Below are 53,802 nucleotides of genomic sequence, written 5' to 3'. Positions count from 1 at the left end.
TCAATGCGGTTGCAGCCCTCCTCCACCGCGGCGATGGAGTTGGCCACGCCGAGGCTGAGGTTGTGGTGGGCGTGGATGCCGGTTTCGGTCTCGGGCTTGAGCACGGCCTTCACCGCGCGGAAACGCGCCCGGATGTCGTCCATGTTCATGGCGCCGCCGGAATCGACCACGTAGATGCAGGTGGCACCGTAGCTCTCCATCAGCTTGGCCTGCTGCGCGAGGCCTTCCGGCGTCTGCATATGGCTCATCATCAGGAAACCGACCGTGTCCATGCCCAGCTCGCGGGCGTACTCGATGTGTTGCTTGGAGACGTCCGCTTCGGTGCAGTGGGTGGCCACGCGCACGACGCGGGCGCCGGCGGTGTAGGCGTTCTTCAGGTCGTGAATGGTGCCAATCCCTGGCAGCAGCAGCGTGGCGATCTTGGCGTGGTTGACCACATCCGCTGCCGCTTCGATCCATTCCAGGTCGGTGTGGGCGCCGAAGCCGTAGTTGAACGACGAACCTTGCAGGCCGTCGCCGTGGGCCACTTCGATGGAATCGACTTTCGCCATGTCCAGGGCCGCGGCGATGGCGCGCACATCCTCCAGGGAATACTGGTGGCGGATCGCGTGCATGCCATCGCGCAGGGTCACGTCGGAGATATAGAGTTTCTGGCTCATGCCGAGGCCCCCATTGCTTGCGCCATGCGCTCGGCAGTGGCCAGCGCGGCGGAGGTCATGATGTCGAGGTTGCCGGCGTAGGCCGGCAGGTAGTGGGCGGCGCCTTCGACTTCGAGGAACACCGAGGTCTTCAGGCCGCTGAAGCGACCGTGGCCGGGAATGTTCAGGTCGCGGACCTCATCGAACTGCACCTTCTGCTTCAGGCGGTAGCCGGGGACGTAGGCCTGCACGGCAGCCGCCATTTCCTCGATGGACGCTTCGACCTTCGCCTGTTCCACGGCTTCGGAAAGGACATAGACGGTATCGCGCATGATCAGCGGCGGCTCGGCCGGGTTCATGATGATGATCGCCTTGCCCTTGGCCGCGCCGCCGATCACTTCGATGGCCTTGCTGGTGGTCTCGGTGAACTCGTCGATATTGGCGCGGGTGCCGGGGCCGGCGGATTTGCTGGCGATGGAAGCGATGATCTCCGCGTAATGCACCTTGGCCACGCGGGACACGGCGGCCACCATCGGAATGGTCGCCTGCCCACCACAGGTCACCATGTTCACGTTCAGTGCCTGCAGGTGCTGCTCCAGGTTGACCACCGGCACGCAATAGGGACCTATTGCGGCCGGGGTCAGGTCGATCACGCGAAGGTTGGGCTTGTGGCCCCGAAGGAATGCATCGTTCTTCACGTGGGCGCCGGCGGAGGTGGCATCGAAGACGAAGTCGATCTCGTCGAAGATCGGCAGGCGGGTCAGGCCTTCCACGCCTTCGTGGGTGGTGGCCACGCCCATTCGTGATGCGCGGGCCAGACCGTCGGAGGCCGGGTCGATGCCGACCATGGCGGCCATTTCCAGGTGCTGCGCGTTGCGCAGGAGCTTGATCATCAGGTCAGTGCCGATGTTGCCGGAGCCGATGATGGCGACTTTGCGTTTCTGGCTCATGGTCTTCTCTTAGCTCGGTAGAAAGACAGCATCTGGGGTGGCGCTGAAGAAATGGGTAGAGACGCTTCCAATTCCCTCAATGGTGGCGGTGAATCTGTCCCCCTCCTTCACGGGAATCATGGGGCCAAGAGCGCCAGTCAGGATCAGGTCCCCAGCGAGGAGGGGCGTGCCGAGTGACGCCATTTTGCGAGCCAGCCAGACTGCGGCATTCAGCGGGTGCCCAAGGCACTCCCGCCCTCTGCCGCTGGACACTTCCTGCCCGTTCAATGTCATCCGCATCTGACAATCGAGCAGGTCCAACCCTTCCAGCCGACGAAGCGGGCCACCTAGCACATAGGCGCCACAGGAGGCATTGTCAGCGACGGTGTCGACATAACGGATGTCCCAGTTGCGAATGCGGCTGCCGACGATTTCCAGCGCAGGAAGCACCCATCGCACTGCCGCGCATAGCTCATCAAACGTGGTATCTGCCCGAGGCAGGTCGCGCCCCAGGACCAGGGCGATCTCGGCCTCGATCTTTGGTTGCATCACACGCTCGATTGCGATGCCCTGTTGTTCGCCGTAGCACATATCGGCGAACAGGGTCCCGAAGTCGGGCTGATCGACCCCAAGTTGGGCTTGCACCTTGGGATTGGTGAGACCAATTTTGCGGCCAACGATCCGGCGCCCCGTGCTTTGCCAATGCTCAACATTGATACGTTGGATGGCATAGGCAGCGTCTCCGTTGTCCGAACCAAGCTCGGTGCGCAGAGGTGCAATGGCCTCCCCATGCAGCTCTGCATGGCGCAGATCGGCAGCGAGCCTCTCAAGCACTTCTGAATCGAGGCTCATGCGGATTTCCTCAGCGGCTGTCGTTCAGTTACAGAGCCGGCGAGTGCAGCGGACCAACCGAGTTGACGACCGAGTTCCTCGATAGCGGCATTCAACTCGTCGCCCGATACGACGGCAAAGGCGAACTTGTCTGGCCGGACGATGGCTACAGCGTTCTGTTTTGCGCCTGATCGCTTAAACCACTTGAGCATTTCTTCGCCGACTTCTTCGACCTCAACCAGACCGCTGGGCGTGTGGCGTTGAACATCTTTCCCCTGGGGCCGGCCGCCGAAGGGGAACAGGCTCAGGTAGTTCACCCCCTGCGCGGCGAGCAGTGCACGAGACTGGCCATTGAGGAAGTCCTGAGGGTTCACGCCCAGACCAATAAGCGCAAAGTCCTCGCCCATGAGGCTGTCGAGCAGCACTCTCTTACCCTTGAAGGTTCGGACATGGGGTTGGGGAACCATCTTTCCTTCGACGGATCGACGACCGCGGCGCGGTATGCCCAGGTAGGTGCCGGCCTTATAGGTTGGCGTCGGTTTGAAGCCACCTTCACGAATCCACTTGCCGATGACCGGGGTGGCCTGCAACGTTTTGGCAGTGATGTTTCGCAGGGCCGCCTTCACTGGATGGGCCATCGAAACGAAATCCTTCATCACGACCGAAATGTCGATCATCGCTTTGGCGTGGTGGTAGCGTTCCCGACTATAGGTATCCAGAAGCTGATCACCCGCCCTGCCTTTAAGGACAGCGTCGAGTTTCCAGGCCAGGTTATAAGCGTCGCGTACACCCGAGCTCATGCCTTGGCCCATGAACTGCGGCGTCATGTGCGCCGCGTCACCCGCGAGCAGCACACGTCCCCGGCGCCATTCCTGAGCGACCAGGGCGTTGAAGGTGTAAACGAGGCGTCGCTTGACGTCGAATTTATCCGGATCGACGTGACGACTGATGAGCTTGCGGACGGTTGCCGGGTCCTCCATGTACTCCTTGGTCTGGCCGGGCATGAGCATGAACTCGAAGCGATGGAATCTTCCCGGCTGCGGACAACTGACGGTGGGGCAGATGGGGTCGCAGACGAAGTTGAAGTAGGGGATGTGTCGCAGAGCTTCCTCACCCTCTTTAAGCTCCAGGTCGACGACCAGCCACGGCTCCGGGAAATTCTTGCCGTCCATCTTGATGCCGAGCGACTCGCGCACGGTGCTTCGACCGCCGTCGGCGCCGACCAGATAGCGAGCTCGAATGATCTGGGGGTCTACGTCAATTTCGTGCTCGCTACGCGCGTCGCTGCTTTCACTGAAGCGGAAGGTCCGCGTGGCCTGGTGAGTGACGGTCACCCATTCATCGTTTTGTTCAAAGGCGGTGAGTTCCCGGCCTCGTCGAATCTGGACATTGGGGTAGCGCTGGAGAAGATCGGTCAGGCGTGTTTCCATCCAGGGCTGATACAAGAAGTTGATCACGGGCCAACCGAACGGACGTTTCAACTGCCAGTACTGGCCAAGCACGCGACCATCGGCGAAGGTCCACTGGGCTGGCGTGTCGATCTGCATGTCTTCTGCAAGTTCGTCTGCAACGCCGGCGGACTGCATGATTCGCATGCATTCATCGTCGGTGTATACGGCCCGAGCATTTCCATAGAAGGTTGGCTCACGCTCCAGCACGATGACCGACAGACCGCGTTTACCCAGCAGGTGCGCCAAGGTGGCACCCGTTGGGCCCAGGCCCGAAATCACGACATCAACGGTTTCGCCATGCAGCTTCTTGTTATTGTCCATCTCCAGCGCGTCTCCCTAGAGCGGTGAATATTCAGTGTTGAAAAGCGAGCGGAAGCCGCGACCGAAATTGCCCAGGTTGGTGGTCAGCTTTTTCCAGCGGGTTTGCTTTTCGGGCTTGTGGCCCCAGAGGCTGATGCCCTTGTAGGAAGTCGTGCGCCACGTTTCTTCATTGACTTCCAAGGCATTCCATCCGAGCTCCATTTCGAAGCCTGAAGGGGTCATTACGTAGAAGGACTGCTCGCGATCATTGGGGTGCTCCCCGATCTCATGCGCCATTTCGAAGCCCAACTTGCGGCAGCGGAGGAAAGCGTCAGTGAGCCCACTGACGGACGTCGTCAACAAATTCATGTGCTGAATTCGAGTACGAATCGGGTCCATGGGCAGGTCTTTGACGACGGCAATCGCAATCGAGTGATGCCGTGGATTCACCCGGAAGAAGTCGATGTCCAGCGTGACGCCCGCGATGCGTTCAACGATGTGATCGCTGTGGCGTGCATCGAAGACTTCCTGCCAGAAGCGCCGCATCTGTTCGGGCTTTCGAGATGTGATCGCCAGGTGCCCCATCCCCATCTCTCCAGTTATGAATCCGGGACTAAGCATCTCGAGAGGGCCATCGTCAGTGAGCGGCTCGATGAACAACTCGACCGCAAGCCGTTTCGGGCCGATGACTTCCCAGAACTCACGGACACCCCGCTCGGCGGCTTGGCTTGCAGACCCTCGCGTTGCCTCGATCCCGAGCTTTTTCAGGCGCTGAAGCACCTCATTCAGCGTGTCCTTGTCACGAAGCTGCCAGCCAACGGCGACGAGGTCTTCGGCTGCGCCGCGCTTCACAATGATCCGCCGCTGGTGCTGGTCCATGCGGTAGGCCAATACCTCTGAGTCAGCCTGCGCTTCGTGCAAGCCGATGCCAGCCTTGAGCAGGGCTCGCCAGCGATCCATCCGCTCGGATTCGATAACCGCATAGCCCATGCTACTGGCGCCGAAGATGTCCTGAGCCATATCGATATCCTCCACTCAGGCCTTAGGCGTGTTCACTGCCAGGAAGGAGGTGCTGATGGCATTGAACTGATCGGCACGTTCCCATTGCACCCAGTGGCCGGTCTTGGCGAAGAGGTACAGATCGCAGTTGGGCATGCGCTTGAGGAGGGTGGCGCCACCGCTGGGGCGATTCACGAGATCTTCCGTACCCCAGAGGACCAGAGTCGGTACCTGGCAGGTTTTCAGTCGATGGTCGCGAGTGAAGTCCATGCGGATTGCCGCACCGAGGCTCGGTGGGCGTCGCAGCGGGGGCTGCTTTACAACTTCCGGATCAATGCTGGAGCGATAGCGCTCTTCGATCATCGCGTCGGATACCTGGCTCCCGTCATAAACCAGGTAGTCACGGATGAAGTGCGTGATCTTTTCCAGAGAGGGGCCATCGCCGTTGTAGTAGTCCAGCAGCAGCTTGAGTCCGGGGGTAGGGAGGCTCCGCGTAGTGTTGACTCCACCGGGCCCCATGAGGATCAGCCCCGATACACGGCTGGGTGCCTCCAGCGCCATTCGCAGGCCACAGGCGCCCCCAAGCGAGTTGCCGATGATGTGAGCGCTCTTGATGCCAAGCACATCCAGCAGGGCGAGCATGGTGCTGGCAAGGTCGCCGAACGGGTCGTCGCGATTCACGCCTTTGGACGACTTGCCATAACCGGGCATATCCACCACCAGGACGCGGAATCGATCAGCGAGGGCGTCGATGTTGCGCGAGTAGTTGGACAGGCCCGAGGCGCCCGGACCACCCCCGTGGAGCATGAGCACCGGATGTCCAGTGCCTTTCTCGGCTACGAATATCTGGCGCTTGCCGACCACGACACTGCGGGTCTGCAGCTCGGAAATGGTTTCTTTCATGTTCACTGCGTTGCTCCTGTTGTTATGGAGGCCTGTCGGCACGTTTCGAAGCATGGACCTACTTTAGGTCAATAATGTCTACTTGTGAACGGTAGTGTTCAATTAATGGCAAGATTTTCCCAAGGACCGTTTCTCGGAAAGGGGATGGCGACGCTAGCGCACGCCGGAATTGCGCAAGGCGGTGGGGGTGTAATCGGCGGCGCTGGCCTTGAAGCCGAATTCGACTCCGGTTTTTTCTTCGTTGGTCATCCCGGAGACCAGATAGCGGCCGTTGATCAAGTCGTACAGCGCTTCAACGCCCAGGTAGGGGATCTGTTTGTCATACAGCGGCGTCATCGAGCTTTCGCCCACTCGCCAGAGCGTGCCCCTGCCGTCGTAGTGCTCCGCAACCATCGCTTGCCAGGTGTCTTCGTCGATATACAGGACGCGCTTGGCATAAATGTGGCGCTCGCCGGGCTTGAGCGTCCCCTCGACAACCCACACGCGATGCTTCTCGTAACGGACCAGATCCTGGTTCATGTGACCGGGCTGCAGGATGTCGCTGTATTTGTGGGCTGGTGATTCGAGCTCGAAGTTGTTGTATGGGACATAGAGCTCGCGCTTACCGAGCAGCTTCCACTCGTAGCGATCTGGAGCGCCGTTGAACATGTCCAGATTGTCCGCAACGCGCTGGCCATCAGACGCAGGGTAGGGCCCGTCGTAGGCGATTTGGGGGGCCCGGCGCACACGACGCTGACCCGCGTTGTAGATCCACGCCATCCGGGGCTCTTTGACCTGGTCCAGTGTCTCGTGAACGAGAACGACGTCGCCGGCAAGCCGTGCGGGCGCGGTTACCAACTGCTTGTAGTAGAAGAGCACGTTGCTCTCCTTGCCGGGATCGAAGTCACTGAGCTGATCGCGATAGGTGAATTGCTGCTTGAAGTGAACCGGAGTGAAGGTGCCATTGGCGGTCGGCACGGCTTGCACATGATTGCGCTGGGCGCTTCCGCCGCGGTAACGGGTGATATGGTTCCAGAGAACTTCGATGCCGCTCTGGGGAATAGGGAAGGGGATTGCCGTCTGGAAATCCTGCAGGCCGTTCCCGCCACCCACGAGGCTCGTCTTGCGAGCATTACCGGCGATAGCCTTGAACACTGCGTCCGGGTATGTCGCCGTGCGATGTGTCGGGTAGATGTTCATGTGATAGTCCGGATAGCGCTTGAACATTGCTTGCTGGCCGGCTGAGAGGTTGGAGGCGTATTGGTTCAGGTTTTGTGCAGTGATGGTGAATACCGGCCTTTCACTGCCAAAGGGATCGCTGAGGCGACCATTCGTCCCACGTTGGCCCGCAGTAGTCGGCAAGCCACCAGTCCATTGGGGGATGCTGCCGTCGGCGTTGGCTGCCTTCTCTGCCCCCATTGGGGTGAGACTCGTGCCGAGCTTTTGTGCCTCGGCTTCGGAGACAGCGGCAATGGCGTGGAGTGGCATGGACAGAGCTGCGCCAAGCAGCGCAATACGCAAGGAGGCATTTTTCATTGTTGTTCTCCGTTAGAAGGAAACGCCGACGCTCAGCGCGACGAAGTCTCTGTCGACGTTGACGTTGTAATCACCGCCGAAGAAGTTGGTGTACGAGAGGCTCGCGTTATAGGTGTTCAGGTAGGTGGCATCGAGGCCAATGCTTACGGCCTTGGAGCCTTCGTTGAAACCAGGCTCGGGACCGTAGCCGTCAACGTCGTGCGACCAGGCCAGGTTCGGCTTGAGCTCCAGCCCCTGGATGACGTTGGAGTACTCCCAGATGGCTCGCGCGCGGTATCCCCAAGCATCTGAAGTGGTGAAGCCATCGTTGGTGCAGTACTCCGGAGTGGCGCTGGTGGACGTACACACGCTGTTGTCCGGGTAGATCGCGCCGCCTCCATAGGCAGTGCTCCGCCCGTACCGCACACCACCTCGGCCTTCAAGTCCGCCGACGTGCACGTATCCGACCTCGCCGATCAGCGTCAGGCGATCAGCCCCCATTACCTGGTCAAAAAAGTGCGTCGCCGTAACCTGGGCCTGGGTAACCTCTTTGCGCCGATAGCCAGAAATGGCGGTAGAGTTCTGCAGATTGATCGCGCCAGAAGACAACAGTGGGGACAGGGCTGTGACCCCGGTTCCTGCCGTGATCAAGTCGTACGGGTTGATCTGCAGCGGCATGTTGGGGCGATAGCTGACCTCTCCGGCGAGCGTGGTCCCCGTCGGTAGACTGGTACTGAAGCTCAGGCCGTAAAGACGGACATCCTCGGGATAGTCGATGTAGTACTTCGAAGTGCCGAGCCGATAGGCCTGCGCCAGACTCTGGCCTGCCGCCGTCCCCAATACCGCGGAGCATGCAGCGGCCGGGACGCCCAGGTTTCCGCAGAGCTCCGGAGCGAAGCCCGGATCAGCCGCATGAGGGCTGGTTACGGCGCTGATGTAGGGCATGCGGCTGTGGTAGTTCATGAAATAGGCGCCGAACTCGCTGTCCCACTGCGGGGCGAACCAGCGCAGCGCCATTCCCCATTGGCCACTATCGCGCGGGTCATTGTCATGTGCGCGCGGAATCTCGATGCCTTCGCTGGTCAGCTTGATTCCGAACGGGGACAAAGCCTGTTGGGCGAGCGGGTTCTGGTATATGACGGGGCCAACCGGCAGGCCGCCGCAGCCATCGGCAACGACGTCGTTGCCGGAGAAGAAGGTTCCGCAGTTGTCGATGACTGTCTTGTCCCACCCGAACTGGTAGAACATCTCGGTGGAGAAACTCTCGCTCAGGCTTTGAGAGAGATAAAACATGTTGACCGGCACCAGCCCTTCCTTGATCTCCGAGCCAGGGCGGCGGAAGGAGGAGACGTCTATGGGGTTGATGGCGTTGACGCCGCCCTGGATGAAGGTGCTCTCGCCCCAGTTGACCACCTGCCTGCCGACCTTCACGACACCGGGCAGTTCGCGGAGCTCGTAATTGTGGTAGACGAAGGCGTCGAGGAATTCGGCGCCGGCCGATTTGGCCGCCTCTTCGCGGCCACTGTCGCTGATGTTCCTGAAGCGCAGGTCCTCGTCCTTGAGGACGAAGTCGTACCAGTACTTCCCGCGGACGAACACACCGCTATCGCCGTACTTCAGCTCCAGGTCGTGGAGGCCCTTGAACACCCGCGAGATGGCGTCGCCAGAGCGGAAGTTGAGCTTGCCGTCGTCCACGCTGTGGCTGTTCAGCAGCTTGGCCTTGGGGTTCTGCGTCGACCAGCTGGAGCCGATCGACAGCGAGGAGTCGAACTGCCCCTCGATCTCCCCGAGGGTGAAGGTCGCCGCCTGGCTGGTGGGAACGGTCAGGGCATAAAGGGTTAGTGCGGTGGTCAGGCGCAGTGGCCTGAGGTGCAGGGGACTTGCCCTTTTCATGTTTAAGCCTCTTTTTGTTGTTGTCGACTTTTCTGCGGATGAGCATCTTCCCGGCGCCCGTTGATACGGGCACCGCGCAAGGGAATAGCGCAGGGCCGGCGGCGGCTGCCGCGTTAGCTAGGAGGTCGGCGAGCGACTGCTGGCAAGCAGTGGCAGGTGATGGCGGTGAAGGAGTGCTTTCATTGTTGTTGTCTCCTTTCTTCGGGGTGAGCGCCCCCTGCGGCACGCCGGAAGGGCGCGCCGTTCAAGGCAATGGGGGCTCTGCGTTAGTCGAGAGCTGGCAGTACCGGCAACGGCGCGCTGGCGAATGCATGCGCTTCTTCCGGGGGCACCCCTAGCGCGCGCAGCACCAGCTCGGCGGTGTCGGCGCCGGCATCTCTCCAGGTTTTATGGCCTTCGAGCACCAGGGCGATGGCGATCAGCACCGAGCCGGCAAGCATGCCGATTACCGATACCATCTGCTCTGGGCGGAAGCTGTAGCGATGTTTGGACAGGCCATCGAGCACGTCACGTGCCGGGGGGCCATCCCACATTTTTTGCAGCGAGAGGCTGGTGGCCGAGTAGCGCACCAAGAACGCGCCCCAGTGCGGCTCCTCATGGGCTCGCCGGATGTAGAAGCGGATGCCGTTAGCCAGACGCTGGGCCGGGTCCAGATCGGGGGCTGCACTGAGTCCAACCCGTTCGTTCATCTCCGCTGCCAATTGACTCGCGACGTTCTCGAACAGCGAATCCACCGACTCGAGCTTCTTGTAGATGGTGCCGCGTGCAACACCGGCGGTCTGCGCGAGTTCGCTGACGTTGATTTCGTCCATGCGTCGCTCGGCGAAGATGCGGATGGCGGCGTCATGGATGCGTTTTTCGATTGCGCTCATAAAAGGTCCTGTTAACCGTGACTCAGAGTGAACAGTCGTGTTCATCCGGAGTCAAGAGTTATTTGACTGTCCCATGACCGATGAGGGGGCGAAGGGTAGGTGATCTGAATTGACACTTTGTGAACATTGATGTTCATATCTTGCTGGTAGTGTTCTTTTCGCCTGTGTGCCCGGGCGCATGCGCTCGCGGTCATTCGAACTCCACCGACGGGGATAACCATGTCCATCCAGCAAGGGCGCCTAGACGTCCATCATCACATCATTCCGCCAGCTTTCGTTGCCGCAATGGACAAAATGGGTTTGACGAAAGTGGCAGGGGCGCCGTTGCCGAGATGGACGCCGCAGAAGTCCATCGAGGTCATGGACGTCAACGGCATCCAGACCGCGATAACTTCATTGTCGGCTCCCGGGGTGCACTTCGGCGGTGGTGTGGAGCAGGCGCGGGAGCTGGCGCGGCAATGCAATGATTTCGCTGCGCAGATGCGCGAGGACTTTCCAGGGCGATTCGGCAATTTCGCCGTGCTTCCCACCCCTTTCACCGATGCCGCTTGCCGCGAAGCCGTGCGTGCGCTCGATGAACTCCAGGCGGACGGCGTAGTGTTGCTCGGCAGCACCGATGGTGTCTTTCTCGGTGACCCGCGTTTCGAGGAACTGATGGCCGAACTCGATCGCCGCCAGGCTGTGGTGTTCGTCCATCCCAACATGCATGCCACCAGCGAACGGATAGGCTTGCAGACGCCGGGATTCCTGCTCGAGTTTCTCTGCGATACCACCAGGGCGGCGGTCAACCTGATCCTTACCGGAACCCTGGAACGCTTCCCGAAGATCCGCTGGATACTGGCGCACTCCGGTGGTTTCCTGCCTTATGCGGCTTGGCGCATCTCCCTGGCGAACGCCCTGCCGGAGTTCAAGGACCAGGCGCCTCAAGGTGTGATGACGTATGTAAAGCGCTTCTATTTCGACACCGCGCTTTCACCGTCGCGCTATTCGATGGTTGCTTTGAAGGAGCTAGTGGATCCTTCGCACATACTTTTCGGTAGCGACTTCCCGTTCGCGCCAGCGCCGATCACCACGCTGCAATGCCAGACCCTGGACGACAATGGCCTGTGGTCGGAGTCGGTGCAGTACGGCATCGCTCGTGGCCACGCGTTGAGTCTTTTTCCGCAGTATCGGCTGGCCGGGGAGCAGGTTACGCCCGCTCCCATCTATGCCGCGGAAACCTTCCCCGCGCGGATACGGCGAGGTATGGCCAAGCCCCTTGGTGCGCTGGCCGAGCGCATTCGCAACCGCTGAGCCGTTTCCCCCTGTCATTCACCGAGTTGCTCCAGCAATTCCCGGACGATAAATCCGGAGGCTCGCTTCCAGACCTAACGCCTCCTGCGCAGCATCGACCAACGCCTAAGGCCGGCGTATCGCCTGCTGCGCCGTTATCGCAAGATGGCGATAATCTCGTCAACCAAGGTTGACATAAGGCGCACTTTTAGCCACGCTGGGATCCTGTCAATCAAGGTTGACTTGATGGCTGGGCTGCGGCGTTGTCACACCCGTCTTGGTCTGGCCTGTTTTTCAGCCCAGTAGGAGTGCATGGCCGATGCGGGTAGCACCCAGCGCCGGTCCGGACAATCCGGATCGACTTTTCATCGAACAATTCATGGCAGGTGGCTGGCACGACCGGCCGGTTCCCGATAGCCCCCTCGCGCAGCAATTGCGCATGCGCCTGGTGCACGCCGAGCGTGGCAGCGTCGAGGCCTCGTTCTCGGTGGACGAAAGCTTCACCCAGGGCGGGGGGGTGATCCAGGGCGGCATAGTCGCCGCGCTGCTGGACTTCGGTCTGGCTTTCGCCGCCCTGTCCGTGCTGGAGGCAGGGCGCACCGCCGCGACCACCGCGCTGACGGTCAATTACCTACGCCCGGCGCCCCAGGGCGACTACCGCGTCCAGGGGCAGTTGGAGAAGCACGGCCGCTCGCTGATATACGCCAGCGCGCGGTTGTTCTGCAGCCAGGGGCGGCTGGTGGCCACCGCCAGCTCGCCGATGGCGATCGTCGCGATGTAGCCGGTTCGTTGCCTGCCGAGCCCATTCGTTTGTCGTTTGGAGAATCCATGAATAATAACAACAGTTTTTCCGTAACCGGCTTGCCTGCGCCCCTGTCCGCCCACGGCCAGCCTGAACCGGTAGAGGCGGCGGCCCATCGCCTGCTGGCACGGCACGTACCGCGTCACCCGGGGTTACCTGCCACTGCCATCCAGGAAGCCTTGGAGACCAACGCGAAGCGCTTTCCCCACGAGATCGCCATCGACTTCTATGGCGCCACCCTCAGCTACCGGGAGCTGTACGAGCGGGTCCAGCGCCTGGCTGGCTACCTGGTGCAGAACCTTGGCGTGCGCCCCGGCGACAGAGTGCTGCTGGACATGCAGAACAGCCCCGCATTCATTGTCGCCTTCTACGCCATCCTCCGCGCCGATGCCGTGGTAGTGCCGGTCAACCCCATGAACCTCGAAGCTGAGCTGCGCTGGCTGATCGAGGACAGCGGCGCCCGCGTGGTGCTGGCCGCCCAGGACCTCGAAGCGGCATTCTCGGGGCTGCTCCTCCAGGGCGTTTTCGAGCATCTGGTGTTGGCCTGCTACGCCGACGACCTGCCAGCGACTGCGTCCGAACTGGTACCGGCGTTCCTCGCGGAGCCGGCCAGGCAGCCGGCCGGTGCCGCCACCAGCACCCTGGGCCAGGCCCTGCGGCATCCGCCCCTGGCCAGCGTCGCACAACGCTGCGGCGAGGACCTGGCGATGCTCGTCTACACCTCCGGCACCACGGGGCGGCCCAAGGGCTGCATGCTCAGCCACAGGGCGGTCAATGCCCAACTGGTCGCGCTGATGCACTGGAACCACTGGTCCAGCGAGTCGGTGGTCCTGGCTACCGCGCCTTACTTCCATGTCACCGGGATGTGCGCCTCGATGCTCGTCCCCCTGGCCCTGGGCGCCTCTATCGTCCTGTTGCCGCGCTGGGACCGCGAGGTCGCCCTCGACTGGATCGAGACCCGTGGCGTCACCCACTGGACCAGTATCCCGACGATGATCGTCGATCTGCTCGGCGTGGAGGGCCTCGACCGGAGGAACTTCTCGAGCCTGCAGATGATGGGTGGGGGCGGTACCGCGATGCCTGCCGCCGTCGCCGAGCGTCTGCACCAACTGACCGGCCTGCACTACCAGGAAGGCTGGGGCATGACAGAGGTGTGCGGCGCCATCCACCTGAACCCGCCCGGGTGCCCCAAGCCGCAATGCCTGGGCATTCCCTTGTTCGATGTCGATACCCGCGTCCTCTGCCTTGAAAGCGACGCCGAGCAACCCCTGGGGCGGCAAGGCGAAATAGTCACGCGCTGCCCCTCGCTGTTCAGTGGCTACTGGAACAACCCCGAGGCCACCGCGGAGTCCCTGGTCGAGATCCAGGGCAGGCAGTTCCTGCGCACCGGCGACATCGGCTATTTCGACGAGCAGGGCTACCTGTTCATGGCCGAGCGCCTGAAGCGAATGATCAATGTCAACGGCTACAAGGTCTGGCCCAGCGAGGTTGAGAGCCTGCTCTACCACCACCCCGACATCCAGGAAGCCTGTGTGATCGCCGGGCGCGCCGCGGATGGCCGGGAAGCGGTGAAGGCCGTGGTCGTACTGAGGTCGGCCACGAGTGAAGCGCTCGATGCCGAAAGCCTGATGAACTGGTCGCGCCAACAGATGGCGGCCTACAAGATTCCCCGCCTGGTCGAATTCGTCGACGCGCTGCCGAAATCGGCGACCGGCAAGATCCAGTGGCGGGAGCTGCAGAACCTGGAGAACCAACGATGACGCCTTTCAATCCGCCACTTGCCGACCTGCGCTTCGTGATGGAAAACCTGCTGGACCTCGATGCACTCGCCAGCCTGCCGTCGTTCGAGGGAATGGACGCCGGCTTGCTGGCCACAGTGTGCGAGGAGGCCGGCAAGTTCGCTGCCGGGGTCCTGGCGCCGTTGAACCAGCCGGCGGACATCGAGGGCGTGCATTGGAGCCCGGCCGGGGTGAGGACCGCCAAGGGCTTCGACCTGGCCTACCAGCGCTGTATCGAGGCGGGCTGGAACAACGTCGCTGTCCCGGCTGCCCTGGGCGGGCAGGGCCTGCCTTGCGTTGCCTCGTCGGCCATCACGGAAATGTTCATGGCAGCGAACAAGGCCTTTTCCATGTGCCCGGGGCTCACCTTGGGGGCAATAGAGGCCCTGGAGGCCTGTGCCAGCGAGGCGCTGAAGGCACGCTACCTGCCTCCCATGGTCAGCGGTCGCTGGAGCGGCACCATGAACCTCACCGAGCCCCAGGCTGGTTCCGACGTCGGCGCCATCCGCTGCCGTGCTACCCCGGATGGAAGCGGCGGCTACCGCTTGCAGGGGCAGAAGATTTTCATCTCCTGGGGCGAGCAGGACCTGACCGAGAACATCGTGCACCTGGTACTGGCCCGGCTGCCGGACTCGCCGCCGGGGGCCAAGGGCATCTCGCTGTTCCTGGTGCCGAAGTTCCTGGTGAACGAAGACGGCAGCCTGGGCGAACGCAACGATGTGCGCTGCGTGTCGGTGGAGCACAAGCTGGGGATCCATGCCAGCCCGACCTGCGTGATGGCCTATGGTGACGAGGGGGGAGCCTTCGGCCACCTGGTGGGGCAGCCGAATCGTGGCCTGGAGGCCATGTTCGTGATGATGAACCAGGCTCGCCTGACCGTCGGCATCGAGGCGCTGGGTTTGTCCGAACGTGCCTATCAGCAGGCCCTTGACTATGCCCGCCAGCGCCAGCAGGGTGGTGATCTGGCAGGCAATCGCAACGTGCCGATCATCCGTCACCCCGATGTGCGCCGCATGCTCCTTCGCATGCGTGTTCAGACCGAGGCCATGCGTGCGCTGGCGCTGGTGATTGCCCAGGCCCAGGACTTCGCCCAGCAGCATCCGCAACCCGAGGTGCGGGCCGCGCACCTGGGCTTCGTCGAACTGATGACACCGGTGTTCAAGGGCTGGGCGACCGAGACCAGCCTGGAAGTCACCTCGCTGGCGGTGCAGGTGCATGGCGGCATGGGCTTCGTCGAGGAAACCGGAGTCAGCCAGCACTATCGCGATGCCCGTATAGGCACCATCTACGAAGGCACCACGGCGATCCAGGCCAACGATCTGATAGGCCGCAAGATTCTGCGCGACAGCGCCGGGCACCTCGATGGCCTGCTGGCGGACATGCGCGCGGTCGCGGCCGACCTGGCGGAGCACCCTTGCAGCCTCGGGCTACGCCTGGGCACGGCGGTGCAGGCGCTGGAGCAGGCAGCTCGGCAACTGCGCGAGCGCTTCGCGACGGAGCCTGAGCAGGTGCTGGCCGTCGCCGTTCCTTTCCTGATGCTGTTCGGCCAGGTGGCCGGTGGCTGGCAGTGGGGGCGCATGGTGCTGGCGGCGCGGGCGGGCCTGGAGCGCGCCGGCGCGGACCGGGACTTCCTGCGGGCGAAGCTGCTCGCCGGCGAGTTCTATGCCGAGCACATCCTGACCGGCGCGCCGGGCCTGGCTCAGACGGTGTTGCTGCAGCGCTGCCCGTCCCTGGATTGGTCGGAGACGCTGTTCTGATTGGCCGTGCCACGGCCCCACTCACAACAAGAATTGGAATCCGCAATGAAACGTAGACAGGTACTGGTATCCATGGCAACTGCCGCCACCGCCGCCGCTCTTTCCGGGCTTTCACCGGCGCAGGCCGCCTCGCCGAAGAGCACTTCAGGCGCGAAGGCCGCGCGTCGCATCGACACGCACCAACACATAGTCCCGCCCTTCTACGGGCAGTGGCTGGAGTCACGCGGCATTACAGCCGGCGGCCTGCCCATTCCCAAATGGAGCGCGGAAGCCGCGCTGGACCTGATGGATAGCAACGGCATCGAAAGCGGCATCCTCTCGGTCTCCACCCCGGGTGTGCACCTGGGCAATGACGCCGAAGCGAGGGTGAAGGCGAAGGAGGTCAACGAGTACTGCGCCGAGGTAGTGGACAAATACCCCGGGCGCTTCGGTTTCTTCGCCACGCTCACCCTGCCTGACGTAGAAGGCGCCATCGAGCAGGCCGAATACGCGCTGACCCACCTCAAGGCCGATGGCGTGATCTTGCTGGCCAACGTTCGCGGCACCTACGTGGGCACGCCGGAGTGGGACCCGTTGCTGCAGGCGCTCGATCGGCACCAGGCCCGGGTGTTCATCCACCCCTCGGAGCTTCCCGCCCCGGAAGTACCGGGCATTCCGCCCTATGCCGCGGACTTCCTGCTGGATACCACCCGAGCCGCACTGAACCTGGCCAAGCGTGGCTGCCTGGAACGCTACCCGAACCTGAAGATCATCCTGTCTCATGCCGGCGGCTTCGTGCCCTATGCGGCGGAGCGCATGGCGCGTATCTGCTCGGCGGACGGCTCTACGGAAGGCGGCATCCGTCGCTTGCGCCAGTTCTATTTCGACACTGCGCTTTCCAGCAGTGCCTACGCGCTGCCGGCATTGCTGGCTTTCGCCAAGCCGGAGAACATCACCTTCGGCAGCGACTGGCCCTATGCCAACAAGGAGCGCTCCAGCCACTTCACCGGCCTGCTCGATGCATACGGCTTCACCGACGCTCAGCGCAGCGCCATCAATCGCGACAACGCATTGCGCTTGTTCCCGCGCCTGGCCTGAGCCAGACAGAAGCCGCCGGGGCCTGAGCCCCGGCGGCTTTCTTTTGTGCCCCACCCGGGGGCGTCTTCACCAGAGCTTGAAACTGTAGTCGATGTTGATCCGAGTCTGGTTCACATCGCGGGCGAAGCTGCTGTGGTAGGAACTATTGCGTACGTTGAAGGCCACTCCGCGTAGCGGGCCTTCCTGTACCACGTAGGAAAGCTGCAGGTAGCGTTCGCTTTCATGAGCATCGCCGGACTGCAGGGCGGGTATGTCTATGTTGTCGCCGCGCAGGTAGCGCAGCCGGGCGCTCAGGCCGGGAAAGCCAATGGCGCTGAAGTCGTACTGGTAGTTCAGCTGCCAGTGGCGCTCGTTGCGGTTGACCATGTCGCTGACCAGGGCGCCTTCGCTGTGAACGCTCAGCACCGTGCCGGAAATGCCCGGCATTCCGGTGTCGCCACTGACGCGGTAGTAGCCCGCGCCCAGGGTATGTGCCCCCACCGACCAGTTGCTCATCAGGCCGATGTACTGGCTGTCCACACGGCCAGCGTTGGCTTTCCCATCCTCGCCGCTGTCGTAGAAGCGGATGTCGTGCTTCAGCTGGCCCAACGGCAGGGGCTGGGCGATGGTCGCCCCCAGGTAGTCCTGGCGGTAGATGTCCTCCAGTCGGCTGTGATAGTAGCTGAGCCTGATGCCCTTGGCCGGGGTGTACTCTGCGCCGAGATAATCGAAGCGGTCCGCCTCGGCGGCCTTCTGGAAGCGGCCGAAGGGCGAGGCCATCTTCATCTTCTCGAAGCGGTCGTCGTCACGGCCCATGATGCGGTCGAGGCTCGACAGGGTGAAGGTCCAGCCCTCCAGGTCACGGGAGCTCAGTTCGGTACCGCGGAACACCGGCGAGAACATGCGTACCGGTGGCGTGATCAGCACCGGCACCATGGGGCTATGGCCGCCGACCTTCAATTCGGTTCGGCCCAGGCGCAGTTTTGCGGTTGCCACGCCCTTGCTGTAGCCGGATTGCGCCCGGCCCTCGTCGGTGCGCTTGAGCAGGCCGGTGCCGCTGCGCCCGGGGGCGGAATCCAGGCGCAGGGCGCTCATCCCCAACAGGTCGAAGCCCAGCCCGAGCGGGGTGTCGCTGTAGCCGGAGCGGAAGTCGAGAATCGCGCCCTGGGCCCATTCGCGTTGCCGAGACACAGGCTGGCCGATGGTAGGTGCATTGCGATAGTCGGAGTCGAAGTAGTAGTTGCGCAATTGCAGACTGGCGCTGCTGTCGCCGAAGATCTCGGCGACAGCAGGCAAAGGGCTGGCGAAGACGAGCGCCAGGGGCAGGGTACAGGAACGCAGTGGATTCATGGGGGGGCCTTTTGTCTTTCTTGTGGGCGAACGGGCCCCACGCGCCGATGTGGTCAGCGCGCGAAGCTTTTCAGGGGGATCGCGGGCCTGGATCAGGCCGTGGCGGCTGGTGTCGCTTGCGGCCGCCGCAGCATGAAGGCGGCGAGCAGGGCGGCGATGAGCACGCAGGGCAACGCTGCCACCAGTACCGCGCCGGACCCCAGCCCCTGCAGCAGCAGGTGGCCGACCAGCAGTGGGCCGAGCATGGCGCCCAGGCGCCCGCAGGCCACTGCGCAGCCCAGTCCGGTGGAGCGGATGGCGCTGGGATAGACCACCGTCGCCAGGGTGTAGAGCACCAACTGGCCACCGATGGTGAAGAAGCCGGCCAGCGCGCCCGCCGGCAGCAGCAGCTCGTAGCTGCCGGCCAGGCGCAGGCAGAGCAGCGCCATGAGGATGCCCAGGTACATCAGGCCTACCACCTTCCCGGCGCGCCAGCGGTCCAGCAGGCTGCCGAGCACCAGCGAACCGGCGGCCGCGCCCAGGCCGAAGCCGGCCTGCACCCGCACGGCCTGTTCATGGCTGAGGCCTTGCCCCATCAGCAGGCTGGGCAGCCAGTTGAGCAGGATGTAGACCACCATCAGCGTAAAGAAGAACACCACCCACATCAGCAGCGTGGTGCCGCTGCGTTGCGGACCGAACAGCGCCGCCATGGAGGGCTGCTGCACGTCTTCCCGGCCTGCGGCGCGGTTGCGCTCGAAGGCCGACGACTCCGGAAGCAGCAGGTAGAGCAGCGGCACCAGCACCAGGGGGGCGATGCCGCCGACATAGAACACGGTGCGCCAACTGGCGGCCACGCCTTCCATGCCCAGCACCGTAGCCAGCACCCCACCTAGCGGCATACCGCAGAACATCAGGCTGACGGCACGCCCGCGGTGCCGATCGCTGGCCGCTTCGGCGGTCAGTGCGATCAGCGTGGGCAGTGCCGCGCCCAGGCCGATACCGGTCATCAGGCGGGCCAGCAGCAGGCTTGGCAGGTTCCAGGCGAAGGCAGTGAGTAGCGAGAACAGACCGAAGACGCCTATGGCGGCGAGCAGCACGATGCGACGACCGTGGCGATCGGCGAGCACGCCGCCGAGCAGCGAGCCGGGTAGCAGGCCGAGAATGCCGGCGCTGAACACTGCGCCCAATTGCTGGGGCGACAGGCTCAGCTCCTGGCGCAGGCCGGAGGCGGCTATGCCGGCCGATTGCAGGTCCAGCCCTTCGAGCAGGGCGACACAGAAGCACAACGAGATGGTCAGCAGCGCACGTGCCGACACGGGGGGATTGCCCATGAAACTATCCTTTTCTTGTGGGTTTTTTCAGGATGTTCATGGCGGAATCGCGCAGATGGATAGGCGTCCGCCACAGGTCGAAAATGTCAACCTGTGATGACGAATATCTGCGTCCCTGGAAGTTATGTCAACCTGTGTTGACGTATTTTTGTGAGCCGGCCATCGCCGCCGGCCCCGCCTTACCAGGCCTTGGCGAGGATGCGCTTGAGTTCGTCCAGGTCGGCCTGGCCGATCCGCTGGGCCAGGTCCTGCTCGATCTTTTCCAGGTTGCGGGTCGCCGCGACGGACATGGCGAAGCCCTTGGCCGTAAAGCCGACCAGCTTGACGCGCTTGTCTTCCTCGCTGTCGATCAACTCGACCAGTTCCATCTGCACCGCTTCGTTGACCAGCTTGTGTACCGCCTGGCGAGAGATCGCCAATTGCCGGGCCAGTACCGAAATACCTACCGGTTGACGTTTCATCAGGCCGAACAGGCGGCTCATGGCCGGGGTGACCTGCTTGTAGCCGCTGGCTTCGGCCATGGCATAGAGGCGTTCCTCGATCCACTCCTGGCGGGCCGCCAGCAATTGCCGAAGGAACGGCCGGCCGGATGGCTGGCTGGTGGCGGCGATAGGTGCTGCATCGGCTGTCTTGCGGGAGGCTTGCACGTTTTCTTCTCGGCTGCTGTTGACAGCCAATCTTAGGTAAGTCTAGGCTTTGCGTCAATGTCAACCATAGTTGACATATTGCGCGACCACAGCAATTCCATTGTTGTCGTAATTCATTGATTGATCGATAAAAAGAGGGTGGCTAATGGCGGCCTATCTCGCCCCGTTAAAGGACATACGCTTCGTCATTCACGAGTTGAACGGCCTGCATCGTTCTCGCATGGCCCGACCGCAGACGGACCTCAGCGAGGAGATGGTCGATGCCTTGCTGGAGGAGGCGGCACGCTTCAGCCAGGACATAGTCGCCCCACTCAACGTTATCGGTGACCGGGAAGGGGCGCGCTGGGTCGAGGGACAGGTCAGGACTCCCGGGGGATTCAAGGAGGCCTACGCACGCTACGTGGAGAATGGCTGGAACGCCTTGCGCTGCGAGCCGGAGTACGGTGGCCATGGCTTCGCGCATCTGCCGGCGATCGCCGTGGAAGAGATGCTGGTCTCCGCCAACCTTTCCTTCGCCCTGATCCAGGCCTTGAACATGGGGGCGGTGGAAGCCCTGCAACTGAGCGCCAGCGACGCTATCAAGCAGCGTTACCTGAGGGAACTGGTGAGCGGGCGCTGGACCGGCACCATGAATCTCACGGAGCCCCAGGCGGGCTCGGACCTGGGGGCGATCCGCACCCGCGCGGTGCCCGATGGCGAACATTACCGCCTGTTCGGGCAGAAGATCTTCATCACCTACGGTGAGCACGACCTGGCAGAGAATATCCTCCATCTGGTGCTGGCCAGGACGCCGGAAGCACCGGCCGGTACCCGTGGGCTGTCGTTGTTCCTGGTGCCTAAGTTCCTGGTGAACGAAGACGGCAGCCTCGGTGAGCGCAACGAGGTGAGCTGCCTGTCCATCGAGCACAAACTGGGCATCCATGGCTGTCCTACCGCGGCACTGTCCTTCGGCGACCAGCGCGGGGCAATCGGCTACCGGGTCGGGGACCTGCATGCGGGTCTCAGGTACATGTTCATCATGATGAACCTGTCCCGATTGAATTCGGCGCTGCAGGGGCCCGCCCTGGGGGAGCGCGCCTACCAGCAGGCGCTGGCCTACGCCGAGGGACGGGTACAGGGCAGCCGGCCCGGTGCGGGGCCGGTAGCGATCATCGAGCACGCCGACGTCAAGCGCATGCTGTTGATGATGACTTCGCAGGTCCAGGCCATGCGTGCATTCGTCTATTGCACGGCCGAGCGACTGGACGTCGCATCACTGCTGGCGCCCGGCGAGGAGCGCGAGCGGCGCCTGCGCCAGGCCGAGCTGCTGACGCCGGTGGCCAAGGGCTGGTGCACCGAAGTCGGCCAGGAAGTCGTTTCGCTCGGTGTCCAGATTCACGGCGGCATGGGCTACGTCGAGGAGACCGGCGCGGCGCAGTACCTGCGCGACATGCGCATCGCCAGCATCTACGAAGGCACCACCGGCATCCAGGCCAACGACCTGGTCGGGCGCAAGATAGTGGCTGATCGCGGCGAGGCGTTGCTGGCACTGCTTGAGGAAATGCGCGACGTCGTCCGCGATCTCTCGGGCAGGGCGGATGCGACCGGACGTCGGGTGGCGCAGTTGTTTGGCAGCAGCATCAAGAGCCTGTCGGATAGCCTGGAACACCTCCTCGGCCTGGAAGTCGCGAGCCAGGCCGCGCTGGCGGTGCCCTTGCTGATGCAGCTGGGCTACACCTGCGGAGCCTGGATGCTCGCCCGCAGTGCCGGCATCGCCCTCGACAGGCTGGGGGACGAGGCCGTCGACACCGGTTTCTACCAGTTCAAGCTGCAGACGGCGCTGTTCTACATGGAACACGTCTTGCCGAAGGCGCAAGGCCATGCGGCAACCGTTCGCAGCGACGGGATGAGCGTGCTGGACATCGACCTTCGCGCGGACTGAGGCCACGCGACACCACCCACCTTCACAAGGAATTTCTACGGATGAACGCACCTTACGAGTTGCGCAGCGACGCCGTGGCCGTCGTTCGGCTGGACAACCCGCCGGTAAACAGCCTGGGCCAGGTATTGCGCCAGGCGCTGTTCCACGCGCTGAGAGCCGCTCAGGCGGACCCCCGGGCCGCGGCGATAGTGCTCGAAGGCCGGGGTGACGGCTTCAGCGCCGGCGGCGATCTGGTCGAGTTCCGCGCGGGTACCACTTTCGCCCAGCCGGACCTGCCCGGCGTGATCTTCGACCTCATCGAGCACTCTCCCAAACCGGTAGTCGCGGCATTGCATGGCTATGCCCTGGGGGGTGGCCTGGAGCTCGCACTAGCCTGCCATGGCCGAGTGGCCGCCTGGAACTGTCGGGTCGGCCTACCCGAAACCACATTGGGGCTGCTGCCGGGGGCCGGCGGTACCCAGCGTCTGCCACGCGCCGTCGGGCTGGAGGCGGCAACCAGCATGATCGTCAATGGCAACCAGGTCGAGGCGGGCACTTTGGCGGACTCGCTGCTGTTCGATGCGATCAGCGACCAGCCCCTCGAAGAGGCCTGCCGGCTAGCGCTGGTGCTCGCCGAACAGGGGCAGCCTTTCCCGCTGCTGCGCCGCTTACGTGTTCAGCATCCGGAGCCCCAGGGGTTCCTGGCGTTTGCCCGACAACAGGCACGTGGCAGACGCCACTACAATTCGGCCCTACCCAAGGCGATCGACGCCATTGGCTTGAGCCTGGCCGCTGATTTCGATGCCGCGACGCGTCAGGAACAGCAGCTGTTCCGCGGGCAACTGGACGACCCCGAGTCCCTGGCCATCCGCCACGCCTTCCTGGCCGAGCGCCTGGCGCCCAAGGTCGCGGGGCTCGAACCGGACGCCGCCCTGCCGGTCAGGGAGGTGGTGGTGATAGGCGCCGGTTTCATGGGCAGCAGCATCGCCACCTGCCTGCTGCGCGCAGGTTGCCGGGTCAGCCTCTATGACAGCCAGCCGGGGGCCGCCCAGGCCGCGGCGGCGCGCCTGGCCGAGCAGGAGGATAGCCCGGCTGGGCAACTGCGTGTGATCGAGGGCTTCGCCGAGATGGCACCGGCTGACCTGGTGATCGAGGCCGTGGTGGAGCGGCTGGACGTGAAGCAGGCGATCTTCGCGGAGCTGGGGCGACATTGCCGCGCCGACGCCGTTCTGGCCAGCAACACCTCGAGCCTGGACCTTGACCGGATCGCCGAGGCCAGCGGCTGCCCCGAGCGGGTCGTGGGACTGCACTTCTTCGGCCCGGCGCAGGTGATGCGCCTGCTCGAAGTCGTACGCGGGGAAAAGACCGCGGCGCCAGTGCTGGCCACGGCCTTGGTCCTGGCCAAACGCCTGCGCAAGGTGGCGGTGGTCGCCGGGGTTTGCCGTGGCTTCATCGGCAATCGGCTGTTCGATCGTTATCTGCTGCAGGCGCTGGCCCTGGCCAGCGAGGGTATCGCCCCGCAGCGCATCGACCAGGCGCTGGAGCGCTGGGGCATGAAGATGGGACCGTTCAAGGTCATGGACCTGGTGGGCATCGACCTGCTGCGCGGCGCCTGGACGGGCGTCCATGAGCAGGCCGGTATCGGCTTGCTGGCCCGCCTCTGCGACGCTGGCCGCACCGGGCAGAGGGCGGGGCTGGGCTGGTATCGCTACGACCAGGGGCCAAAGGCGCAGATCGATCCTGGGCTGGATGGGCTGGTGGGGGCAACTGGCGAGGAGAGGGTGATCGAGGATTCCGGCATCGTGCAGCGTTGCGTTCTTGCCCTGGTCAACGAAGGTGCTCGCGTTCTGGAAGAGGGCATTGCGCAGCGCGCGTCGGACATCGATGTGGTGTTCCTCCTTGGTTATGGCTTCCCCGGCAGCCGCGGTGGGCCGATGTTCTGGGCCAGCACTCAGGGGCTGGCGGCTACTCGGCGACAGTTGTGCGCATTGGCCGAACAGACCGGCGACGCATTCTGGCAACCGGCGGCGCTGATCGACCGCCTCGCGACAGAACTCAAAGATTTCTCTTCCGTAGACAGCCATGAGTAAGGAGTCGGTCATGCAACGCGCCGTCATCGTTTCCACTGCCCGTACGCCTTTCGCCAAATCATGGAAAGGGGCCTTCAACCTGACCCACGGTGCCACCCTGGGTGGACACGTCATTGCCGCCGCCGTGGCGCGTGCCGGAATCGACCCTGCCCTGGTCGAGGACGTGGTGCTTGGCTGTGCGAACCCAGAGGGCGCCAATGGCGCCAACCTGGCGCGCCAGGCGGCTATCCGCGCCGGGCTGCCGGTGAGTACCGCCGGGGTTACGGTAAACCGTTTCTGTTCCAGTGGCCTGCAGGCCATCGCCTGGGCTGCCCAGCGGATCATGACCGGGGAGTGCGAAGTGCTGGTCGCGGGGGGAGCGGAGTCTATCTCCTGCGTGCAGAACGAAATGAACCAGCACATGCTGGAGGAGGCCTGGATCAAGCGGCACAAGCCGGAGTTGTACTGGCCGATGCTGCGTACCGCCGAGACCGTGGCGCAACGCTACGGCATCGGTCGCGAGGCACAGGACGCCTATGGCGTGCAGAGCCAGCAGCGTGCCGCGGCGGCCCAGCAAAAAGGGTTGTTCGCCGAGGAAATCGTCCCTCTGCGGACCCGCGCTGCACTCATCGACCCGAAAAGCGGCGCCATGAGTACCCGCGAGGTGACTGTCGAGGCCGACGAAGGCATACGCGCGGGCACAGCGCTGGAGGATGTTTCGAAGATCCGCTCGGCCGTTCCCGGTGGCAGCATCAACGCCGGCAACGCCAGCCAGTTCTCCGATGGCGCCGCGGCCTGCGTGATTATGAGCGGAGCACGTGCGCAGCAATTGGGCTTGTCGCCACTGGGGGCTTTCATCGGTGTCTCGGTGGCGGGGTGCGAACCGGACGAGATGGGAATCGGCCCGGTGTTCGCGGTGCCGCGCCTGCTGGCGCGTCATGGCTTGACCGTCGCCGATGTGGGGCTCTGGGAGCTCAACGAGGCTTTCGCAGTGCAGGTCCTCTACTGCCGTGAGCGCCTGGGTATCGACAACGACAAGCTGAACGTCAATGGCGGTGCCATCGCGCTGGGTCACCCATATGGGGCCAGCGGAGCGCGGATGATCGGCCATCTGATGATCGAAGGTCGCCGCCGAGGCGCTCGCTACGGCGTCGCTACCATGTGTATCGGTGGTGGGCAGGGCGCGGCAGCCTTGTTCGAAATCTACTGACGCAGGCTGGTTGCCGGCCATGTAGGCGGGGCACCTTGGGGCCCCGCTTGTTGTGGGGGGCAGATTGTCGCCCTGCCGAACAAACGCCGCCATGGCCGCACGGATATCCCCAGCCACAGTAGGGCAGTCCTGCGGTGGTCACTGTGAAACGCAGGTCGTGCCCTGGGCCTTGAAGTCATTACCCCGGGCCGCCAGTTGGATCTGCGAGCCCTTGGCGAATTCTGCCGTCCCGGAGACGGCGACCACGGTCTTGCGGGAATACTTCTGCGAAATGCGTTTGAGCGGTGGCGATGGCGCCGTTTCCTCGAAATCCGTGGGGAAGCCCTGAAGGCAGCCAACCACCGGCCGGAGCGTTGCAAAGGCAGGGTGTTGTCGACGTCGGGCCCTGTTCTCCTGGCCGTGGCGCTACGAAACCTGGCCCACCCCAGCGCGCGAACCGACAAGCGCTGCAGCCAGGGCGATGGCGGGCGGCACGGCGAAGCACCACATCCCCACCCAGGCGTAGGCGAGTGCCGACAGGCTGCATCCGGCGGCAAAGACCAGGATGGCGAATGCCATCTTGCGCATCCTGCCCTGGGCGAGGGCGCGCGCCGGGCCATCCACACCGCGCAGGAGGTCGGCCAGGTCGAGCATGATCTGCGTGGTGGTTCCGGTCATCAGCGTCGAGGGCGGCGCGCTTGACAGGTGCATGCGCTGAAGGGCGTTCTGGATGGCCATGGCGGCGACCAGCAGCATGCCTGCGGTGAAAGCGGGGGGCGCGTCAGCATCTTGAAACGGCCCGGATGCGATCAGGATGGCGGCGGCGGCCGACAGCAGGGGAGTCTTGGCGAGCATCAGCCATCCCGGCGAGCGGATCAGCCTCGCCAGCACCACGCACAGGCAGAAGATCGGCAAGGCCGAGAGCTTGGCCAGGGCGCCACCGGTCCCATGCACCAGTGTCGCGCCCAGGGTGACGAAGTTGCCGGTGACATGGGCCGTGAACAGCCCATGCAAGGCGAGAAAGCCGGCGGTATCGACATAGCCGGCATTGAACCCCAGCAGTCCGGCGAGCGTGGGTGAGACGGCGGGCTGTTCCATGGTGGCTCCTTCGATGCGATGGCGGGCAGGGCGCATTGCGCGGACAACAACCGCGAAGGTGGATCGCGGAAGCCCTCTGGCTGCCGCAGGTGCCGGGGATGCGCTCGAGCCCTCCGGGCAGTGGGGCGTTATCCCATGGCGCCAAGCCGTTCACGTCCGTTCCCGTTCGGGCGCCTCTTCCGACGCATGCCGTCCAGGCAGTTGGCCCAGCACATGGCGGGTGGCCTGCGTCTTGTCGCAGGCCGCGCTGAAGGCCGTGCCGTTCAATAACTGCTTGCCGACCGGGATGATCTGTTCGCCCACCAGGATGCCGAGCAGGCCGACCAGGGCCACCAGCGGCGGGGCGGGCGAGCGTACGTTCAGCAGGCTGTAGATGACGCCGACCAGCAGGCCGGCGCCCAGGGACAGGACATACGGTTTCATGGTTCACCTCGACTCCGGGACGGGGCGCTGGCGCCTGGCCGGAGCGTGCATGAAGGTCGGGGATGGGCCCCGGGGGGACCGACAATGCGGTTCCCCCCGGGGCTCGTGGTGCGGCCTTACTTGGCCGGGTTCGGGCCGATGCGCTCGCCGTGCTGCACGCGCTCGGGCGCCTTGTGGACCATGGTGTAGGCGTAGTCCACGCCCATGCCGTAGGCGCCGGAGTGATCCTTGACCAGCGCCATGACGTCCTCGTAGGTTTCCTTGCGGGCCCAGTCGCGCTGCCATTCCAGCACCACCTGCTGCCAGGTCACCGGCACTATCCCGGCCTGGATCATGCGGTCCATCGCATACTTGTGGGCATCCGCCGAGGTGCCGCCCGAGGCGTCGGCCACCATGTAGATCTCGTAGTCGGTGTCGTGCAGGCACGACAGGGCGAAGGTCGTGTTGCACACCTCGGTCCACAGCCCCGAGACGACGACCTTCCTGCGGCCCTGGGCCGCGTTCGCGGCCAGTGCGTCACGCACGTTCTGGTCGTCCCAGGAGTTCATCGAGGTGCGCTCCAGGATCCTGTTTTCCGGGAACACCGCCAGCAGTTCCGGGTAGGTGTAGCCGGAGAAGCCTTCGGTCTCGACCGTGGTGATGGTGGCCGGGATCTTGAAGGCCTTGGCGCCCCTGGCCAGCGCGACGACATTGTTCTTCAGGGCCTGGCGGTCGATCGACTGCACGCCGAAGGCCATCTGGGGCTGCTGGTCGATGAAGATGACCTGGCTGTTCTGCGGGGTCAGGAGTTCAAGGTACTTGTTGCTCATGGGACTCTTCCTTCATGGATCGAGTGGATGGAGCGCGGCGTAGATGCCGCGCCGGGTGGTTGGCGGCCTGGTCCGTGGCGAGGAGCCACGGCCCGGGCCGCTCGCGGGGAATGCCGCAGGAGCGCGCCGTGGCCCGTTGCCGAGGGGCAGGGTTCATAGGGCGCCCTTGAGGGGGTATTCGATGATCAGGTACAGGCGGTCGATGTCGTCGCCGCCCTGGGCCGCGTCGGCGCGGTGGCTGACCTGCGAGAGGTACAGCGAAAGGTCCTTGGCCGGGCCGGACTGGAAGACGTAGCGCAGCTCGCTGTCGCGCTCCCAGTGGCGGCCGCCGCGGCCGTACATCCCGGCGTAGGCGCCATCGGCGGGGGCATGGCTGCCGTCGATGCCGCTGCCGCGCACGTAGCGGGCCATGAAGCCCAGGCCGGGGACGCCAAACACGCCCAGGTCGAGGTCGTAGCGCAGTTGCCAGGACTTCTCGCCGGGGCCGTTGAAGTCGGCGTACTTGATGGAGTTGGCCAGGTAGATGGAGTCGCCGCCGACGAAGTCGAAGGGGGTATCGCCGTCGACCTGCTGGTAGGCGAGGGTCAGGGCCTGGGCGCCGAAGCGCTGGCGCGCCGACAGGCTCCAGGCGGTGGTGTCCATCGCCCCGGCGCGGGCCTGGCCTTCGTCGCGGGTCTTGTACAGGTTGCCATCGACCAGCAGGCCGGCGTGGCCGTAGTGCAGGTTCAGGTAGTACTGGCGCCAGGTGTCGTCGAGCTGGCCGGCGAACAGCGAGCCGCCGAAGTCGCCTTTGGGGGCGAAGTCGGCGCCGGCGAAGCTCAGGGCGCTGCCGCGGGTGCTGGCGCCATAGCCGTCGAAGTCGCCGTGTGCGGAGGCCGAGTCCTGGTTCCTGAAGGCGGTGAAGCGCCCGGCCTGGATGCGCAGGTTGTCGAACTCCCGCACCTCGAGCAGGGTGCCGCTGGCGTATTCCGGCTGCAGGCGCTTGTCGCCGGTGTCGAAGACGGGCGTCTCCACGCTCATCTCGCCGAACTTCAGGGTGCTGCGGGAGAGGTCCAGCTTCAGCGCGCCGCCGACGTCGGAATAGTCGTCGGCCGCGGAGCCGTCGGCATTGCGTGGCAGCAGGCCGGTGCCGGCGTGACCGCGGCCGCCGTCGAGCTTGAGGCCGAGGAAGGCGTGGGCGTCGAAGCCCAGCCCGAGGGCGCCCGGGGTGAAGCCCGAGCGGAAGTCGGCGATGAAGCCCTGGGCCCATTCCTGGCGCAGGCTCTGGCCGCTGGGCGAGGGCCGGGTGCGATAGTCGTTCTGCAGGAAATAGTTACGTCCGAGCAGCGACCACTGCGCGCCGTCCAGCAGGCCGCCGTGGGGCGCGGCGCAAGTGACCGAGGCGGCGCAGGCCAGGGAGGGCAGGAAGATGTAGGGGGCTCGGACCATCGCGGGTTCTCGCTGGGGGCGCGGGCCGCCAGGCCCGCGCCGGCTTTCAGAAGGCGAAGCAGGAGCAGCCGAAGGCGCCCCAGAAGCCCTGGAAGTCGCTGACCGGCACGTTCGACCGGCGCGCCCGCCCGTGATCGTGGGCGTGCACGGCGCAGGCACCGACGCACTGGTGCACCTGCGCTGCGAGCGGCGCGGCCGGTTTCCAGTGGCCGGGGACCTTGGCCACCGGCGACCAGTCGGGCAGCACCGGCAGTGCCGGCGGCGCCAGCTTGTCGAACTCGCCGGCGGCGTGGACGATCTTGCCGCCGACCACGGTCAGCACCGATTCGAGCCATTTGATCTGCTCTTGCTCGACGCTGAAGTAATCCGCGCTGAGCGCCGCCAGGTCCGCCAACTGGCCGACCTTGATCTGCCCCTTCTTGCCCTGCTCGCTGGAGAACCAGGCGCTGCCGTGGGTGAACAACTGCAGCGCGGTGTCGCGGGACAGGCCCTCGGGGTACAGGCTCAGCCCGCCCACGGTCTTGCCGCTGACCAGCCAGTACAGCGAGGTCCAGGGGTTGTAGCTGGACACCCGGGTGGCATCGGTGCCGGCGCCCACCGGCACGCCCTCGGCGAGCATGCGCTGGATCGGCGGGGTGGCCTCGGCGGCCTTGGCGCCGTAGCGGTCGACGAAATACTCGCCCTGGAAGGCCATGCGGTCCTGGATGGCGATGCCGCCGCCCAGCGCCCGCACGCGCTCGATGTTCTGCGGCGTGATGGTCTCGGCGTGGTCGAAGAACCACGGCAGGCCGTCGAAGGGAATGTCGCGGTTGACCTTCTCGAACACGTCGAGCATGCGCGAGATGGACTCGTTGTAGGTGGCATGCAGGCGGAACGGCCAGCGTTGTTCCACCAGGTGGCGCACCACCGGTTCCAGGTCGGCTTCCATGTTCGGTGGCAGGTCCGGGCGCGGTTCGAGGAAGTCCTCGAAGTCGGCGGCGGAGAACACCAGCATCTCGCCGGCGCCGTTGTGGCGCAGGAAGTCGCTGCCCTGGCCGTACTTGACGCTGCTGGTCCAGTTCCTGAAGTCGGCCAGTTCTTCCCTGGGCTTCTGGGTGAACAGGTTGTAGGCGATGCGCACGCTCAACTGGCCGGCGTCGGCCAATTGCTGAATGACCTGGTAGTCGTCAGGGTAGTTCTGGAAGCCGCCGCCGGCATCGATGGCGCTGGTCAGGCCCAGGCGGTTGAGCTCGCGCATGAACTGGCGGGTGGAGTTCACCTGATATTCCAGTGGCAGCTTCGGCCCCTTGGCCAGGGTGGCATAAAGGATCATCGCGTTGGGCCGGGCGATGAGCATGCCGGTGGGGTTGCCGCTGCTGTCGCGGACGATCTCGCCACCGGGCGGGTTCGGCGTGTCCTTGGTGTAGCCGACCACGCGCAGGGCGGCGCGGTTGAGCAGGGCGCGGTCATACAGGTGGAGGACGAACACCGGGGTGTCCGGGGCGGCCTGGTTCAGCTCGTCGAGGGTCGGCATGCGTTTCTCGGCGAACTGGAACTCGGTCCAGCCGCCGACCACGCGGACCCATTGCGGCGAAGGTGTGCGTTCGGCCTGTTCCTTGAGCAGGCGCAGGGCGTCGGCCAGGGAGGGCACGCCTTCCCAGCGCAGTTCGAGGTTGTAGTTCAGGCCCCCGCGGATCAGGTGCAGGTGCGAGTCGTTGAGGCCGGGGATGACGGTGCGCCCCTTCAGGTCGACGACCTGGGTGGCGCTGCCGCGCAGGGCCATGGCCTGGGCGTCGGTGCCGACGGCGAGGAACTTGCCGTCCTTGATGGCCACGGCGCTGGCGGTGGGGTTTTCGCGATCCACGGTGTGGATGCGGCCATTGTGCAGGATCAGGTCGGCAATCATGGGGCTTCCTCGGGTTTCGGTAGGCGTGGAACCAGCCGCGCAGGCCAGGGGCAGGGCGGACAGCAGAGCTCCCGCGGCGCCTAGCACGGAGCCGGCGGCGAGAAAGTGGCGGCGGCTGGGGTTGGATGGGTCTTGGCTCATCGGGTGCTCCTCGGTCGGCGGGCAGGCAGCCAGGTGGCGAAACAGCGGCCGGCCGCCGGCACGAGCAGGCAGGTCAGCCGCACGGCTGACGAACAGCGCGCCGGGCAGGTGGCCGCCCGCACAGGGCAGCCGGACGCTCAGCGGATGCCAGGGCTGTGGCAGGACGGCGCTTGGCGACAGCCGGCGGGAAGGCCATGCCAGCGTCCTGCCGGCATGGCGTTCAGTGGCCTTCGGAGGCGTCGATGGGCCGGGTGGCGAAGGGCATCTGCGACCGGTGGCCGATCAGGGTGTGATCGGCCGGGCTCGGCAGCGTGTGGCCGGGGGCAGCCCATGGCGAAGAGTCTCCGGTGGGAACGTGGAGTGCAGACTGTGCGCTGGCCAGCTCCCCCCGGTCTTGTAGCGATGCGCGCATTTGGGACGTTTGTGCGCCCGCTCAGTCTCCGTCCAGGGCCCAGGGCGCACGGGCCAGGTGTTCGCCCAGGAAGTCGAGCAGGGCGGTGACCCGCGCCGGACGCAAGGGCCCGGGCGGCGTCACCAGGTTGATGTGGATATTGGCGATGTGCCAGTCCGCGAGGACTTCTTCCAGCGCCCCGCTCTTCAGGGCCTCCCAGACGATGAACTCCGGCTGCAGCGCCAGGCCCTGGCCGGCCAGCAGCACGGGGCTGATGACGTCGGCATTGTTGCTGCTGAGCCGCCCGCGCACCGGCACGCTGCAGTCGCCCTGGGTCGGGTGGTGGAACTTCCAGGCCTCCGGCGTCGGCAGGTTGCTGTAGAGCAGGCAGCGGTGCTGCGCCAGGTCCTGCGGATGGCGCGGGCGGCCGTGCCGGTCGAGGTATTCCGGCGTGGCTACCAGGGGCCGCCGCACGGCGCACAGCCGGCGTGACCTGAGGCTGGAGTCGGGCAGCTCGGCGATGCGCAGGGCGACGTCGAAGCCCCCGGCCACCACGTCGACCACCTGGTCGTCGAGGGACAGGTCGAGTTCTATCTCCGGGTAGCGCTCAAGAAACGCCGGGACGAGCGGCGCGAGGTACTTCAGGCCGAACGACATCGGCGCGGTCATGCGGATGCGGCCACACGCCAGGCTGGCCTGGGCGGAGGCCTCGGCTTCCGCGGCACGCCCTTCTTCGAGGATGCGCAAGGCCCGTTCCCAGGCTTGGGTACCGGCGGCGGTGAGGGCGAGCCGGCGCGAGGTGCGGTGGAGCAGGGGCGTGCCCAGGCGGCGTTCCAGGCGCGCGATGGCCTTGGACACGGTGGGCTGGGAGATGCCCAGCGCCTCGGCCGCGCCGGCGAAGGAACCGCTGTTGGCCACCTGGGCAAAGATAGCCCAGGCTTCCAGGTCGGGAAGGCGCTTCATGCATGAATCGGAATGGATGGAATTCCATTGATTCTATTTGTGCGCATGCGGGCACTCAATATCATCTTCCCCGAACGGTCCGGGAGTAGCCGGGTGGCGGGGCGTCTATTCTGCAGACTGTCGTCTCGCTGCAATGCAGGGGCTCCATACCGGGCTCACCAGGCATCGTCCCGAAGGGGCGTCCGGGAATGCTTCGGAGCAATGGGACAGATGAATTCGAGCCGGGAGGGCAGGCCATGCGCTTGAACAGGAAGGCAGGGCAGGAGGCGGCCCGCGACGGGAAGGCGTGGGCGCCGGCGGCCCTTGGCGGCGGGAACTACTCGATCCTGCGCAAATGCGAGGAGCGTCCGGACGCCGAGCAGGTGCTGAAGATCCCCTGCGACGATGCGTTCTCGGTCATCGTCCAACTCCGCGACTTCGCCTCGCACCGTCTCTGGCGCGGCGGCCGCCTGGTGTACGACGGCGGTCATGCGCGGCAGAGCATGTCCATCGCCTACCTGGGCGACGAGGTGCGCTGCCAGCACCGGGCGGCCTACGACAACCTTCGCTTCATCCTGCCGCGCGCCGCGATGAACGAATTGCTCTACGAGGAGGGCGTCCCGAGGCCCGTGGCGTTCGACAGGGTCACCGGGCAGGTCGATCCCGTCGTCTACCACCTGGCGCAGGCGCTGCTGCCTGCGCTGGGCATGCCGGGCCAGGCCAGCCAGTTGTTCGTCGACCAGGTGATGCTCGCCCTGTGCACCCACCTCAACGCGCGCTATGGCGAGGCCCCCGCGCCGCGGGAGTCGGCCAGGGGGCTGGCCGGCTGGCAACTGCGGCGCGCCCAGGAGCTGATCGCCAACCACCTGAGCGACGGCCTGTCGGTAGCCCGCCTGGCGCAGGAATGCGCGCTGTCCCGCAGCCACTTCACGCGCGCCTTCAAGCTCAGCACCGGCCTGTCGCCCCACGACTGGTTGCTGAGGATGCGTGTGGAGAAGGCCAAGGAACTGATGCGCGACACCTCGCTGTGCCTGTCGCAGATAGGCCTGGACTGCGGCTTCGCCGACCAGTCGCATTTCTCCCGGGTATTCCTCCGCCTGGCCGGCATGTCCCCGGCCAACTGGCGGCGCTTCCAGCGCCTGGAGCGGTAGCGCAGGGCGATCCCGAGCCGTTTGCGGTTCAATGGCCGATTTCTCCATTGCCTCCAGAACTGTTCCCAGCCTTGGGGTGGGTCGAGCCGGCCACGTGATAGCCGGGCACCCGGACGCGATGGATGCCGCGAGGCGACTCGACCACCTGTTCGAGCATGGCCGCCACAGTACATGCGACCTTTTCCGGGATGACCTGTTCGGGGCTCGGCGCGCGCTCGCGGCGCACCAGCGACAGGGGCATCATCCGCCCGCCATTGGCCAGGGTGGCGTAGGCGTGGGCCAGCTGCACGGCGGTTACCGACAGGCCATAGCCGTACGACAGCATTGCTAAACGCCCATGCATGGACTCTCCCCAAGCCCCTTCGCTTTGGCGCTCATGCCGGACTGCATGCGTTTCCGATTTCGGCATCGCCTCGATGGGGGGCCAAGCGCTTCTACGAGCTATTCGCACATGCATGTTTGCAGGGGGTGCTGATTCGGCCTGCTGCTGGTGGCCGGGCACAATCCGCTGGATGGCGTGCATTTCGCACCGGCCGCTGGGCGAGGGGAGGGCGTTGTCGCTGGAGCTCAACCTCTACCGCCGCCGCGATACTGGCAAGGCGTGGTGACAAGACCACCTGGGGCCTGCTTGGCGACCATGGCTTCGGCCCGCAGTGGATCGGCCTGGGCTACCAGCAGGTGGACGGTGATTCGCCCTTCGGCTACGTCACGCGCGGCGCGATCCTCCTCGGCAACGCCGTGCAGCTGTCGGACTTCCACGCCCTCAACACGATCTCGACCTCGCGCCCCTTGGTGCCCGTGCCGCGGCCTGTCACTGTCAGCGGCCTATGTGCGGGGTAGCGGAATCGATGGCAGCCATGTAGACCCGCGGGGCAGTTATGCCTGTCTGGGCTATCGCGAGGGCAGCCGGCACTGGAAGCGTGACCTGATGCTGCGGTAGCGAGTGGCCGAGTGTCCGGCGACGCTCCCTGCGTACTTTGATGGATTTATTTATGTGTTACGTTATAACATCTCAATCAATCCCTCCAATACCTTCCAGACCATGACCCCGACTCCCTACTCGTGCCATTCCCCTTCACCGCGGCTGGCCCGTTCCATGCCGCTCGTCTGCCTCTTCCCCTGGCTGGCCATGGCCGCGCCGGTCGACCTCGAGCCCACGGTGGTCAGCGCCACCACGACCGAACGCAAGCTCAGGGACGCGCCGGCCAGCGTTTCCGTGGTCACCGCCGAAGCGCTGCAGCAACGGCCGGTGCGCGACCTGCAGGAAGCCCTGCGTGGCTCGGAAAGCCTGCAGTTCAACGGCATCGGCCTGGAACGGCGGGGCATCAGCATCCGCGGCATGCCCAGCGAACACACGCTGGTGCTGGTGGACGGCAAGCGCATCGCGTCCTCGTCCGGCGCCATCGCGCACTCGGACTTCGACCTGGGCTGGGTGCCGGTGGAAAGCATCGAGCGCATCGAGGTCGTGCGCGGGCCGATGTCGTCGCTGTACGGCTCCGAGGCGCTGGGCGGCGTGGTGAACGTCATCACCCGCCGGGCGACCGATGCCTGGCACGGCAGCGGCCTGCTCGACGGCGGCGTGCGCGAGGATGGCCTGGGTGGGCAGAACCACCAGCTCGGCGCCTATGTCGCGGGGCCGCTGGTGCCCGGCAAGCTGGGGCTCAGCCTGAACGGCGAGACGCGCCGCCAGCAGGAGACGCCGGATGCCGACAATCGGCGCCTGTCCGAGCTGGAAGGGCGCAACGCCGACAGCGGCGGCCTGAACCTGAGCTGGACGCCGGACGAGGCCCAGCGCATCGACCTCGGCCATCAGCGCGGCCGCGAGCGGCGCTGGCGCAACAGCGAGACCGGCGGGGCGCGTTCGAGCTACTACGAGTCCCGCGACCGGATCGAGCGCGAGCAGTGGTCGCTCGCCCACAGCGGCGAGTGGGACTGGGGCAGCAGCCAGCTGCGCGCCTACCGCAACCGCCTGGAGCGGCACAACGCGCGCTCCGACGCCCAACCGGCCAGCGACCCGCAGCGCCTGACCGATACGGTGGTGGATGGCCATGTGAGCGTGCCGGCGTTCGACTGGCACCTGTTCAGCCTGGGCGGCGAATGGCGCAAGGAGCAGCTGGAGGACAGCACGGTGAACGCTGCCGGCGATGAAAGCGCGCGGCACAAGGCGCTGTTCCTGCAGGACGAGATCGCCTTCGCCCCCGACTGGTCGCTGACCCTCGGCAGCCGCTTCGACAAGCACGAGGCGTTCGGCTGGGAGAGCAGCCCGCGCCTGTACCTGCTGCACCACTACTCCGATGCGCTCAGCCTGCGCGCCGGCGTCGGCCGCGGCTACAAGGCGCCGAGCCTGAAGCAGCTGTCGCCGGAATACGCGGCGGTGGGTGGGGGAGGCCGCTTCACCATCTACGGCAACCCCGACCTGAAGCCGGAGACCAACACCTCCTACGAGCTGGGCGCGGACTACGAAGGGGAGGGCTGGTCGCTGAAGGGCACGCTGTTCGAGAACGACGTGCGCGACCTGATCCAGACCGTCTGCGTGTCGCGCTGCGGCGTGCGCGGCGCCGAGGTGCGCAACTACGAGAACGTCGAGAAGGCGCGCATCCGCGGCATCGAGCTGGGCGGCGGCATCGACCTGCCGGCCGGCCTGCGCTGGGAACTCAACTACACCTACCTGGACGCGCGCAACCAGACCGTCGGCCAGCGTCTCGGCGACCGTTCCCGGCACCTCGCCAACAGCCTGCTGAAATGGACGCCGAACGCGCGCTTCAGCGCACAGCTGCGCACGGAGTACGTCGGCAGCCAGGTGGCCTACAGCAGCAACGTCGGCTACGCCTTGCCGGCCTACAGCCTCTGGCACCTGGACCTGAACCAGAAGCTCAGCGACAACCTGACGCTGCGCGGCGGCATCGAGAACCTCGGCGACGAACGCCTGGCCGAGCAGAACGAAAACTTCACCTACGCCGAGGCGGGGCGCAGCTTCCACATCGGCCTGGTGGCGAGCTTCTGATGCGCCGCCTGCTGATGTTCTGCTGTGCCCTGATGGGGTGCGCCGGCGCCTGGGCGGAGCCGGCGCAGGTACGCGTGCTCAGCAGCGACTTCGTGCTGCCGGGCAAGCACCAGCGCCTGGCGGGCTGGGCCCGCGACGCCGGCGTGCAGCTGCAAGGCCTGCGCCTGGGCGAGGGCGGCGAACCGGATGCCCGCTGGCTGGACGGGGCCGACCTGCTGATCCTCGATACCCCGCGCCCCGGCGACCGGGCGCAGGTCGAGCAGGCGCTGGGCGACCTGTTGCAGCGCCGGCCGTTGCCCTGGATCCGCGTCGGCGGCGGCGCGCCGGGCTTCGGCAACCTGCCGGCGCCCCTGGCGGAGCGGCTGGTCGGCTACTACGCCAATGGCGGCGAGGCCAACCTGCGCCACCTGTTCGAACTGCTCCAGCGCCAGCACGCCGGGCTGCCGACCGATGCCGTGCCGGCGCCGCAGCGCCTGCCGCAAACGGGCTTCTACCACCCCGATGCGCCGGCGCCGTTCGCCAACCTCGCCGACTACCTGGCCTGGGCCACGCCACGCTGGGCAAAGGACGCGCCGCGGATCGCCTTCGTGATCCCGCGCAGCGCCATCGCCGACGCCCAGACCGCAGCCATCGACGAACTGCTGCGCCGCAGCGAGCGGCATGGCCAGGCGCCCCTGGCGCTGTGGTTCGACGACGGCGACGCGCAAGCGCTGACACGGTCGTTCGCCGGGGCCGGCATCCAGGCGCTGGTCAACCTGCAGCACCTGCAGAACGGCCCGGCCCGGCGCGCCGAGTTCCTCGCCCTGGACGTCCCGGTACTGCAGACCCTCGGCTACCGCGACGGCAGCGAGGCCGACTGGCTCGCCGCCGCCAGCGGGATTCCGCCGCGCACCGCGGCGGCCTTCCTCGGCGTGCCGGAAACCTGGGGCATGAGCGACCCCCTGGTGATCAGCGCCCTGGAACACGGCGAGCCGAAGCTGATGGCGGGGCAGGCCGAGGCCCTGCTCGGCAAGCTCGACCGCCTGGTGCGGCTGCGCCGCCTGCCGACGGCGCAGAAGCACCTGGCGCTGATGTTCTGGAACCACCCCGAGGGCGAGAAGAACATCGCCGCCTCGCATCTCAACGTACCGGCCAGCCTGGCCAGGCTGAGCGAGGCGCTGCACGGGGCCGGCTACCAGGTGCCGGCAACCTCGGAGGCCGCGCTGATCGACACGGCGCAGCGCCTGCTCGGCGGCTACTACCGCCCGGACACCCTCGATGCGCTGTACCGCGACGGCCTGGCGGCGAGCCTGCCGCTGGACGCCTACCTGCGCTGGTACGATGCCTTGCCGGCCCCGTTGCGCGAACAGTTGCGCCAGCGCTGGGGCGAGCCCGGCAAGCACTGGGCCTTGCGCGAGATCGACGGCCAGCGGCGCTTCCTGTTCCCGGCGGCACGCCTGGGCAACCTCCTGCTGCTGCCGCAGCCGCCGCGCGCCGGCCGCCCGGGCGAGGCCTACCACGACAGCGCGGTGCCGCCGGACCACCTCTACCTGGCGGCCTACCAGTTCGTGCGCGAGGGCTTCGCCGCCGATGCGCTGATCCACTTCGGCACCCATGGCACCCAGGAATGGCTGCCCGGCAAGGACCGCGGGCTGGCCGCGGGTGACTACCCCATGCGCGTGCTCGGCGATCTGCCGGTGTTCTATCCGTACATCCAGGACAACGTCGGCGAGGCGATCCAGGCGCGCCGGCGCGGGCGCGCGGTCATCGTCAGCCACCAGACACCGTCCTTCGCCCCGGCGGGCCTGTACGACGAACTGCGCGACCTGCACCACCTGATCCACGAGTACCAGCAACTGGACGAGGGCGCCGTGCGTGAGCGCAGCGCCGAGCAGATCCGCGCCGCGGTGCTGGCCTCGCACCTGCAGGACGACCTGGGCTGGAGCGAGGAGGCGATGCGCCAGGAATTCCCCGCGTTCCTCGCGCAGCTCCACGACCACCTGCACGGGCTTGCCGGAGCGGCCATGCCGCTGGGCCTGCACACCTTCGGCGTCGCCGCGGCGCCGGAGCTGCGCCTGAGCACCGTGATGCAGCAACTGGGCGAGCCCTACTACCGGGCACTCGGCCTCGACCCCAACGAGCTGTTCGCCCGCGACTTCAAGGCCCTGCAGGAAAACCGCGCCTACCGCACCCTGCAGCGCTACCTGCGCGAGGATGGCGATATTGGCGCGGTCGCCGACCCGCGCCTGCGCGAGCAGTTGCTGCGGGCACGGGCGCTGGACCGCCAGCTCGGCGAGACCGGCGAACTCGAGGCGCTGCTCGCCGGCCTGGCCGGGCGCTTCGTGGCGCCGGGCCCCGGCGGCGATCCGATCCGCAACCCCGGGGTGCCCAGCGGACGCAACCTCTATGCCTTCGAAGCGGACAAGGTACCGACCCGGGCCGCCTACGAGGCCGGCGACGAGGCGTTCCGCCAGCTGCTGGAGAACTACCGGGCGGAGCACCAGGGCCAGGCGCCGGACAAGCTCGCCTTCAGCCTCTGGTCCTCGGAAACCATGCGCCACCTGGGTATCGTCGAAAGCGAGGTGCTGCACGCCCTCGGCCTGCGCCCGCGCTGGGATGCGGGCGGCCGCCTGCTGGCGCTGGACATCGTGCCGGCGGCGGAGCTGGGCCGGCCGCGGGTGGACGTGGTGCTGCAGGTGACCAGCGTCTACCGCGACCAGTTCGACGGCTTCATGCGCCTGCTCGCGCAGGCCATCGAGCGCCTGGCCAGCCTGGACGAGCCGGGCAACCCGCTGGCCGCCAACAGCCGCGCGCTGGAACGGCGCCTGCGCGAGCAGGGCGTGGCGCCAGACATGGCGCAGCGGCTGTCGCGCCTTCGCCTGTTCGGCAACGCGCCGGGCGATTATGGCACCGGCCTGCCGCAACTGGCCCTGGACTCCACCCGCTGGGACGACGATTCGGCCCTCGCCGAGCAGTTCCTCGGCCGCCTGCAGTACGCCTACGGCAGCCGCGACTGGGGCGTGAAGCTGGACGGCGGCAACCTGTTCGCCGAACAGCTGAAGGGCGTGCAGGCGGCGATCCTGTCGCGCTCCTCGACGCTCAACGGCGTGCTCGCCAGCGACCATCCGTTCGAGTTCCTCGGCGGCCTGTCGCTGGCCGTCCGCCACCTGGACGGCGCCAGCCCGGCGTTGTACATCGCCGACCTGCGCCAGCGCGAGCCGCGAACCACGGGCGCGGCGCAATTCCTCGCCAACGAGCTGCGCGGGCGCTACCTCAACCCGCAATGGATCAGCGCCATGCAGCGCGAAGGCTACGCCGGCAGCCTGGAAATGCTCGACCTGGCCAACAACCTGTGGGGCTGGCAGGCGGCGGACCGCAGCATGGTCCGTGCCGACCAGTGGCAGGCGCTGCACGACACCTTCGTCATGGACCGCCGCCAGCTCGGCCTCGCCGAATGGTTCCAGCAGCACAACCCGAGGGCCCAGGCGCAGATCATCGAGCGCCTGGCCGAGGCCATCCGCAAGGGCTACTGGGATGCCAGCGAGCAGACCCGCCGCGAACTGGCGGAGCGCTGGCAACGACTGGCCGCCGCCGGCGCGGGGCAGGGGAGCGAAGCGACGACCCGGGCCTTCATCGAGCAGATGGCCGCCGGCTTCGGCGAGTCCGCCGCCACGGCGCCGGCCGATGGCGCCACGGCCGCCGGTGCCGCCGAGGCGGTCAGCGGCCGCGTGCTCGAAGAGGTCGCGCCGCCCCAGGGGGGCGAGCCGGACGCGAGCATCCGCCTGGCCTTGGCGCTGCTACTGGTCCTGTTTATCGTCGGCGCCGGCCGGCAAGTCGTTATCAACCGCCGTTTGATGGAAAACCGCCCATGAATGCCCTGGAAACCAGCCTTTACGAACTGACGCGCCTGTTCCTGCTGCCGGTGCTGCTGCTGATCCTGGCCGCGCTGGCCTACGCCTTCATCGCCCTCGGCGGCTTCGCCGTGGAAGCCTGGCAGCGCCGCAGCGGGCGCTACCAGTCGCGCCTGGCGGCCTGGCAGAGAGCCCACGGCGGCAACAGCGACGACCTCGAACTGTGGATCATGCAGCGCCTGGAATGGCTGCGCGTGACCTCGCGCAGCACGCCGATGCTCGGCCTGGTGGCGACCATGATCCCCATGGGGCCGGCCCTGCTGGCGCTGACCCGCAACGATGCGCAGGGCATCGGCGAGAACCTGGTAGTGGCGTTTTCCGCGGTGATCCTCGCCCTGGTCAGCGCCAGCATCACCTTCTTCGTCCTCACCGTGCGCCGCCGCTGGCTGCTCCAGGAACTGCGGGCCGTCGAGCGCGCGCAGGAGGGCAACTGATGCGCTTTCTCGAACACGACGAGGCGGACGACCCCATCCTCTCGATGGTCAACCTGATCGACCTGTTCCTGGTGGTGATCGGCATCCTGCTGATCGTGATCGTGCAGAACCCGCTCAACCCGTTTAGCCAGGACAAGGTGGTGGTGGTCGAGAACCCCGGGGAGGCGGACATGCGCCTGCTGGTCAAGGAGGGCAAGGAGCTGAAGCGCTACGAGGCCAGCGGCGAGATCGGCGAAGGCCAGGGCACCCGCGCCGGCGTGACCTACCGCCTGGCCGACGGGCGGATGATCTACGTGCCGGAAGATGCTGCACGGTGACCCCTCCCCACCGCCCGCTACCTGCGGGTGCCCTCTGAAGGTTCTTGCTGTCAATGTGGGTATTTAACTTCGCTCTGCCCAGATGACCAACTGCGTCTGCCTTGAAATGGACCGGGCTTTCCTGGATCTGCCAGTCCATGCCGGCTTCGCGCTGCCAGACCTCCAGCGACTGTCTCGGGGAAAAGCGACAGCCCGGCAAGTCGGAGCGCGCTCCGAAGCTCCCGCTATTTCGCCGGCTTCGCGATTGAAGCCGTGGCGGATGTAGATCTTCCTGGGGTTTCTCGGTGACGAACTCGGCCGAGCTGATGCATGTCGGGTCGGCGCTTGCCACCACTGGCGGTACCGACCCTGACCTGTGCAGCCTGATGCGGAGCCGTCACGCCATCTGTACTTGGCTAGAGGTTCCCGGGAACGATGAGGCCCTTCTTGCGGTAATGCTCGATGTCGATGCCGAAGGCGCCGCTGGGGTGGACCAGATAGAGGTAGTAGGGTTTTCCCTGGTCGTCCTTCGGGTTCGTCGCCAGGTCGATGACCCGCTCCCGGCAGGGGCGTTTGTCGGCGTCCAGCACTCTCAGCAGCCTGGGCTTGAGCTTGTTGCCGGGTGGGCAGCCGATGATGATGCCGACTTCGCCGTTGCTCAGTTCGGCTATTTCCCCCGGCGGGTAGATGCCGATGAGTTTGACGAAGTGCGCGACCATCTCCTCGTCGAAGTGCGTGCCGGCTGCATCGAATACTATCCGCAGCGCTTCCAGGCTGGAGCGCCCCTTGCTGTAGACCCGGTCGCTGGTGATGGCATCGTAGGCGTCGACTATCGCCACCAGCTTCGCCACTTGCGGGATCTTGTCGTGCCGCAGGCCCCGGGGGTAGCCGCTGCCGTCCAGGCGCTCATGGTGGCAGTAGGCGGCATCGACGGCCGCCGGTGGCACGTCGGTGGTGCTCATGAGCAACTTGCGGCCGCTGTCGGCATGGGTCTGCATGATCAGGTATTCGTCCGCGGACAGCCGGCCGTTCTTGGTGAGTATCGGCAGCGGAACCTTGATTTTGCCGAGGTCGTGGAGCATGCCGCACATGCCGATGTCGACCAGTTCCCGGGGCAGCATGTCGAGCCTGCGGCCCAGGGAAATCGCATAGATGGCCGTTCTCAGCGAGTGCTCGGCGGTGTAGTCGTCCTTGTTCCTGATCTGGGTGAGCCAGAGCATTGCCGCGGGGTTGCGCAGGATGCTCTCGACGCACCCCTCGATGGTTCGCCTGACCCCGGGGATGTCCAGGGCCTGGCCCAGGCGCACCGCGTCCAGCAGGCCCCGGGAAACCTCCAGCGCTTCGCCCCAGGTCTGCTGTGCCTGCTCTATCTCCTGCCTGAAGTCCACCTTGCCGATGAGCGGCACGAGCGCTGCGTCGGCGTCCCCGGAGGGGCCCTCGGGCAGGGACCGGGCCTCGACCCAGGCATGGTTCGCTATCTGCCTGATCCGCTCCAGCTCCTTCATGGTCCTGATCTGGAAACCACGGAACAGAAACGGGGTGTTTTCCCAGGACTCGTCGAGCTCCAGCACATACATTCCGACGGTCAATTCACAAACATCGATCCTTACTCTGTCTTTGGCACGCAATCGTTGTTCTCTGTGCAGTTTTCTTTACGGATAATGTCAATATGACATTACTTTTGCCGGCTTCATTGATCCGCATCAGTGGAATGGATTTCTTGTTTTCTGTTTTTGCAAAGCGTTTCAAGGCTTTTTTCTGATTCATATGGAAGGAGCGCAAGCCGGTGTTCGATAAGGCGGCATGTCGCGTTGTATACGAGGACGCCCAACTGGGCGCAGGGCACATAGGCCGCGTGCCCTACAACGCCTGGAGAAAATCCAGCAATGCCTGCAGCTCCTGCGCATCCAGTTGCAAGGGTCTGAGCAGTGGCGAGGTCTTCGGGAACAGCGGGTCGTCCTTCTGCCGGGCCGTCGGCAGCGGGTGGAACATCCCGGCGCTGTACATGTTGAGGATGCCGCGCAGGTCGCCGAACAGGCCGTTGTGCATCCAGGGCCCGGTACGCGCGACCTGGCGCAGCGAGGGGCCGGGTCAGCCGGCCCGATCCCCCTGCGCCTGCCCCGTCGTCTGTTCGAGCTGCTCCTCGAACCAGTTCAGCACGGCCTGGCACGCGGGATGTTTCGCGCCGCTGTCGCGTAGCCAGAGCGCGTACACGCCGCCGGTTCGCAGGGCCTCGCCGAAGGGGACGACCAGGTCGCCGCGCGCCAGGGCGTCGTGGGCCAGGACCTTGTCGGTCATGGCCACGCCCAGGCCCCGGGCCGCGGCGTCCAGCGCCAGGTCGTCGAGGTTGAGGAGGATGTGCTTGTAGCTGCGCTCGGCCCGGTCCTGCTGGGCCTGCAGCCAGAGCGTCCATTCGTGGCGGCCAGCGACCCGGGCAACCAGTACGCGATCCCCTACATGTGGGTGGCGGTGGGCATCGGCTACAACGCCGACAAGGTCAAGGCCATCTTCGGCAACACCGACGTGACCCAGTCCTGGCAGTTGCTGTTCGACCCGCAGAACATCAAGAAGCTCAGCCAGTGCGGCGTGGCCTTCCTCGACAACCCGACGCAGATCGTCTCCATCACCCTCAAGGTCCTGGGCCTGGACCCGCACAGCCAGAACCCCGAGGACCTGAAGAAGGCCGAGGCGGCGCTGCTGGTCATCCGCCCCTACATCCGCTACTTCCACCAGTCCAAGTACGTCAGCGACCTGGCCAACGGCAACATCTGCGTGGCCATCGGCTTCAGCGGCGACGTGCTGCAGGCCATGGGCAGCGCGCACCAGGCGGGGAACGGCATGAACCTGGGCTACAGCATCCCGCGCGAGGGCTCCACCGTGGCGATCGACACCGTGGTGATCCCCAGGGACGCGCCGCACCTGGCCAACGCCAACGCCTACATGAACTACCTGCTCGAGCCCAAGGTGATCGCCAACATCAGCAACGCGGTGAAATACCCCAACGGCAACGCCGCCGCGCTGCAGTACGTCGACCCGGCGCTGCGCGACAGCCCGGCGGTATACCCGCCGAAGGAAGTCCTCGACAGCCTGTTCCCGATCCAGACCCTGTCGCCGGCCGGCATGCGCCTGAGCACGCGGCTGTGGACGCGGGTGACCAGCGGCAAGTGACGGGGCGCCAGGCCCCTCCCGGCGGGCCGGACCAGGGCCAGGTCGTAACTATGGGGCCCGGCGCCGTTGCGGCGCCGGGCCTTTCACAGGTCACTCGCTCTGCGGGTCGAACTGCTTGTCGCGGATCAGCAGGGCGGGAATGATGCCGCAGACGAAGTAGGCGGCGCCCATGACCAGGAAGCCCGCGCCGATGGACACCTGGGTGGCCAGGAAGCCGATGGCCGCCGGGGCGATGGCCGCGCCGACGCGGCCGATGTTGTAGGCGCCGCCCACGGCGGTGCCGCGGTAGCGGGCGGCGAAGCTCTCGGTCATGTAGGTGGCGTTGACGCCGTAGGGGATGCCGTAGAGGAAGCCGAACACCACCAGCATCCAGAGAATCGCCTCGGGGCTGTGGTAGAGCACGATCACCGGCAGGAACACCGCAGTACCCAGGGCTCCGAAGGCGAACACCTTGCGCCGGCCCAGCCAGTCCGAGGCGACGCCGGCCAGGACCTTGCCGAGGATCATCGCCGCGTAGGTGCCCACCAGGTAGGCGGTCATGGACTTGAAGTTCATGCCCATCTCGGTTTCCAGGTAGGAGGGCAGCCAGTTGTTCACGCCGTAGTAGCCGAACTGCAGGAAGCCCGCCGTCAGCGACCAGAAGATGAACATGCTGCGGGCGCGGCGGTCGCCGAAGATCATGCGGAACGCGCCTTCGGGCTTCTTCTCGGCGACTTCCTGCAGGCCCATGGCCTTGCGCCGCTTGCGCTCGGCCTGGGCTTCTGTCCAGGCGGCCGGCTCCGGCACCAGGCGGCGCATGGCCACCGCCAGCACGACCGGGATGATCGCGACGTAGAACAGGTAGCGCCAGCCGTAGCTCGGCAGGATCCAGCCGGCCAGCAGCGTGGCGACGATGTAGCCCACCGACCAGCCCGCCTGCAGGGTGCCCAGCACCGTGGTGCGGTATTTGGTGGGCACGTATTCGGCCATCAGGGTGTTGCAGGCGACGTAGAGCGCGCCCAGGCCCAGGGAGGCGACGAAGCGCGCCGCGGCGAACTGCCAGTAGCTGTGGGTCAGGCCCAGCATGGCGGTGCCGACGGAGAACAGGACGATGGTCCAGACCACGGTGCGCACCCGGCCGAAGCGGTCGCACGCCCAGCCGCCGTAGATGCCGCCGATGGCCATGCCGGCCAGGGTGAAGCTGCCCAGGCTGCCGGCCTGGACGTTGCTCAGGCCGAACTCGGCCTTCAGGCTGGTGAGGCTGTAGGACAGCAGCATGAGGTCGGCGCCGTCGATCAGCAGGCCGATGAAGCAGAACAGGAACACGATCACCCAGGTCTTGCTCTGGGTGGTCGCTTGGGTGGTCGAAGCAGTGGTTTCCATGGGCGAACTACCTGTTGTATTTATTCGTGGGCCGGCGCTTCCGGCCCGTCGGTAAGCCTGCGGCTCGCCGCCCGGCGGGGCAGGGCGGCGAGGGGTCTTCAGTGCGTGGCCTCGCGGATCATGTTGCGGGCGATGACCACCTGCTGGATCTGCGTGGTGCCTTCGTAGATGCGGAACAGCCGCACGTCGCGGTAGAAGCGCTCGATGGCGTACTCGCTGACGTAGCCGGCGCCGCCGTGGATCTGCACGCAGCGGTCGGCGACGCGGCCGCACATCTCGGTGGCGAACATCTTGGCGCAGGAGGCCTCGGTGCTGACGTTGCGGCCTTCGTCGCGCTTGCGCGCGGCGTCCAGCACCATGCAGCGGGCGGCGTAGATTTCCGCCTTGCTGTCGGCGAGCATCGCCTGGATCAGCTGGAACTCGGCGATCGGCTTGCCGAACTGCTTGCGCTCCAGGGCGTAGCGCAGGGCGTCGTCGAGCATGCGCTCGGCGGCGCCGACGCTGAGCGCGGCGATGTGCAGGCGGCCCTTGTCGAGCACCTTCATGGCGGTCTTGAAGCCCACGCCCTCGACGCCGCCGATCAGCTGGCTGGCCGGCACGCGCACGTTGTCGAAGATGACGTCGCTGGTGTGCGCGCCCTTCTGGCCCATTTTGTGGTCCGGCTTGCCCAGGGAGATGCCCGGGGTGCCGCGCTCGACGATGAACGCGCTGATGCCGCCGGCGCCCTTGATCTCGGGGTTGGTGCGCGCCATCACGGTGTAGATGCCGGCGTGCGGGGCGTTGGTGATGAAGCGCTTGGTGCCGTTGAGCACGTAGTGGTCGCCCTCGCGCACCGCGCTGGTCTTCAGCGAGGCGGCGTCGGAGCCGGCGTCCGGCTCGGTCAGGCAGAACGAGCTGAGCAGCTCGCCGCTGGCGAGCCTGGGCAGGTAGTGGCTCTTCTGCTCCGGCGTGCCGTCGATCAGGATGCCGATGGAGCCGATGCCGTTGTTGGTGCCGATGTAGGAGCGGAAGGCGGGGGAGGTGCGCCCCAGTTCGAAGGTGATGTTCACCTCTTCTTCCATGGTGACGCCCAGGCCGCCGAACTCCTCGGGGATGGTCAGGCCGAACAGGCCCATCTCGCGCATCTGCTCGACGATGTCCCGGGGAATGGCGTCGGTTTCCGCGACTTCGTTCTCGCGCGGTATCAGCACCTCGTCGACGAACTGGTGGATGGAATCCAGAAGTATCTGCAGCGTCTCTGCGTCTCGGATCATGTGCTCTCCTCAAGGGCCCGCCGGGCGGGCCTGTCTGGCAGGGCACCGTCACCCGAGCATCAGCGAGCGGCGGCGCCTATGTTGTTGACCATGTTGATCAGGCGGGGCCCGACGTCGTCCTCGAGCTTCTCGCGTGGCAGCTGGAAGCTCGGTCCGCCGCAGTTGAAGGCCAGCAGCCCGTACTGCGGATGTACCAAGGGCACGGCGACGGAGTTGACGTCGCGGTGCCATTCACCGATCGACAGGCAGTAGCCGTAGTCGGTGAAGTCCCTGAAGGCGCGGTCCAGGCCCTTGCGGATGGCCGGCCAGTGTTCCGGTTCGCGCTCGCGGATGTGGTCGAGCAGGAACTCCCGTTCGTTCTCCGGCATCGCCGCCAGGCACGCGCGGCCCACCGAGCTCACCGCCAGCGGCAGGTAGCTGCCGATCTGCCGGCGCATCGTCATGTTCCCCTGGCCCTGGACCACGTCCAGGTACACCATCTGCAGGCGGTCGCGGGCGGCCATGGCCACTGCCGCCTGGGCGTGGTTGGCCAGTTCCTCCATCAGCGGGTGGGCCACCGCGCGGATCGACAGGTTCGACAGCATCGCGTAGCCGAAGCCCAGCACGCCGACGTCCAGCTGGTACTTGCCCGAGTGCACCTCGCGCTTGAGGCAGCCCAGGCGCATCAGGGTGTTGGTCAGGCGCGTCACGGTCGGCTTGGGCAGGCTGGTCTTGCGCGCCAGGTCCTGGTTGCTCAGCACGTTTTCCCGTGGCGTGAAGCAACGCAGGATTTCCAGGCCGCGAGCCAGGGCCGTGACGAACTGGCCGCTGTTCTCCTCCTCGCTCAGTGCCGTGGCGGGGTCGAACATCCCCCGTTCCAACAGGCCGATCTCACCTTCGTTTTTCGTCGGCGCAGCCGAATCCAGCTCCGTCTTGTTGCGGCGCATGGTAGAACCCCTTTTCCGAGAAAATCAATAAAATAAAATTCAGTTTCGTCAGACGAAATTATAAAGGGTTTTCCGGTCTGCGTAAAATTGTCGCTGAGATATTTATCAACTTATTGTTTTTAAAGTTAAAAATAACTTATCCGAACGGATGCCGTTTACAGCGTCGAGCGATGATCACTATGATTAATTTGAAATACGGAATGTAGTTTCGTCAGGCGAAACAATACTGAGGCCCAAACGAGCATGAGCACCCAGCACCCCAGCGTGGTCCACCGAACCCTCCAGGCCGATGGCGTGGCGGTGGTCCGCATCGACCGCCCCGAAGCCCGCAACGCCCTCAACGCCGCCGTGCGCCAGCAACTGGCCGAGCACTTCCGCGCGCTGGCCGACGACGGCCAGGTGCGGGCCATCGTCCTGACCGGGGGCGAGGAATGCTTCGTGGCGGGCGCGGACATCCGCGAGTTCGCCCAGGCCAGCCCTATCGAGATGTACCGCCGGCACACCGAGCTGCTGTGGGAGGCCATCGGCCGCTGCCCCAAGCCGGTGATCGCGGCGGTGAACGGCTTCGCCCTGGGCGGCGGCTGCGAGCTGGCCATGCACTGCGACATCATCGTCGCCGGTGAGTCGGCGCGCTTCGGCCAGCCGGAGGTGAAGCTCGGCCTGATGCCCGGCGCCGGCGGCACCCAGCGGCTGATCCGCGCGGTGGGCAAGTTCCAGGCCATGCGCCTGGCCCTGACCGGTTGCCTGGTCAAGGCGCCGGAGGCCCTGGCGATGGGCATGGTCAGCGAGGTGGTGGGCGACGCGCAGACCCTGCCGCGCGCCCTGGCGCTGGCCGCCGAGATCGCCGCGCTGCCGCCGCTGGCCGTGGCGCAGATCAAGGAGGTGATGCTCGCCGGCGCCGACCTGCCGCTGGACAGCGCGCTGGCCCTGGAGCGCAAGGCCTTCCAGCTGCTGTTCGATTCCAGGGACCAGAAGGAGGGCGCCGCCGCCTTCCTCGAAAAACGCCAAGCCAGCTTCCAGGGGGAATGACCCATGACGCGTGAAATCCAATGCATGGCCATCGTCGGCACCGGCGTGATGGGCGGCGGCATCGCCCAGATCGCCGCCCAGGCCGGCATCCGGGTGAAACTCTTCGACGCCCGCGAGGGCGCGGCGCAGGCCGCGCGCGACACCCTCGGGCGCACCCTCGGCAAGCTGGCGGAGAAGGGCAAGATCAGCGCCGAGGAAGCCGATGCCACTATGGCCCGCCTGCTGGTCGCCGGCTCCCTGGCCGAGCTGGCCGACGCCGAGCTGGTGGTCGAGGCCATCGTCGAACGCCTGGACGCCAAGCAGGCGCTGCTGGCCGAGCTGGAGGCGGTGGTCGCCGCCGACTGCATCCTGGCGACCAACACCTCGTCGCTGTCGGTCACCAGCATCGCCCGTGGCTGCAAGCACCCCGAGCGGGTGGCGGGCTTCCACTTCTTCAACCCGGTGCCGCTGATGAAGGTGGTCGAGGTGATCGACGGCCTGGCCAGCGACCCGCAGGTGGGCGACCGCCTGCAGGCGCTCGCCGCGCGCATGGGCCACCGCGGCATCCGCGCCAAGGACACCCCCGGCTTCATCATCAACCACGCCGGGCGCGCCTACAGCACCGAGGCGCTGCAGATGCTCAAGGAAGGCATCGCCGAGCCGGCCGACATCGACCGCATCCTGCGCGAGGGCCTGGGCTTCCGCATGGGGCCGCTGGAGCTGTTCGACCTGACCGCGCTGGACGTCTCGCACCCGGTGATCGAGTCCATCTACAACCAGTTCTACCAGGAGCCGCGCTACCGGCCCGCGGCGCTCACCCGGCGGATGCTCGAGGCCGGCTTCGTGGGGCGCAAGGTGGGCCGCGGCTTCTACCGCTACGAGGACGGCCGGATGATCGACCCGCCGGCGCCGCAGCCGGTGCCGCGGGTGGCGGCGCTGCCGCCGGTGTGGCTCGGCGCCGAGAACGACGAGGATCGCCAGCGGCTGGCCGCGCTGCTGGAAAAATTGGGCACGCGCCTGGAGCAGGGCAACGCGCCGAGCAGCGAGGCCCTCTGCCTACTGGCCCCCTACGGCATAGACGCGACCACTGCGAGCCTGCGTTTCGGCACCGACCCGGCGCGCACCCTGTGCATCGACCCGCTGCTCGACCTGCAGCGCCACCGCTGCCTGATGCAGAACCCGGCGACCGCCCCGGCCATGCGCGATGCCGCCCATGCGCTGCTGGCCGCCGATGGCGTGGGCGTCACGCTGATCAACGACAGCGTCGGCTTCGTCGCCCAGCGCGTGCTGGCGCTGATCGTCAACCTGGCCGGCGACATCGTCCAGCAGCGCATCGCCAGCGTCGACGACCTGGACGAGGGCGTGCGCCGCGGCCTGGGCTACCCGCAGGGGCCGCTGGCCTGGGGCGACGGCGTCGGCGCCGCGCGGCTGCTGACGATACTGGAACGCATGACCGAACTGACCGGCGATGCCCGCTACCGCCCCGGCCCCTGGCTGCGCCGCCGCGCCGCGCTGGGGCTGTCGCTGCGCCATGCCGAGCCCGCGCTGGGCTGAGGCCCGGCGCCCACCCGATCCAAGGAGACTTCCATGCTCAACGCCTTTATCTACGCCGGCCTGCGCACCCCCTTCGGCCGCCATGCCGGGGCCCTGGCGCCGGTGCGCCCGGACGACCTGGCGGCCCACGTCATCCGTGAACTGCTCGCCCGCCACGGCGTGCCGGGCGACGCCATCGAGGACGTGATCCTCGGCAACACCAACCAGGCCGGCGAGGACAGCCGCAACGTCGCGCGCCATGCCGCGCTGCTGGCCGGGCTGCCGGTGACGGTGCCGGGCCAGACGGTCAACCGCCTGTGCGCCAGCGGCCTGGCCGCGGTCATCGACGCCGCGCGGGCGGTGACCTGCGGCGAGGGCGAGCTGTTCGTCGCCGGCGGCGTCGAGAGCATGTCCCGCGCGCCCTTCGTCATGGCCAAGGCCGAGGCGGCCTACAGCCGCGACCTGGCGGTGTTCGACAGCACCATAGGCGCGCGCTTCCCGAACCCGCGGATCGTCGCCGAGTTCGGCAACGACAGCATGCCGCAGACCGGCGACAACGTGGCCCGCGAATACGCCATCGGCCGCGAGCAGGCCGACCGCTTCGCCGCGGCGTCCCAGGCGCGCTACGAGGCGGCCCGCCAGGCGGGCTTCTTCGCCGGCGAGATCGTCCCGGTGAGCGTGCCCACCGGGCGCAAGACGCCGCCGAAGGTGATCGAGCAGGACGAGCACCCGCGCCCGGACTCCGACGAAGCCGCGCTGGCGCGCCTGAAGCCGCTGTTCGAGGGCGGCGTGGTCACCGCCGGCAATGCCTCGGGGGTGAACGATGGCGCGGCCGCTCTGCTGATCGGCTCCGCGGCCGCCGGCGAACGCCATGGGCTCCAGCCGCTGGCGCGGATACTTTCCGCCGCGGCGGTTGGGGTGGCGCCGCGCATCATGGGCGTCGGCCCGGTCGAGGCGATCAACAAGGCGCTGGCGCGCGCCGGCCTGGGCCTCGCCGACATGGACATCATCGAGATCAACGAGGCCTTCGCCGCCCAGGTGCTCGGTTGCCTGAGCGGCCTGGGGGTGGCCTTCGACGACCCGCGGGTCAACCCCAACGGCGGCGCCATCGCCGTCGGCCACCCGCTGGGGGCTTCCGGCGCGCGGCTGGCGCTGAGCGCGGCGCGACAACTGCAGCGCAGTGGTCAACGCTATGCGGTGGTCAGCCTGTGCATCGGCGTGGGCCAGGGGCTCGCCATGGTTATCGAGCGCGTGTGAACGCGCCAGTGAGGATATGAAGATGGGTGCTTTGAGCGGATACCGCGTACTCGACCTCAGCCGTGTCCTGGCCGGCCCCTGGTGCGGCCAGATACTGGCCGACCTGGGCGCGGAGGTGATCAAGATCGAACGGCCCGGCGTGGGCGACGACACCCGCGGCTGGGGCCCGCCCTACATGAAGGCGGCGGACGGCGCGGACAGCCCCGAGGCGTCGTACTACCAGTCGACCAACCGCAACAAGCTGTCGGTGGCGCTGAACCTGGCCACCCCCGAGGGCCAGGCGCTGGTGCGCGCGCTGGCCGGCGAGTGCGACGTGCTGATCGAGAACTACAAGGCCGGCTCGCTGGCCAAGTACGGGCTGGACTACGCGAGCCTGTCGCAGCTCAACCCGCGCCTGGTGTACTGCTCCATCACCGGCTTCGGCCAGACCGGGCCGCGCGCCGAGGAGCCCGGCTACGACTTCATCATCCAGGGCATGGGCGGGCTGATGAGCATCACCGGCGAGAAGGACGGGGTGCCCGGCGCCGGCCCGCAGAAGGTCGGCGTGGCGGTGTCCGACGTGATGACCGGGCTGTACTCGGTGGTCGCCATCCAGGCCGCGCTGCTGGCGCGGGAGAAGACCGGCCGCGGCCAGCACTGCGACATGGCCCTGCTGGACGTGCAGGTGGCCATGCTCGGCAACCAGAGCCAGAACTACCTCGCCACCGGCCGCTCGCCGGGGCGCCAGGGCAACGCCCACGTCAACATCGTGCCGTACCAGGTGTTCTCCGGCAGCGACCGGGACTTCATCATCGCCTGCGGCAACGACAGCCAGTTCGTCGCCCTGTGCGACGCCATCGGCCTGCCCGAGCTGCCCAGGGACCCGCGCTTCGCCCGCAACGCCGACCGCGTGCGCAACCGCGAGGCCATCGTCGGCCAGCTGGCCGAGCACTTCCGCAAGGACAGCGCCGACAACTGGGTCGCCCGCATCCACGCGGTCAAGGTGCCGGTCGGCGTGATCAACGACATCGGCCGCGCCCTGGAGGAGCCGCAGGTGCTGGCGCGGGACATGCTGGTGGAGATTCCCCACGCTCTCAACCCCGGCTTCCGGATGGTCGGCAGCCCGCTCAAGCTGTCCGAGACGCCGGTGCAGTACCAGCGCCCGGCGCCCATGCTCGGCGAGCACACCGACGAAGTGCTCAGGCGCCGGCTGGGGCTGGACGAGGCGCGCCTGGCCGAGCTCAAGGCCAAGGGCGTGATCGAGCAACTCGGCGAGTGAAGCGTTCGCGAGCAAGCTCGCTCCTACAGGGACGCACCTGCTCTTCGTAGGAGCGAGCTTGCTCGCGAACCCCGGGCGCCTGACGCGCCACCATGGTGCTGCCGAGGCCAAGCCCGGCGTGTCACCAAGCCAAGGTCAAGCGGCGGATAACCGCGAACGGTTATTCGCCCTACGCACCTGCAACCAAGAGGAGAATCGAATGAAGGTAGTGGTCGCGGTAAAGCGCGTGGTCGATTACAACGTGAAGGTCCGGGTGAAAGCGGACAACTCCGGCGTCGACCTCGCCAACGTGAAGATGGCCATGAACCCCTTCTGCGAGATCGCCGTGGAAGAGGCCGTGCGCCTGAAGGAGAAGGGCGTCGCCAGTGAGGTGGTGGTGGTTTCGGTCGGCCCCGGCACCGCCCAGGAACAACTGCGCACCGCCCTGGCCCTGGGCGCCGACCGCGCCATCCTGGTCGATGCTGTCAAGGTGGAGGGAAACGAAGAACTGAATTCCCTGGCCATCGCCAAGCTGCTCAAGGCCGTGGTCGACCGGGAACAGCCGCAGCTGGTCATCCTCGGCAAGCAGGCCATCGACAGCGACAACAACCAGACCGGCCAGATGCTGGCTGCGCTGACCGGCTACGCCCAGGGCACCTTCGCCTCCAAGGTCGAAGTGGCTGGCGACAAGGTCAATGTCACCCGTGAGATCGATGGCGGCCTGCA

Annotated in this window: 43 protein-coding genes and 3 pseudogenes; 20 read left to right on the top strand and 26 right to left on the bottom strand. The window is 66.3% G+C overall.

Annotated elements, in window-relative coordinates:
- From mhpE to CHC02_RS26920, 9 genes and pseudogenes are all read right to left on the bottom strand, one after another.
- A pseudogene (gene mhpE, locus CHC02_RS26960) lies at positions 1 to 659 on the bottom strand (4-hydroxy-2-oxovalerate aldolase); the annotation flags it as partial.
- Positions 656 to 1,588, bottom strand: coding sequence for an acetaldehyde dehydrogenase (acetylating) (locus CHC02_RS26955; protein ID WP_089394458.1), 933 nt, complete (start codon positions 1,586 to 1,588; stop codon positions 656 to 658). The gene CHC02_RS26955 and the pseudogene mhpE, both read right to left, overlap by 4 nt.
- A gap of 9 nt (positions 1,589 to 1,597) precedes the next feature.
- Positions 1,598 to 2,419: a 2-keto-4-pentenoate hydratase gene (gene mhpD, locus CHC02_RS26950; protein ID WP_089394457.1), complete on the bottom strand. Its 822-nt coding sequence runs from the start codon at positions 2,417 to 2,419 to the stop codon at positions 1,598 to 1,600.
- Positions 2,416 to 4,170, bottom strand: a complete 1,755-nt coding sequence (gene mhpA, locus CHC02_RS26945) for a bifunctional 3-(3-hydroxy-phenyl)propionate/3-hydroxycinnamic acid hydroxylase MhpA (RefSeq protein ID WP_089394456.1) — start codon at positions 4,168 to 4,170, stop codon at positions 2,416 to 2,418. Before mhpA ends, mhpD begins: the two co-directional genes overlap by 4 nt.
- Before the next feature lie 15 nt (positions 4,171 to 4,185).
- Positions 4,186 to 5,169: a VOC family protein gene (locus tag CHC02_RS26940; RefSeq protein ID WP_089394455.1), complete on the bottom strand. Its 984-nt coding sequence runs from the start codon at positions 5,167 to 5,169 to the stop codon at positions 4,186 to 4,188.
- A gap of 15 nt (positions 5,170 to 5,184) precedes the next feature.
- Positions 5,185 to 6,051, bottom strand: a complete 867-nt coding sequence (locus tag CHC02_RS26935) for an alpha/beta fold hydrolase (protein ID WP_089394461.1) — start codon at positions 6,049 to 6,051, stop codon at positions 5,185 to 5,187.
- 153 nt (positions 6,052 to 6,204) lie between these two features.
- Positions 6,205 to 7,566, bottom strand: a complete 1,362-nt coding sequence (locus CHC02_RS26930) for a DUF1329 domain-containing protein (RefSeq protein ID WP_089394454.1) — start codon at positions 7,564 to 7,566, stop codon at positions 6,205 to 6,207.
- Between the two features lie 12 nt (positions 7,567 to 7,578).
- Entirely contained in the window at positions 7,579 to 9,438 is a 1,860-nt protein-coding gene (locus tag CHC02_RS26925) for a DUF1302 domain-containing protein (protein WP_089394453.1), read from the bottom strand.
- Between the two features lie 266 nt (positions 9,439 to 9,704).
- A complete protein-coding gene (locus tag CHC02_RS26920; protein ID WP_089394452.1) occupies positions 9,705 to 10,310 on the bottom strand; it encodes a TetR/AcrR family transcriptional regulator in 606 nt (201 codons plus the stop codon).
- 219 nt (positions 10,311 to 10,529) lie between these two features.
- Here CHC02_RS26920 and CHC02_RS26915 point away from each other — a divergent pair, with 219 nt between their 5' ends.
- From CHC02_RS26915 to CHC02_RS26895, 5 genes are all read left to right on the top strand, one after another.
- Entirely contained in the window at positions 10,530 to 11,603 is a 1,074-nt protein-coding gene (locus CHC02_RS26915; RefSeq protein WP_089394451.1) for an amidohydrolase family protein, read from the top strand.
- A gap of 298 nt (positions 11,604 to 11,901) precedes the next feature.
- Positions 11,902 to 12,363, top strand: a complete 462-nt coding sequence (locus CHC02_RS26910) for a PaaI family thioesterase (protein WP_089394450.1) — start codon at positions 11,902 to 11,904, stop codon at positions 12,361 to 12,363.
- A gap of 92 nt (positions 12,364 to 12,455) precedes the next feature.
- The gene (locus CHC02_RS26905) at positions 12,456 to 14,144 is read left to right on the top strand and encodes a long-chain-fatty-acid--CoA ligase (protein WP_425320254.1); all 1,689 of its coding nucleotides are present in this window, start codon (positions 12,456 to 12,458) and stop codon (positions 14,142 to 14,144) included.
- Positions 14,141 to 15,919, top strand: a complete 1,779-nt coding sequence (locus CHC02_RS26900) for an acyl-CoA dehydrogenase family protein (RefSeq protein ID WP_089394448.1) — start codon at positions 14,141 to 14,143, stop codon at positions 15,917 to 15,919. Before CHC02_RS26905 ends, CHC02_RS26900 begins: the two co-directional genes overlap by 4 nt.
- A 45-nt stretch (positions 15,920 to 15,964) precedes the next feature.
- Complete coding sequence (locus CHC02_RS26895) at positions 15,965 to 16,996, top strand: amidohydrolase family protein (protein ID WP_244906821.1); 1,032 nt, start codon at positions 15,965 to 15,967, stop codon at positions 16,994 to 16,996.
- A 66-nt stretch (positions 16,997 to 17,062) separates the two neighbouring features.
- Here CHC02_RS26895 and CHC02_RS26890 read toward each other — a convergent pair whose 3' ends face one another.
- The 3 genes from CHC02_RS26890 to CHC02_RS26880 form a co-directional block, all read right to left on the bottom strand.
- On the bottom strand, positions 17,063 to 18,325 hold the full coding sequence (locus CHC02_RS26890) for an OprD family outer membrane porin (RefSeq protein WP_089394446.1): 1,263 nt from the start codon (positions 18,323 to 18,325) through the stop codon (positions 17,063 to 17,065).
- A gap of 92 nt (positions 18,326 to 18,417) precedes the next feature.
- On the bottom strand, positions 18,418 to 19,635 hold the full coding sequence (gene mhpT / locus CHC02_RS26885) for a 3-(3-hydroxy-phenyl)propionate transporter MhpT (protein WP_089394445.1): 1,218 nt from the start codon (positions 19,633 to 19,635) through the stop codon (positions 18,418 to 18,420).
- Between the two features lie 179 nt (positions 19,636 to 19,814).
- A complete protein-coding gene (locus CHC02_RS26880) occupies positions 19,815 to 20,282 on the bottom strand; it encodes a MarR family winged helix-turn-helix transcriptional regulator (RefSeq protein WP_244160977.1) in 468 nt (155 codons plus the stop codon).
- 145 nt (positions 20,283 to 20,427) lie between these two features.
- On the opposite strand from CHC02_RS26880, the gene CHC02_RS26875 reads away from it, so the two are divergent.
- The 3 genes from CHC02_RS26875 to CHC02_RS26865 are packed head-to-tail and all read left to right on the top strand — an operon-like array spanning position 20,428 to position 25,461.
- Positions 20,428 to 22,203, top strand: a complete 1,776-nt coding sequence (locus CHC02_RS26875; RefSeq protein WP_089394444.1) for an acyl-CoA dehydrogenase family protein — start codon at positions 20,428 to 20,430, stop codon at positions 22,201 to 22,203.
- 41 nt (positions 22,204 to 22,244) lie between these two features.
- The gene (locus CHC02_RS26870) at positions 22,245 to 24,272 is read left to right on the top strand and encodes an FAD-dependent oxidoreductase (RefSeq protein ID WP_089394443.1); all 2,028 of its coding nucleotides are present in this window, start codon (positions 22,245 to 22,247) and stop codon (positions 24,270 to 24,272) included.
- 10 nt (positions 24,273 to 24,282) lie between these two features.
- Complete coding sequence (locus tag CHC02_RS26865) at positions 24,283 to 25,461, top strand: acetyl-CoA C-acyltransferase (protein WP_089394442.1); 1,179 nt, start codon at positions 24,283 to 24,285, stop codon at positions 25,459 to 25,461.
- A 405-nt stretch (positions 25,462 to 25,866) separates the two neighbouring features.
- On the opposite strand, the gene CHC02_RS26860 is transcribed toward CHC02_RS26865, so the two are convergent.
- The 6 genes from CHC02_RS26860 to CHC02_RS26835 all read right to left on the bottom strand — a co-directional run bounded on the left by CHC02_RS26860 (position 25,867) and on the right by CHC02_RS26835 (position 32,578).
- Positions 25,867 to 26,538 carry a YoaK family protein gene (locus tag CHC02_RS26860; protein WP_089394441.1) on the bottom strand — a complete coding sequence of 224 codons (672 nt, stop codon included), beginning with the start codon at positions 26,536 to 26,538 and terminating at the stop codon, positions 25,867 to 25,869.
- Positions 26,539 to 26,688: 150 nt separating this feature from the next.
- Positions 26,689 to 26,961, bottom strand: coding sequence for a XapX domain-containing protein (locus CHC02_RS26855; RefSeq protein WP_089394440.1), 273 nt, complete (start codon positions 26,959 to 26,961; stop codon positions 26,689 to 26,691).
- A 116-nt stretch (positions 26,962 to 27,077) separates the two neighbouring features.
- Positions 27,078 to 27,770, bottom strand: a complete 693-nt coding sequence (locus CHC02_RS26850; RefSeq protein WP_089394439.1) for a hydrolase — start codon at positions 27,768 to 27,770, stop codon at positions 27,078 to 27,080.
- Positions 27,771 to 27,923: 153 nt separating this feature from the next.
- Positions 27,924 to 29,198 (bottom strand): OprD family porin, encoded by a 1,275-nt coding sequence (locus tag CHC02_RS26845; RefSeq protein ID WP_089394438.1) that lies wholly within the window; start codon positions 29,196 to 29,198, stop codon positions 27,924 to 27,926.
- 46 nt (positions 29,199 to 29,244) lie between these two features.
- Positions 29,245 to 31,083, bottom strand: a complete 1,839-nt coding sequence (locus tag CHC02_RS26840; protein WP_089394437.1) for an amidohydrolase — start codon at positions 31,081 to 31,083, stop codon at positions 29,245 to 29,247.
- Positions 31,084 to 31,657: 574 nt separating this feature from the next.
- Positions 31,658 to 32,578 (bottom strand): LysR family transcriptional regulator, encoded by a 921-nt coding sequence (locus CHC02_RS26835; protein WP_089394436.1) that lies wholly within the window; start codon positions 32,576 to 32,578, stop codon positions 31,658 to 31,660.
- Between the two features lie 236 nt (positions 32,579 to 32,814).
- Between CHC02_RS26835 and CHC02_RS26830 the strand changes: the two genes are divergently transcribed.
- The gene (locus CHC02_RS26830; protein WP_089394435.1) at positions 32,815 to 33,708 is read left to right on the top strand and encodes an AraC family transcriptional regulator; all 894 of its coding nucleotides are present in this window, start codon (positions 32,815 to 32,817) and stop codon (positions 33,706 to 33,708) included.
- A 28-nt stretch (positions 33,709 to 33,736) separates the two neighbouring features.
- Here CHC02_RS26830 and CHC02_RS26825 read toward each other — a convergent pair whose 3' ends face one another.
- Positions 33,737 to 34,051 (bottom strand): penicillin-binding transpeptidase domain-containing protein, encoded by a 315-nt coding sequence (locus tag CHC02_RS26825; protein WP_425262415.1) that lies wholly within the window; start codon positions 34,049 to 34,051, stop codon positions 33,737 to 33,739.
- A gap of 125 nt (positions 34,052 to 34,176) precedes the next feature.
- Between CHC02_RS26825 and CHC02_RS30645 the strand changes: the two genes are divergently transcribed.
- The 5 genes from CHC02_RS30645 (at position 34,177) to CHC02_RS26805 (ending at position 41,353) form a co-directional block, all read left to right on the top strand.
- On the top strand, positions 34,177 to 34,548 hold the full coding sequence (locus tag CHC02_RS30645; protein WP_244160981.1) for an OprD family outer membrane porin: 372 nt from the start codon (positions 34,177 to 34,179) through the stop codon (positions 34,546 to 34,548).
- 202 nt (positions 34,549 to 34,750) lie between these two features.
- Positions 34,751 to 36,712, top strand: a complete 1,962-nt coding sequence (locus CHC02_RS26820; protein WP_089394434.1) for a TonB-dependent receptor domain-containing protein — start codon at positions 34,751 to 34,753, stop codon at positions 36,710 to 36,712.
- On the top strand, positions 36,712 to 40,563 hold the full coding sequence (gene cobN, locus CHC02_RS26815; protein ID WP_089394433.1) for a cobaltochelatase subunit CobN: 3,852 nt from the start codon (positions 36,712 to 36,714) through the stop codon (positions 40,561 to 40,563). The genes CHC02_RS26820 and cobN overlap by 1 nt, the downstream gene beginning before the upstream one ends.
- The gene (locus CHC02_RS26810; protein WP_089394432.1) at positions 40,560 to 41,036 is read left to right on the top strand and encodes a MotA/TolQ/ExbB proton channel family protein; all 477 of its coding nucleotides are present in this window, start codon (positions 40,560 to 40,562) and stop codon (positions 41,034 to 41,036) included. Before cobN ends, CHC02_RS26810 begins: the two co-directional genes overlap by 4 nt.
- Complete coding sequence (locus CHC02_RS26805; protein ID WP_089394431.1) at positions 41,036 to 41,353, top strand: DUF2149 domain-containing protein; 318 nt, start codon at positions 41,036 to 41,038, stop codon at positions 41,351 to 41,353. Before CHC02_RS26810 ends, CHC02_RS26805 begins: the two co-directional genes overlap by 1 nt.
- 76 nt (positions 41,354 to 41,429) lie before the next feature.
- Here the strand turns inward: CHC02_RS26805 and CHC02_RS31015 are convergent.
- The 4 genes and pseudogenes from CHC02_RS31015 to CHC02_RS26790 form a co-directional block, all read right to left on the bottom strand.
- Positions 41,430 to 41,552 (bottom strand): annotated as a pseudogene (locus CHC02_RS31015) (DUF932 domain-containing protein); the annotation flags it as partial.
- A 196-nt stretch (positions 41,553 to 41,748) separates the two neighbouring features.
- Positions 41,749 to 42,921, bottom strand: a complete 1,173-nt coding sequence (locus CHC02_RS26800; RefSeq protein WP_244160978.1) for an HD-GYP domain-containing protein — start codon at positions 42,919 to 42,921, stop codon at positions 41,749 to 41,751.
- 271 nt (positions 42,922 to 43,192) lie between these two features.
- Positions 43,193 to 43,381 carry a hypothetical protein gene (locus CHC02_RS26795; protein WP_176450349.1) on the bottom strand — a complete coding sequence of 63 codons (189 nt, stop codon included), beginning with the start codon at positions 43,379 to 43,381 and terminating at the stop codon, positions 43,193 to 43,195.
- Between the two features lie 42 nt (positions 43,382 to 43,423).
- Entirely contained in the window at positions 43,424 to 43,732 is a 309-nt protein-coding gene (locus CHC02_RS26790) for a LysR substrate-binding domain-containing protein (RefSeq protein ID WP_425320253.1), read from the bottom strand.
- 24 nt (positions 43,733 to 43,756) lie between these two features.
- Between CHC02_RS26790 and CHC02_RS26785 the strand changes: the two are divergent.
- Positions 43,757 to 44,500: pseudogene (locus tag CHC02_RS26785) on the top strand (extracellular solute-binding protein); the annotation flags it as partial.
- A gap of 90 nt (positions 44,501 to 44,590) precedes the next feature.
- On the opposite strand, the gene CHC02_RS26780 reads toward CHC02_RS26785, so the two are convergent.
- The 3 genes from CHC02_RS26780 to CHC02_RS26770 all read right to left on the bottom strand — a co-directional run bounded on the left by CHC02_RS26780 (position 44,591) and on the right by CHC02_RS26770 (position 48,041).
- A complete protein-coding gene (locus CHC02_RS26780; protein WP_089394429.1) occupies positions 44,591 to 45,862 on the bottom strand; it encodes an MFS transporter in 1,272 nt (423 codons plus the stop codon).
- A gap of 98 nt (positions 45,863 to 45,960) precedes the next feature.
- On the bottom strand, positions 45,961 to 47,115 hold the full coding sequence (locus CHC02_RS26775) for an acyl-CoA dehydrogenase family protein (protein ID WP_089394428.1): 1,155 nt from the start codon (positions 47,113 to 47,115) through the stop codon (positions 45,961 to 45,963).
- 59 nt (positions 47,116 to 47,174) lie between these two features.
- Complete coding sequence (locus tag CHC02_RS26770; RefSeq protein WP_089394427.1) at positions 47,175 to 48,041, bottom strand: IclR family transcriptional regulator; 867 nt, start codon at positions 48,039 to 48,041, stop codon at positions 47,175 to 47,177.
- 243 nt (positions 48,042 to 48,284) lie between these two features.
- Between CHC02_RS26770 and CHC02_RS26765 the strand changes: the two genes are divergently transcribed.
- The 5 genes from CHC02_RS26765 to CHC02_RS26745 all read left to right on the top strand — a co-directional run.
- Positions 48,285 to 49,070 carry an enoyl-CoA hydratase gene (locus tag CHC02_RS26765; RefSeq protein ID WP_089394426.1) on the top strand — a complete coding sequence of 262 codons (786 nt, stop codon included), beginning with the start codon at positions 48,285 to 48,287 and terminating at the stop codon, positions 49,068 to 49,070.
- Between the two features lie 3 nt (positions 49,071 to 49,073).
- The gene (locus tag CHC02_RS26760; RefSeq protein WP_089394425.1) at positions 49,074 to 50,603 is read left to right on the top strand and encodes a 3-hydroxyacyl-CoA dehydrogenase; all 1,530 of its coding nucleotides are present in this window, start codon (positions 49,074 to 49,076) and stop codon (positions 50,601 to 50,603) included.
- 33 nt (positions 50,604 to 50,636) lie between these two features.
- Entirely contained in the window at positions 50,637 to 51,839 is a 1,203-nt protein-coding gene (locus tag CHC02_RS26755; protein WP_089394424.1) for a 3-oxoadipyl-CoA thiolase, read from the top strand.
- A gap of 22 nt (positions 51,840 to 51,861) precedes the next feature.
- Positions 51,862 to 53,097 carry a CaiB/BaiF CoA transferase family protein gene (locus CHC02_RS26750; protein WP_089394423.1) on the top strand — a complete coding sequence of 412 codons (1,236 nt, stop codon included), beginning with the start codon at positions 51,862 to 51,864 and terminating at the stop codon, positions 53,095 to 53,097.
- A gap of 199 nt (positions 53,098 to 53,296) precedes the next feature.
- A partial coding sequence (locus tag CHC02_RS26745) for an electron transfer flavoprotein subunit beta/FixA family protein (RefSeq protein ID WP_089394422.1) occupies positions 53,297 to 53,802 on the top strand: 506 nt, incomplete at its 3' end.

It is taken from the genome of Pseudomonas delhiensis (assembly GCF_900187975.1).
GTDB classification, from domain to species: domain Bacteria; phylum Pseudomonadota; class Gammaproteobacteria; order Pseudomonadales; family Pseudomonadaceae; genus Pseudomonas; species Pseudomonas delhiensis.
Note: the sequence above shows the minus strand (reverse complement) of the source record. Positions and strands in the feature narration are given on the sequence as shown.

Excerpts from the sequence above, each read along its gene's own strand:
- CHC02_RS26955 (WP_089394458.1), bottom strand. The coding sequence starts at position 1,588 with ATGAGCCAGAAACGCAAAGTCGCCATCATCGGCTCCGGCAACATCGGC.
- mhpD (WP_089394457.1), bottom strand. The coding sequence starts at position 2,419 with ATGAGCCTCGATTCAGAAGTGCTTGAGAGGCTCGCTGCCGATCTGCGC.
- mhpA (WP_089394456.1), bottom strand. The coding sequence starts at position 4,170 with ATGGACAATAACAAGAAGCTGCATGGCGAAACCGTTGATGTCGTGATT.
- CHC02_RS26940 (WP_089394455.1), bottom strand. The coding sequence starts at position 5,169 with ATGGCTCAGGACATCTTCGGCGCCAGTAGCATGGGCTATGCGGTTATC.
- CHC02_RS26935 (WP_089394461.1), bottom strand. The coding sequence starts at position 6,051 with ATGAAAGAAACCATTTCCGAGCTGCAGACCCGCAGTGTCGTGGTCGGC.
- CHC02_RS26930 (WP_089394454.1), bottom strand. The coding sequence starts at position 7,566 with ATGAAAAATGCCTCCTTGCGTATTGCGCTGCTTGGCGCAGCTCTGTCC.
- CHC02_RS26925 (WP_089394453.1), bottom strand. The coding sequence starts at position 9,438 with ATGAAAAGGGCAAGTCCCCTGCACCTCAGGCCACTGCGCCTGACCACC.
- CHC02_RS26920 (WP_089394452.1), bottom strand. The coding sequence starts at position 10,310 with ATGAGCGCAATCGAAAAACGCATCCATGACGCCGCCATCCGCATCTTC.
- CHC02_RS26915 (WP_089394451.1), top strand. The coding sequence starts at position 10,530 with ATGTCCATCCAGCAAGGGCGCCTAGACGTCCATCATCACATCATTCCG.
- CHC02_RS26910 (WP_089394450.1), top strand. The coding sequence starts at position 11,902 with ATGCGGGTAGCACCCAGCGCCGGTCCGGACAATCCGGATCGACTTTTC.
- CHC02_RS26900 (WP_089394448.1), top strand. The coding sequence starts at position 14,141 with ATGACGCCTTTCAATCCGCCACTTGCCGACCTGCGCTTCGTGATGGAA.
- CHC02_RS26895 (WP_244906821.1), top strand. The coding sequence starts at position 15,965 with ATGAAACGTAGACAGGTACTGGTATCCATGGCAACTGCCGCCACCGCC.
- CHC02_RS26890 (WP_089394446.1), bottom strand. The coding sequence starts at position 18,325 with ATGAATCCACTGCGTTCCTGTACCCTGCCCCTGGCGCTCGTCTTCGCC.
- mhpT (WP_089394445.1), bottom strand. The coding sequence starts at position 19,635 with ATGGGCAATCCCCCCGTGTCGGCACGTGCGCTGCTGACCATCTCGTTG.
- CHC02_RS26875 (WP_089394444.1), top strand. The coding sequence starts at position 20,428 with ATGGCGGCCTATCTCGCCCCGTTAAAGGACATACGCTTCGTCATTCAC.
- CHC02_RS26870 (WP_089394443.1), top strand. The coding sequence starts at position 22,245 with ATGAACGCACCTTACGAGTTGCGCAGCGACGCCGTGGCCGTCGTTCGG.
- CHC02_RS26865 (WP_089394442.1), top strand. The coding sequence starts at position 24,283 with ATGCAACGCGCCGTCATCGTTTCCACTGCCCGTACGCCTTTCGCCAAA.
- CHC02_RS26860 (WP_089394441.1), bottom strand. The coding sequence starts at position 26,538 with ATGGAACAGCCCGCCGTCTCACCCACGCTCGCCGGACTGCTGGGGTTC.
- CHC02_RS26855 (WP_089394440.1), bottom strand. The coding sequence starts at position 26,961 with ATGAAACCGTATGTCCTGTCCCTGGGCGCCGGCCTGCTGGTCGGCGTC.
- CHC02_RS26850 (WP_089394439.1), bottom strand. The coding sequence starts at position 27,770 with ATGAGCAACAAGTACCTTGAACTCCTGACCCCGCAGAACAGCCAGGTC.
- CHC02_RS26845 (WP_089394438.1), bottom strand. The coding sequence starts at position 29,198 with ATGGTCCGAGCCCCCTACATCTTCCTGCCCTCCCTGGCCTGCGCCGCC.
- CHC02_RS26840 (WP_089394437.1), bottom strand. The coding sequence starts at position 31,083 with ATGATTGCCGACCTGATCCTGCACAATGGCCGCATCCACACCGTGGAT.
- CHC02_RS26835 (WP_089394436.1), bottom strand. The coding sequence starts at position 32,578 with ATGAAGCGCCTTCCCGACCTGGAAGCCTGGGCTATCTTTGCCCAGGTG.
- CHC02_RS26830 (WP_089394435.1), top strand. The coding sequence starts at position 32,815 with ATGCGCTTGAACAGGAAGGCAGGGCAGGAGGCGGCCCGCGACGGGAAG.
- CHC02_RS26825 (WP_425262415.1), bottom strand. The coding sequence starts at position 34,051 with ATGCATGGGCGTTTAGCAATGCTGTCGTACGGCTATGGCCTGTCGGTA.
- CHC02_RS26820 (WP_089394434.1), top strand. The coding sequence starts at position 34,751 with ATGACCCCGACTCCCTACTCGTGCCATTCCCCTTCACCGCGGCTGGCC.
- cobN (WP_089394433.1), top strand. The coding sequence starts at position 36,712 with ATGCGCCGCCTGCTGATGTTCTGCTGTGCCCTGATGGGGTGCGCCGGC.
- CHC02_RS26810 (WP_089394432.1), top strand. The coding sequence starts at position 40,560 with ATGAATGCCCTGGAAACCAGCCTTTACGAACTGACGCGCCTGTTCCTG.
- CHC02_RS26805 (WP_089394431.1), top strand. The coding sequence starts at position 41,036 with ATGCGCTTTCTCGAACACGACGAGGCGGACGACCCCATCCTCTCGATG.
- CHC02_RS26795 (WP_176450349.1), bottom strand. The coding sequence starts at position 43,381 with ATGCACAACGGCCTGTTCGGCGACCTGCGCGGCATCCTCAACATGTAC.
- CHC02_RS26780 (WP_089394429.1), bottom strand. The coding sequence starts at position 45,862 with ATGGAAACCACTGCTTCGACCACCCAAGCGACCACCCAGAGCAAGACC.
- CHC02_RS26775 (WP_089394428.1), bottom strand. The coding sequence starts at position 47,115 with ATGATCCGAGACGCAGAGACGCTGCAGATACTTCTGGATTCCATCCAC.
- CHC02_RS26770 (WP_089394427.1), bottom strand. The coding sequence starts at position 48,041 with ATGCGCCGCAACAAGACGGAGCTGGATTCGGCTGCGCCGACGAAAAAC.
- CHC02_RS26765 (WP_089394426.1), top strand. The coding sequence starts at position 48,285 with ATGAGCACCCAGCACCCCAGCGTGGTCCACCGAACCCTCCAGGCCGAT.
- CHC02_RS26760 (WP_089394425.1), top strand. The coding sequence starts at position 49,074 with ATGACGCGTGAAATCCAATGCATGGCCATCGTCGGCACCGGCGTGATG.
- CHC02_RS26755 (WP_089394424.1), top strand. The coding sequence starts at position 50,637 with ATGCTCAACGCCTTTATCTACGCCGGCCTGCGCACCCCCTTCGGCCGC.
- CHC02_RS26750 (WP_089394423.1), top strand. The coding sequence starts at position 51,862 with ATGGGTGCTTTGAGCGGATACCGCGTACTCGACCTCAGCCGTGTCCTG.